Origin of the sequence: Streptomyces sp. NPDC002564, from assembly GCF_042889645.1 — a bacterium.
Classification (GTDB): Bacteria; Actinomycetota; Actinomycetes; order Streptomycetales; family Streptomycetaceae; genus Streptomyces.
The window spans coordinates 57,672-113,993 of the sequence record NZ_JBIARE010000007.1; the positions used below are offsets into that span (position 1 = coordinate 57,672).

General features: G+C 73.3%; 52 protein-coding genes (1 of these 52 cut by a window edge). 29 read left to right on the forward strand and 23 right to left on the reverse strand.

All coding sequences use genetic code 11. From position 1 onward, the window contains the following. Positions 1–38: 38 nt before the first annotated feature. Positions 39–1,256, forward strand: coding sequence for a cytochrome P450 (locus ACFYXE_RS24500; protein WP_389315660.1), 1,218 nt, complete (start codon positions 39–41; stop codon positions 1,254–1,256). Positions 1,257–1,265: 9 nt separating this feature from the next. Then, the gene (locus tag ACFYXE_RS24505) at positions 1,266–1,472 is read left to right on the forward strand and encodes a ferredoxin (RefSeq protein ID WP_389315663.1); all 207 of its coding nucleotides are present in this window, start codon (positions 1,266–1,268) and stop codon (positions 1,470–1,472) included. A gap of 33 nt (positions 1,473–1,505) precedes the next feature. On the opposite strand, the gene ACFYXE_RS24510 is transcribed toward ACFYXE_RS24505, so the two are convergent. Then, complete coding sequence (locus ACFYXE_RS24510; RefSeq protein ID WP_389315666.1) at positions 1,506–4,055, reverse strand: polysaccharide lyase family 8 super-sandwich domain-containing protein; 2,550 nt, start codon at positions 4,053–4,055, stop codon at positions 1,506–1,508. A 266-nt stretch (positions 4,056–4,321) separates the two neighbouring features. Next, positions 4,322–5,014 carry a pyridoxamine 5'-phosphate oxidase family protein gene (locus ACFYXE_RS24515; protein ID WP_389315668.1) on the reverse strand — a complete coding sequence of 231 codons (693 nt, stop codon included), beginning with the start codon at positions 5,012–5,014 and terminating at the stop codon, positions 4,322–4,324. Positions 5,015–5,197: 183 nt separating this feature from the next. On the opposite strand from ACFYXE_RS24515, the gene ACFYXE_RS24520 reads away from it, so the two are divergent. Next, positions 5,198–8,053: a glycoside hydrolase family 2 TIM barrel-domain containing protein gene (locus ACFYXE_RS24520; protein ID WP_389315670.1), complete on the forward strand. Its 2,856-nt coding sequence runs from the start codon at positions 5,198–5,200 to the stop codon at positions 8,051–8,053. Positions 8,054–8,072: 19 nt separating this feature from the next. Here the strand turns inward: ACFYXE_RS24520 and ACFYXE_RS24525 are convergent, their stop codons facing one another. Next, positions 8,073–8,894, reverse strand: coding sequence for a dienelactone hydrolase family protein (locus tag ACFYXE_RS24525; protein WP_389315672.1), 822 nt, complete (start codon positions 8,892–8,894; stop codon positions 8,073–8,075). A 39-nt stretch (positions 8,895–8,933) separates the two neighbouring features. On the opposite strand from ACFYXE_RS24525, the gene ACFYXE_RS24530 reads away from it, so the two are divergent. Together ACFYXE_RS24530 and ACFYXE_RS24535 are read left to right on the forward strand one after the other, a co-directional pair. Further along, positions 8,934–10,367: a hypothetical protein gene (locus tag ACFYXE_RS24530; RefSeq protein ID WP_389315674.1), complete on the forward strand. Its 1,434-nt coding sequence runs from the start codon at positions 8,934–8,936 to the stop codon at positions 10,365–10,367. A gap of 64 nt (positions 10,368–10,431) precedes the next feature. Continuing rightward, complete coding sequence (locus ACFYXE_RS24535) at positions 10,432–11,193, forward strand: hypothetical protein (RefSeq protein WP_389315676.1); 762 nt, start codon at positions 10,432–10,434, stop codon at positions 11,191–11,193. A gap of 39 nt (positions 11,194–11,232) precedes the next feature. Here the strand turns inward: ACFYXE_RS24535 and ACFYXE_RS24540 are convergent, their stop codons facing one another. Beyond that, positions 11,233–11,643, reverse strand: coding sequence for an NUDIX hydrolase (locus ACFYXE_RS24540; RefSeq protein WP_361171901.1), 411 nt, complete (start codon positions 11,641–11,643; stop codon positions 11,233–11,235). 196 nt (positions 11,644–11,839) lie between these two features. On the opposite strand from ACFYXE_RS24540, the gene ACFYXE_RS24545 reads away from it, so the two are divergent. Next, entirely contained in the window at positions 11,840–12,259 is a 420-nt protein-coding gene (locus ACFYXE_RS24545; protein ID WP_389315679.1) for a VOC family protein, read from the forward strand. Here ACFYXE_RS24545 and ACFYXE_RS24550 read toward each other — a convergent pair. Both ACFYXE_RS24550 and ACFYXE_RS24555 read right to left on the reverse strand, forming a co-directional pair. After that, positions 12,161–12,964 carry a DUF6597 domain-containing transcriptional factor gene (locus tag ACFYXE_RS24550; RefSeq protein ID WP_389315681.1) on the reverse strand — a complete coding sequence of 268 codons (804 nt, stop codon included), beginning with the start codon at positions 12,962–12,964 and terminating at the stop codon, positions 12,161–12,163. The genes ACFYXE_RS24545 and ACFYXE_RS24550 overlap by 99 nt on opposite strands. A 25-nt stretch (positions 12,965–12,989) precedes the next feature. Continuing rightward, positions 12,990–13,928, reverse strand: coding sequence for an AraC family transcriptional regulator (locus ACFYXE_RS24555; protein ID WP_389315683.1), 939 nt, complete (start codon positions 13,926–13,928; stop codon positions 12,990–12,992). An 81-nt stretch (positions 13,929–14,009) separates the two neighbouring features. Between ACFYXE_RS24555 and ACFYXE_RS24560 the strand changes: the two genes are divergently transcribed. Further along, positions 14,010–14,957, forward strand: a complete 948-nt coding sequence (locus tag ACFYXE_RS24560) for an SDR family oxidoreductase (RefSeq protein WP_389315685.1) — start codon at positions 14,010–14,012, stop codon at positions 14,955–14,957. Between the two features lie 51 nt (positions 14,958–15,008). On the opposite strand, the gene ACFYXE_RS24565 is transcribed toward ACFYXE_RS24560, so the two are convergent. Beyond that, a complete protein-coding gene (locus ACFYXE_RS24565) occupies positions 15,009–16,205 on the reverse strand; it encodes a YihY/virulence factor BrkB family protein (protein WP_389315687.1) in 1,197 nt (398 codons plus the stop codon). 17 nt (positions 16,206–16,222) lie between these two features. On the opposite strand from ACFYXE_RS24565, the gene ACFYXE_RS24570 reads away from it, so the two are divergent. From ACFYXE_RS24570 to ACFYXE_RS24645, 16 genes are all read left to right on the forward strand, one after another. Next, positions 16,223–17,869: an acyl-CoA dehydrogenase family protein gene (locus tag ACFYXE_RS24570; RefSeq protein WP_389315689.1), complete on the forward strand. Its 1,647-nt coding sequence runs from the start codon at positions 16,223–16,225 to the stop codon at positions 17,867–17,869. Positions 17,870–18,170: 301 nt separating this feature from the next. Next, positions 18,171–19,466 carry a GAF domain-containing protein gene (locus ACFYXE_RS24575; protein ID WP_389315691.1) on the forward strand — a complete coding sequence of 432 codons (1,296 nt, stop codon included), beginning with the start codon at positions 18,171–18,173 and terminating at the stop codon, positions 19,464–19,466. Between the two features lie 83 nt (positions 19,467–19,549). Next, a complete protein-coding gene (locus ACFYXE_RS24580; protein ID WP_389315694.1) occupies positions 19,550–20,137 on the forward strand; it encodes a GNAT family N-acetyltransferase in 588 nt (195 codons plus the stop codon). Between the two features lie 137 nt (positions 20,138–20,274). After that, positions 20,275–20,358: a putative leader peptide gene (locus ACFYXE_RS24585; RefSeq protein WP_317850486.1), complete on the forward strand. Its 84-nt coding sequence runs from the start codon at positions 20,275–20,277 to the stop codon at positions 20,356–20,358. 146 nt (positions 20,359–20,504) lie between these two features. After that, positions 20,505–22,202, forward strand: a complete 1,698-nt coding sequence (locus tag ACFYXE_RS24590; protein WP_389315696.1) for a nitrite/sulfite reductase — start codon at positions 20,505–20,507, stop codon at positions 22,200–22,202. Then, complete coding sequence (locus ACFYXE_RS24595) at positions 22,199–22,378, forward strand: hypothetical protein (RefSeq protein ID WP_361171931.1); 180 nt, start codon at positions 22,199–22,201, stop codon at positions 22,376–22,378. Before ACFYXE_RS24590 ends, ACFYXE_RS24595 begins: the two co-directional genes overlap by 4 nt. Beyond that, positions 22,375–23,091 carry a phosphoadenylyl-sulfate reductase gene (locus tag ACFYXE_RS24600; protein ID WP_389315698.1) on the forward strand — a complete coding sequence of 239 codons (717 nt, stop codon included), beginning with the start codon at positions 22,375–22,377 and terminating at the stop codon, positions 23,089–23,091. The genes ACFYXE_RS24595 and ACFYXE_RS24600 overlap by 4 nt, the downstream gene beginning before the upstream one ends. After that, a complete protein-coding gene (cysC, locus tag ACFYXE_RS24605; protein WP_389315700.1) occupies positions 23,088–23,684 on the forward strand; it encodes an adenylyl-sulfate kinase in 597 nt (198 codons plus the stop codon). Before ACFYXE_RS24600 ends, cysC begins: the two co-directional genes overlap by 4 nt. After that, positions 23,681–24,619 carry a sulfate adenylyltransferase subunit CysD gene (gene cysD / locus ACFYXE_RS24610; protein WP_361171940.1) on the forward strand — a complete coding sequence of 313 codons (939 nt, stop codon included), beginning with the start codon at positions 23,681–23,683 and terminating at the stop codon, positions 24,617–24,619. Before cysC ends, cysD begins: the two co-directional genes overlap by 4 nt. Positions 24,620–24,621: 2 nt before the next feature. Then, positions 24,622–25,992 (forward strand): sulfate adenylyltransferase subunit 1, encoded by a 1,371-nt coding sequence (locus ACFYXE_RS24615; RefSeq protein WP_389315702.1) that lies wholly within the window; start codon positions 24,622–24,624, stop codon positions 25,990–25,992. A gap of 249 nt (positions 25,993–26,241) precedes the next feature. After that, entirely contained in the window at positions 26,242–27,363 is a 1,122-nt protein-coding gene (locus ACFYXE_RS24620; protein WP_389315704.1) for an ABC transporter substrate-binding protein, read from the forward strand. A 36-nt stretch (positions 27,364–27,399) separates the two neighbouring features. Further along, positions 27,400–28,200: an ABC transporter ATP-binding protein gene (locus ACFYXE_RS24625; RefSeq protein WP_361171949.1), complete on the forward strand. Its 801-nt coding sequence runs from the start codon at positions 27,400–27,402 to the stop codon at positions 28,198–28,200. Beyond that, entirely contained in the window at positions 28,187–29,113 is a 927-nt protein-coding gene (locus tag ACFYXE_RS24630) for an ABC transporter permease (protein WP_361171952.1), read from the forward strand. The genes ACFYXE_RS24625 and ACFYXE_RS24630 overlap by 14 nt, the downstream gene beginning before the upstream one ends. Before the next feature lie 7 nt (positions 29,114–29,120). After that, a complete protein-coding gene (locus ACFYXE_RS24635) occupies positions 29,121–29,879 on the forward strand; it encodes a sirohydrochlorin chelatase (protein ID WP_389315707.1) in 759 nt (252 codons plus the stop codon). Between the two features lie 75 nt (positions 29,880–29,954). Continuing rightward, positions 29,955–30,812 (forward strand): hypothetical protein, encoded by an 858-nt coding sequence (locus ACFYXE_RS24640; RefSeq protein WP_389315709.1) that lies wholly within the window; start codon positions 29,955–29,957, stop codon positions 30,810–30,812. Positions 30,813–30,926: 114 nt separating this feature from the next. After that, positions 30,927–31,454 carry a GNAT family N-acetyltransferase gene (locus tag ACFYXE_RS24645; protein WP_389315711.1) on the forward strand — a complete coding sequence of 176 codons (528 nt, stop codon included), beginning with the start codon at positions 30,927–30,929 and terminating at the stop codon, positions 31,452–31,454. Positions 31,455–31,473: 19 nt separating this feature from the next. Here the strand turns inward: ACFYXE_RS24645 and ACFYXE_RS24650 are convergent, their stop codons facing one another. The 6 genes from ACFYXE_RS24650 to ACFYXE_RS24675 all read right to left on the reverse strand — a co-directional run bounded on the left by ACFYXE_RS24650 (position 31,474) and on the right by ACFYXE_RS24675 (position 36,890). Beyond that, on the reverse strand, positions 31,474–31,842 hold the full coding sequence (locus ACFYXE_RS24650) for a DUF4440 domain-containing protein (protein WP_361171964.1): 369 nt from the start codon (positions 31,840–31,842) through the stop codon (positions 31,474–31,476). Continuing rightward, positions 31,835–32,386 (reverse strand): DUF1697 domain-containing protein, encoded by a 552-nt coding sequence (locus ACFYXE_RS24655; protein ID WP_389315713.1) that lies wholly within the window; start codon positions 32,384–32,386, stop codon positions 31,835–31,837. Before ACFYXE_RS24655 ends, ACFYXE_RS24650 begins: the two co-directional genes overlap by 8 nt. A 76-nt stretch (positions 32,387–32,462) precedes the next feature. Then, on the reverse strand, positions 32,463–33,671 hold the full coding sequence (locus ACFYXE_RS24660) for a S8 family serine peptidase (RefSeq protein ID WP_389315715.1): 1,209 nt from the start codon (positions 33,669–33,671) through the stop codon (positions 32,463–32,465). 376 nt (positions 33,672–34,047) lie between these two features. Next, positions 34,048–35,040, reverse strand: coding sequence for a CDP-alcohol phosphatidyltransferase family protein (locus ACFYXE_RS24665; RefSeq protein ID WP_389315717.1), 993 nt, complete (start codon positions 35,038–35,040; stop codon positions 34,048–34,050). Positions 35,041–35,223: 183 nt separating this feature from the next. Further along, entirely contained in the window at positions 35,224–36,447 is a 1,224-nt protein-coding gene (gene mgt / locus ACFYXE_RS24670) for a macrolide-inactivating glycosyltransferase (protein ID WP_389315719.1), read from the reverse strand. Between the two features lie 38 nt (positions 36,448–36,485). Then, positions 36,486–36,890 (reverse strand): MarR family winged helix-turn-helix transcriptional regulator, encoded by a 405-nt coding sequence (locus ACFYXE_RS24675; RefSeq protein ID WP_389316260.1) that lies wholly within the window; start codon positions 36,888–36,890, stop codon positions 36,486–36,488. Positions 36,891–37,064: 174 nt separating this feature from the next. Between ACFYXE_RS24675 and ACFYXE_RS24680 the strand changes: the two genes are divergently transcribed. Continuing rightward, entirely contained in the window at positions 37,065–38,132 is a 1,068-nt protein-coding gene (locus tag ACFYXE_RS24680; RefSeq protein WP_389315721.1) for a hypothetical protein, read from the forward strand. On the opposite strand, the gene ACFYXE_RS24685 is transcribed toward ACFYXE_RS24680, so the two are convergent. Beyond that, positions 38,096–39,571: an MFS transporter gene (locus ACFYXE_RS24685; protein ID WP_389315723.1), complete on the reverse strand. Its 1,476-nt coding sequence runs from the start codon at positions 39,569–39,571 to the stop codon at positions 38,096–38,098. The two genes, ACFYXE_RS24680 and ACFYXE_RS24685, sit on opposite strands and share 37 nt — an antisense overlap. Here ACFYXE_RS24685 and ACFYXE_RS24690 point away from each other — a divergent pair. Further along, positions 39,561–40,007 carry a hypothetical protein gene (locus ACFYXE_RS24690; RefSeq protein WP_389315725.1) on the forward strand — a complete coding sequence of 149 codons (447 nt, stop codon included), beginning with the start codon at positions 39,561–39,563 and terminating at the stop codon, positions 40,005–40,007. The two genes, ACFYXE_RS24685 and ACFYXE_RS24690, sit on opposite strands and share 11 nt — an antisense overlap. Positions 40,008–40,032: 25 nt before the next feature. Continuing rightward, the gene (locus tag ACFYXE_RS24695) at positions 40,033–40,869 is read left to right on the forward strand and encodes a helix-turn-helix domain-containing protein (RefSeq protein WP_389315727.1); all 837 of its coding nucleotides are present in this window, start codon (positions 40,033–40,035) and stop codon (positions 40,867–40,869) included. Here ACFYXE_RS24695 and ACFYXE_RS24700 read toward each other — a convergent pair. From ACFYXE_RS24700 to ACFYXE_RS24710, 3 genes are read right to left on the reverse strand one after another with little or no spacing between them, the layout of a single operon-like run. Next, entirely contained in the window at positions 40,866–42,182 is a 1,317-nt protein-coding gene (locus ACFYXE_RS24700; RefSeq protein ID WP_389315729.1) for an ABC transporter substrate-binding protein, read from the reverse strand. The genes ACFYXE_RS24695 and ACFYXE_RS24700 overlap by 4 nt on opposite strands. Then, positions 42,182–43,018 carry a carbohydrate ABC transporter permease gene (locus ACFYXE_RS24705; RefSeq protein ID WP_389315731.1) on the reverse strand — a complete coding sequence of 279 codons (837 nt, stop codon included), beginning with the start codon at positions 43,016–43,018 and terminating at the stop codon, positions 42,182–42,184. The genes ACFYXE_RS24700 and ACFYXE_RS24705 overlap by 1 nt, the downstream gene beginning before the upstream one ends. Next, complete coding sequence (locus ACFYXE_RS24710; protein WP_389315733.1) at positions 43,015–43,938, reverse strand: carbohydrate ABC transporter permease; 924 nt, start codon at positions 43,936–43,938, stop codon at positions 43,015–43,017. Before ACFYXE_RS24710 ends, ACFYXE_RS24705 begins: the two co-directional genes overlap by 4 nt. Before the next feature lie 170 nt (positions 43,939–44,108). Here ACFYXE_RS24710 and ACFYXE_RS24715 point away from each other — a divergent pair, with 170 nt between their 5' ends. Then, complete coding sequence (locus ACFYXE_RS24715) at positions 44,109–44,972, forward strand: phosphotransferase enzyme family protein (protein ID WP_389315735.1); 864 nt, start codon at positions 44,109–44,111, stop codon at positions 44,970–44,972. A 41-nt stretch (positions 44,973–45,013) separates the two neighbouring features. Here ACFYXE_RS24715 and ACFYXE_RS24720 read toward each other — a convergent pair whose 3' ends face one another. From ACFYXE_RS24720 to ACFYXE_RS24735, 4 genes are all read right to left on the reverse strand, one after another. Further along, complete coding sequence (locus ACFYXE_RS24720; protein WP_389315737.1) at positions 45,014–45,721, reverse strand: 3'-5' exonuclease; 708 nt, start codon at positions 45,719–45,721, stop codon at positions 45,014–45,016. Between the two features lie 178 nt (positions 45,722–45,899). Further along, entirely contained in the window at positions 45,900–47,141 is a 1,242-nt protein-coding gene (locus tag ACFYXE_RS24725; protein ID WP_361171997.1) for an SAV2148 family HEPN domain-containing protein, read from the reverse strand. A 115-nt stretch (positions 47,142–47,256) separates the two neighbouring features. Further along, a complete protein-coding gene (locus ACFYXE_RS24730) occupies positions 47,257–48,567 on the reverse strand; it encodes a copper amine oxidase (RefSeq protein WP_389315740.1) in 1,311 nt (436 codons plus the stop codon). 64 nt (positions 48,568–48,631) lie between these two features. Further along, on the reverse strand, positions 48,632–49,423 hold the full coding sequence (locus ACFYXE_RS24735) for a Tat pathway signal sequence domain protein (protein WP_389315742.1): 792 nt from the start codon (positions 49,421–49,423) through the stop codon (positions 48,632–48,634). A 158-nt stretch (positions 49,424–49,581) separates the two neighbouring features. On the opposite strand from ACFYXE_RS24735, the gene glgX reads away from it, so the two are divergent. After that, complete coding sequence (gene glgX / locus ACFYXE_RS24740; RefSeq protein ID WP_389315744.1) at positions 49,582–51,690, forward strand: glycogen debranching protein GlgX; 2,109 nt, start codon at positions 49,582–49,584, stop codon at positions 51,688–51,690. Here the strand turns inward: glgX and ACFYXE_RS24745 are convergent. Continuing rightward, positions 51,644–52,945 carry an MFS transporter gene (locus ACFYXE_RS24745; RefSeq protein ID WP_389315746.1) on the reverse strand — a complete coding sequence of 434 codons (1,302 nt, stop codon included), beginning with the start codon at positions 52,943–52,945 and terminating at the stop codon, positions 51,644–51,646. The genes glgX and ACFYXE_RS24745 overlap by 47 nt on opposite strands. A 90-nt stretch (positions 52,946–53,035) precedes the next feature. Between ACFYXE_RS24745 and treY the strand changes: the two genes are divergently transcribed. Then, positions 53,036–55,582 carry a malto-oligosyltrehalose synthase gene (treY, locus tag ACFYXE_RS24750; RefSeq protein ID WP_389316262.1) on the forward strand — a complete coding sequence of 849 codons (2,547 nt, stop codon included), beginning with the start codon at positions 53,036–53,038 and terminating at the stop codon, positions 55,580–55,582. On the opposite strand, the gene ACFYXE_RS24755 is transcribed toward treY, so the two are convergent. Continuing rightward, on the reverse strand, positions 55,518–56,322 hold the 3' portion of the coding sequence (locus ACFYXE_RS24755) for a cytochrome P450 (protein WP_389315748.1). It continues 212 nt past the right edge of the window; only the last 805 of its 1,017 coding nucleotides appear in the window; its start codon lies beyond the right edge, outside the window; it ends in the stop codon at positions 55,518–55,520. The two genes, treY and ACFYXE_RS24755, sit on opposite strands and share 65 nt — an antisense overlap.

The following is a 56,322-nucleotide window of genomic DNA, read 5'->3' on the forward strand; positions in this document are numbered from 1 at the left end:
GGACGGATCAGGGACGAACTGCGCTTGCGAGGTACTTCATGCCGGAGACAACGAAGCCGATCGAATCCATCTCCTTCCCCCAGGACCGCACGTGCCCGTACCACCCGCCCACCGGCTACGCACCCCTGCGCGAGGACCGGCCGTTCTCGCGCGTCACGCTCTTCGACGGCCGCTCCGTGTGGCTGGTCACCGGCCAGCGGGCGGCGCGTGAGCTGCTCGTCGACCCCCGGCTGTCCGCGGACCGCCAGAACGAGGCCTTCCCGTCGCCGACCGAACGCTTCGCCCGGCTCCGTGACCGCCGCGTCGCCCTGCTCGGCGTCGACGACCCGGAGCACAACACGCAGCGAAGGATGCTGATCCCCAGCTTCTCCGTCAAGCGCATCGCCGCCCTGCGCCCCCGGATCCAGGAGACGGTCGACCGGCTCCTGGACGCCATGGTCGAGCGCGGGCCGACCGCGGAGCTGGTCAGCGCCTTCGCGCTGCCGGTGCCCTCCATGGTGATCTGCGCGCTGCTCGGCGTGCCCTACGCCGACCACGAGTTCTTCGAGGAGCAGTCGCGGCGGCTGCTGCGCGGCCCGACCGCCGAGGACACCCAGAAGGCGCGGGACGAACTGGACGCCTACTTCTACGCGTTGATCGACGCCAAGCGGGCCGAGCCGGGCGACGGCCTGCTGGACGAGCTGATAGGCCGCCGGTTGGAGACGGGCGCCGTGGACCGGGAGGAGCTGGTCAGACTCGCCACGATCCTGCTGATCGCCGGGCACGAGACCACGGCGAACATGATCTCCCTGGGGACGTTCACGCTGCTCCAGCACCCCGAGCGGCTCGCCGAACTGCGGGCCGGGCTGCACGCCGACCCGCCCATCATGCCGGCCGCCGTCGAGGAACTGCTGCGCTTCCTGTCCATCGCGGAAGGGCTGCTGCGGGTGGCCAAGGAGGACATCGAGACCTCGGCGGGCACCATCCGAGCCGACGACGGCGTCGTCTTCGCCACCTCCCTCATCAACCGGGACGGGACGGCCTACCAGGGCCCCGAGGAGCTGGACTGGCACCGCACGGACCGCCACCACCTCGCCTTCGGCTTCGGCATCCACCAGTGCCTGGGCCAGAACCTCGCCCGCGCCGAGATGGAGATCGCGCTGGGCACCCTCTTCGAGCGCCTGCCGGGGCTGCGGCTGGCGGCACCGGCGCGGGACATCCCGTTCAAGCCGGGGGACACGCTCCAGGGAATGCTCGAACTCCCCGTCACCTGGTAGGAGCCGGTCATGGAACAGACGATCATTCACGTCGAGAAGGACCGGTGCGTGGGCGCGGGCATGTGCGCGCTCACCGCGCCCGGCGTCTTCACGCAGGACGACGACGGCCTCAGCGAGGTGCTGCCCGGCCGCACGGACGGCGGCGGCGACCCCCTGGTGCGGGAGGCGGCGCGGGTCTGCCCGGTCCAGGCGATCAGCGTCGGGGCCAAGGGCTGACCCTCCGTCACTCACCGTGCGTGCAGGACGATTTCATCCGCTGAGCGTGACCGTGAAGCTCTTCCCGTACGCGTGGTGGGTGTCGACCTCGACGCGGGTGCCGCCCGGCGCCCGGCCCACCCGGACCCGCGGGTCGGCGGTGACCTCGCGCAGCGGGCGGCCGCGCAGCAGGACCGTCACGGTGTCCCGGTCCATCGTCGGGTCGGACACCGCGACGGAGACGGTCGCGCCGCGGCGGCTCTCGCGGCGGCGCACGACGACCGAGGCAGGGCCCTCCACGCGCAGGGCTCCGGCGTCGTGCCGCCCCGGCGTGAAGGAGTTGGCCGCCGTCAGGCCGAGCCCCGAGTGGGACAGGGCCTGCAGGCGGCGGGAGTTGGCGAGGACCTTCAGCGGCCCGTGGCGGTGGGCCCGCAGCCGGTCCTCGTCGGCGTTCGGCACCAGCGCGTAGGCGAGGCGGGCGGGCGCGGCGCCCGCCGCGCCGTCGAAGGTGACCCCGAGGACCGAACGGGTCACCGCCGTGTCGGGGTTGGCGGTGCGCACGACCCGGCGGCTGCGGGTCACCTTCTCCAGGGTGACCCGCACCCGCGGCGCGTCCAGGAAGAGGTAGCCGACGGCGGTGGACCGCGTGGCATCGGCGTAGCGCAGCCAGCGCAGGTCGGCCGTGCCGGGGCCGGTCCACGGGCGCCCGTCCGCGCGCTCCCCGGTGAGCACGATCCGGTCGCCCGGGAGGGCCGTGCGCGCGTCGACGGTCGTGGTGACGGCCCGGCCCGCCGGATCCCCGACGTCGGCGGCGAGCACCACGATCTCGTCGTCCAGCAGGAACCACGACTTCGTCGCCGTCGCGTTGCGGTACACCACGAAGTCCTCGGGCAGCAGCGCCCGGTCGCGGTACGCCACGTCGCTCGACTGCACCATCCCGGCCACCCCGTACGCCCCGAGGACCGCGCCGCCCGACCAGCGGGCGGTGCCGCGCGGGAAGTAGACGTAGGTGTTCTGCGACTCGGACGACGCGGTGAAGTGGAGCGGGTGGTCCGGGTTGTCGTAGTAGGGCGTGCCGTACGCCTCCGGTACGGTGCGCCGCCGTTCGACCGGCGCGGTGACGCCCGCGAGGCCGTAGGGGTCGACGGTGGTGTAGTAGTCGACGCCGTACGCCTGGGTCTGGTCCTGGCCGGACAGGTACAGGTGGTGCGCGCCGTCGCCCTGGAACCACGGCATGAGGTTCTCGCCGCTCATGTACTCGTACTTGCTGATCCGGTCCGAGCTGCGGGCGAGCGCGAAGGCGTAGCCCGGCCTGCGGTGCACGGTCCGGTCCATGGCGTTGAACGCGACGCTGCGGGCGGCGGGGTTGAGGTCGGCGGACGGGACGGCGGGGTCGGCGACCAGGTCGGCGTAGCGCACGATGCTCACCGGCGAGACGAAACGGGACGGGTCCAGGGGGCCGAGCGAGGTGTCCCTGACGTGCTTGACGTAGCCCTTCAGGGCGGTGGCCGCGGCGCCCGACGCGAGCGAGGACAGGTCGACGACGGCCTCGACGACCGCCGCCACGTCGGCGTACCCGGTCTCCGGCCGGGACACCGCGCGGCCCTTGACGATCTCCATCATCCAGCCCTCGAAGATGAGCGGCGCGAAGCCGTTCCGCACCCAGCCGTGCACGGTCGGCACGAGCTCCTCGCCGTGCGCGAACCCCGTGCCCTCCAGGATCTTGAGCGTCTGCACGACCCGGGTGAGGAGCCCTTTGCCGTACGAGCCGGTGTAGGCGACGGAGGCGTGCTGGATGAAGGAGCCGTCCGCGTAATGGCCGTCCGTCACCCGGTGGTTGAGGTGGTACGGGTCGATGGTGACGAACACCGTCAGCTGGTCGACGAGGGCCTTGCGGATACGGGCCTCGCCCGGCTCGCCGAGGAGGGCGCCCTGCAGGATCCGGTTGGTGGTGATGTCGGCGAGGTTGGCGCCGGTGTGGAAGCGCGAGTCGAGGTCGACGTCGCCGTCGGTGCCGTTGCGCAGGTAGGCGTCCATGGCGGCGACGTAGGTGGCCACGAGTTCCGGCCGGTACGCGGCCACCTCGTCGGCGAGCAGGACGAGGGCCCTGCTGACGTGCTGGGAGATCCCGATCTCCCACTGGAACCAGTTGCCGTAGTAGCCCCGGGACTGGTCGCCGTAGTAGCGCTCGTGCAGCCACACCAGGCCGTCGATCACCCGGCGCCGGACGGCCGTGCTGCCGTACAGGTCGGCGGGGACGCCCGGCGTGCGGGTGGCGAGGGCGATCTCGTACAGCTTGCGGTAGGCGGTGTTCAGGTTGGCCTCGTCGGTGCCGAGCGCCAGGCCGGCGAAGAGCTCGCCCTCGCCCGCGTCGTCCATCGCCGCGAGGTCGGCGCGCGCGGTCCGCTCGACGGCGGCGAGCTTCGCGGCGGTCTCGGGGCGGGCGTTGGACCCGGCGGTCCCGGCGAACACCGCGGTGGTGTTGGCGAGCAGCCGGGCCCGGCCCTCGGCGCCGGCCGCCGCGGCGGCGGGCAGCGCCGGGACGGCGGCCAGGAGTCCGGCGGCCGACAGGGCGGACAGCAGGCGTCTGCGGGTGATCTCCATGGCGGCCTCCAACGGTGACGTGCGGGGGCGTTCGCGGGCGTTCCTGCGGGTGTTTCCGGGGGTGATCTCCGCGGATGTTCCGGGGCGTTCGCGGGCGTTCCGGGAGCGTGCGGCGAGCGGAGTCAAGCAGACGGCCCCACCCGCGACAAGGGTCCACGGCCGGGACACGCCCGCCCGGTCGACAACGTCCCCGGCGACCCCGCGAGGCGCCCGAGGCACCCACGCGACGGCTCGTGGCCGGCACGCGGTCCCGGAGCGGCCGGGGCTCAGCCCTGCCGGGTCCCGTCGCGCCGCGCGATGTGCGGCGGCGGCGCGATCCCCGCGGGCAGCAGCGGGTCGGCGACGGGCGCGCCCCAGGTCGTGGTCAGCGGCAGGTTCCCGGCCCAGACGCCGAGCTCGGCGTCGGGCCCCGTGCCGTCCTCCGGCGGACCTTCGGCGACCTTGACCGAGGCCTCCGCGAGGGAGAGCGCGAGCAGGGTGGTGGCGGCCAGCTCCTTGCGGCTGGGGCGGCGCGCGTAGTCCCACTGGCCCGGCGCCGCGTGCTCGGTGAGCAGGCGCAGGCCGCGCAGCTTCTCGTCCGGGTCCGTCACCGTGCGCGGCACGCCGTGGATCATCGCGCTGCGGTAGGTGACGCCGTGCTCGAAGACCGAGCGGGCCAGGATCAGCCCGTCGACGTGGGTGACGGTGACGCAGACGGACGCCTGCGGGTCGGCGGCCAGGCTGCGGCTCGCGACGGATCCGTGCAGGTAGAGCTGGGTGTCGTCACGGCCGTAGACGGTGGGCACGACCATCGGGTGGCCGTCGACGACGACACCGAGGTGGCAGACGAAGCCCGCGTCGAGGACGGCTTCGAGCTCGGCGCGCCCGAGACGGCCCTGCTCGCGCAGGCGACGGTGGCGGGTGCGGTCGTTCACGGGCAGGGACGCGGGCAGCGGCGACGGCTTGGCTGACTGGTTCACACGCCGGAAGGTACCGATAACGCGCCCCGGATGCCACAGATCGACGAAAAACGTCAAGCAAGGCCCGTCGGGCTGCGATATCCGCACTCGACGAGCGGCCCGTCCAAGACGCGCCCGAAAAGTCCAACAACTCCCGCTCCGGACCAATGGTGTGCAGGCACCCCGGCGCGGTCTGATGGAGCCATGGAGCTCCCCCACCACGAGGACGTGTCCCCCGGCACCGGCAGCCTCCCGCCCCGCGCGTGGTACGCGACGTCGGACGCCGCCGCCTTCTCCCTCAACGGACCCTGGCGCTTCCGCCTCTCCCCCACCCCCGACGCCGAGGACGAGGCCTTCGCCGCCGACGGGTACGACAGCACCGCCTGGGACGACATCACGGTCCCCGGCCACTGGGTGCTGCAGGGCCACGGCGCCCCCCACTACACCAACCAGCTCTACCCCTTCCCGCTCGACGCGCCCCGGGTGCCGACGGAGAACCCCACCGGCGACCACCTGCACACCTTCGACCTGCCCGCCGCCTGGCCGCGCGAGGGCGCCGCCGTACTGCGCTTCGACGGCGTCGACTCGTGCGCCCGCGTCTGGCTCAACGGCACGGAGCTGGGCGACTTCAAGGGCTCCCGGCTCGCCCACGAGTTCGCCGTCGGCGAGCTGCTGCGGCCCACCGGCAACGTCCTGGCGGTCCGCGTCCACCAGTGGTCCGCCGGGTCGTACCTGGAGGACCAGGACCAGTGGTGGCTGCCGGGCATCTTCCGCGACGTGACCCTGCTGCACCGGCCCGCGGGCAGCGCGGGCGACTTCTTCGTGCACGCCGCGTACGACCACCGCGCCGGGACGGGCACCCTGCGCGTCGACGCCGGGACCGCAGGGCGCGTCACCGTACCCGCCCTGGGCATCGACGTGCCCACCAGCCGGAGCGTCACCGTGCCCGTGGAGCCGTGGACGGCCGAGACACCGCGCCTGTACGACGCGGTCCTGGCGACGCCCGGCGAGCGGATCCCGCTGCGCGTCGGCTTCCGCACGGTCGCCGTCGAGGACGGCGTCATCACGGTCAACGGCCGCCCGGTCCTCTTCCGGGGCGTGAACCGCCACGAGTTCCACCCGGAGACGGGCCGCGCCCTCGCCCCCGACACGATGCGCGCCGACGTCCTGCTGATGAAGCGTCACAACATCAACGCCGTCCGCACCAGCCACTACCCGCCCCACCCCGCCTTCCTCGACCTCTGCGACGAGCTGGGCCTGTGGGTGATCGACGAGTGCGACCTGGAGACCCACGGCTTCCAGGCGGTCGGCTGGCGCGGCAACCCGGTCGACGACGACCGCTGGACGCCCGCCCTCCTGGACCGCGCGGCCCGCATGGTCGAACGCGACAAGAACCACGCCTCGGTGATCATGTGGTCGCTGGGCAACGAGTGCGGGACGGGCCGCGGCCTGACCGCCATGGCCGACTGGATCCGGGCCCGCGACGCCGGCCGCCTGCTGCACTACGAGGGCGACCGGTCCTGCGCCGACACCGACGTCTACTCCCGGATGTACGCCGACCACGCCGAGGTCGAGCGCATCGGGCGGGGCGAGGACGAGGGCCCTCGGCGGCGTGCCGGACTCCCCTTCCTCCTGTGCGAGTACGCGCACGCCATGGGCAACGGCCCCGGCGGACTCGGCGCCTACCAGCGCCTCTTCGAGACGTACGAGCGGCTGCAGGGCGGCTTCGTCTGGGAGTGGATCGACCACGGCATCGCGCACCCCGCGTACGGGTACGCCTACGGCGGCGACTTCGGCGAGGAACCGCACGACGGGAACTTCGTCTGCGACGGCCTGCTCTTCCCCGACCGGACGCCGTCCCCCGGACTGGTCGAGTACAAGAAGGTGATCGAGCCGGTCCGGATCGAGGGCGACGGGCGGGCGGGGACCGTCGCCGTCACCAACCTGCACGACTTCGCCGGCCTCGCCCACCTCGCCTTCACCTGGTCGTACGACCAGGACGGCGTGCCCGTCGCCGACGGCGTCCTCGCGGTGCCGCCGGTCGGTCCTGGCGGGCGCGCGGAGGTGAAGCTGCCGCCCCCGCCGCCGCACGGCCCGGACACCGAGACGCAGTGGACGGTACGGGCCGTGCTCGCCGACGCCACCGCCTGGGCGCCGCGGGGACACGTGGTGGCCTGGGCCCAACTGCCCGCCGGGGACGGCAGGACGCGTCCGGTGCCGGACGGCGCGGCGGCCCCGCGGACGGCGGACGGCCACCGCCTCACGCTGGGCCCCGCCGCCTTCGACGCCCGCACCGGCGACCTGCTGGCCCTCGGCGACCGCGCGATCACCGGCCTGCGCCTGGACGTGTGGCGGGCCCCCACCGACAACGACAACGGCATGCCCTGGCGCCCCGAGCCGTCCGTCGCCGCCCGCTGGCGCGCGCTCGGCCTGCACCGGATGCGGCACCGCGTCGACGCCGTCGAGCCGACCGCCGACGGGCTGACCGTCCGCACCCGGGTGGCGCCCGCCGCGAGCGACCTGGCGCTGCGCACGGAGTACCGCTGGACCTCCGACGGGGACCGCCTGACGCTGCGGCTCTCCGTGACCCCCGAGGGCGACTGGACGCAGCCGCTGCCGCGCCTCGGCATCAGCTTCGGGCTGCCGGGCGGGGCGGACCGGGTGCGGTGGTTCGGCGGCGGCCCCGGCGAGGCCTACCCCGACACCGCGACGGCCTCGCTGCTCGGCGTCTGGGAGTCGGACGTCGACGCGCTGCAGACACCGTACGTGCGCCCGCAGGAGAACGGCGCCCGCCCCGGCATCCGCTGGGCCGAACTCGGCGGTCTGCGCATCGAGAGCGCGGACCGGCCCTGGCTCACCGCGCGCCGGTGGACCACGCACCAGCTCGACGCGGCCGCGCACCGCACCGACCTGACGCCGGGCGACACCGTCTGGGTGACCCTGGACGCCGGCCAGCACGGCATCGGCACGAACTCGTGCGGCCCCGGCGTCCTGCCGCAGTACGCCCTCCACCCCCGGCCGACCACGCTGCGCTGCGTGTTCGCCCCCGCCGGCGGCTGATCCGGCGGGCCGCCGCGGCTCACCCCGCGGCGGTCAGCCGCTCCCGCAGGAACGCGACGACCCGCTCGCGCGCGGCGTACGCGGGATGGCCCGGCTCCGCACGGACCTCCTCGGTGAGCACGGAGTGCGCGGACCTGGCGAACCCCGCCGCGTTGCCCGGCGACGAGTCGAGCTCGATCACCTCGAACGCGTCGCCCAAGTGGCGGCGGAGCGTGGCGAAGCGGTCGCGCGGCACGAGCTTGTCCTCGCTGAAGCGCAGACCGAGCGCGCACAGCCCCTCGTTCCTCGTGCGGGCCACGACCGTGTCGAACTCGGCGCGGGACAGGCCGGGGTCCCCCCGGCGGGCCGCGCTGACGGGCAGCGGCAGCGAGGGCTGGCTGAGCACCGGCGCGAGGACCGCGTCGTCCGTGGCGGCCGCCAGCGCGAAGCCGCCGGTGAAGCACATGCCGATGACGCCGACCCCCGGGCCCGGCGTACGGGCCGTCAGATCGCGGGCCAGTGCGCGGAGATGGTCCGCGAAGGGCCGCCGGGCGTTGGTGGCGAAGGCGCGGAACTCCGCGGAGACGCACACCCGGGGGAAGACCTGGAGCACGTACGGTCCGGAGACCGGCCTGCCCGGCTCGCCGAAGGGGGACGGGATCGCGACGGTGAACCCCTGCTGCACCAGATGGTCGCCGAGGCCCAGCACACCCGGGTGGACACCGGGGATTTCGGGAACCAGCACGACGCCCGGCCCTGTCCCCTTCTCATAGACATCATGCGTGAGACCGGCCCCGGTGAACGAGGCCCTGCTCCAGCCGGTGAGGTCCGCCGTCGGTTCCGAACCGGGCACACCGCCCACTCCCTTTCGTCACACGTGTCCGAGGGGTAAGTGAAGTCCATGCCTACAGCACCCCTGCGCGGAAGCACAGACCCCGCCCGGCACCCCGTACCGCCCGAGCCGCCGCCCGACCCGCCGCCCGGGCGGCTCGTGACGTGGTTCGCCGCGTTCGGCCCCGTCGCCGGGGGCTACGCCGTCTTCCAGGCACTGGTGAGCCTGCTGCCCGTCGCGCTCTTCGCGGACACCGCCCGCTACACGCTCGCCGTGGTCAGCGGCGTCGGGACCGGGCTGTGCGCCTGGCTCGCGGGCGCGCTGCTGCGGGCCAGGGCGGCGGACGGCGGCGGCACGGGCGGCGGTCTGGACGGGGTGCCGTCCCCGCGCCGCCCCCTGGCGGGCAGCGGCACGCCGGGTGCGGGGGACCCGGACGCGCCGGGACCGCTGCCGGGGCTCTCGGCCGCCACCTACACCACGCTCAGCGACCGCCTGACGGTCTTCGACGACCCGCTGCGCGGCCGCCTCACCGGCTGGCCGCACGCCCTGGACGAGCAGGCGGAACCGGTGCGGCCGACGCCCACGGGCACCGCATACGGGCTGCACATCGTGCTCGAACTGGGCATGCCCGACGGGCGGTTGCGGGCCGCGGAGCTGGTGGAGACGCTGTGGCGGCTGCGGCTTCCCGAGGGCGGCTGGGCGGCCCGCTCGCAAGGGGCGGTGGGCCGCCCCGAGGTGACCGCGCTGGTGCTCGGCGCGCTCGCCAGGGCCGGCGCCGACCCACGGCTCCTGGCCACCGAGGCGGAGCGCTGCACGGACCGCTTCAGCCGCGAACTGGAGCCCGCGGGCGCGGAGATGACCCACGTCGTGACGACCGTGCTGCGCGGGCTCTTGCGGGCCGCGCCCGGCTCGCCCGCCCTGCCGGTGCTGCGGGACGCGCTCGTCGACGGCGCCGTGACCGACCCGACGCGCGGCCACCGGCGCTGCTGGGGCTCCCGGCTGACGCCCCCGCGCGGCCGGACGGTGACGCCGTCGGCCGTCCACACGGCGCAGGCCGTGGTCGCCCTGGACCGGGCGGCCCGGGTGCTCGGCGAGGACGCGAACGCCCGCGCCACCCGTGAGGAGGGCATCCGCTGGCTGCTGTCCTGCCCCGGCCCCGCGCACGACGGCTGCGAGGACCTGGAGAGCGTGCACGAGACGGTGCGCCGCCCGCACCCCGTCGACGCCTCCCGCCACGAGGTGCTCTCCGTGCGGCACTTCGCGGCGGCCTGGCTGGTGCGGGCGCTGCTCACCGCGGACGCCCCGGCGATCGCCGCCGACGAGAACGGCCCCGCGGCATGGCAGGAGATGCTGTCCGGCGCCGCCGCGTGCGTCTGGCGCCGGCAGGACAACGGGATCTGGACGTGGGACGGGGTCGATCTCGCCTACCCGCTGTGGATGACCTACCAAGGCCTTTCGGCGCTGCGGGCACATGCCGTATGGATGTATCAGCCGGGTCGGTGAACCCCGGCGCGGGGCGTGCGCGGTCCGGGCGGACATCCGGGTGGACGGAGAGGGGGCGAGCGCGGTGGCTGGTCGGCACGTCCACGACGTCCGGCGATTCCTGGCACGGTCCCTGGACGGGGAGACGGGCGACGGTCTGGTGCGGGCCGCCCGCGCCGTCGTCGCCGGCCTGGGCGACCCGCGCCGCCTCGCGCCGCTGGTCCGCGAGCTGGCCGACGGCGCCGGGGACCCCGCGGGGTGCGCGCTCCTGTCGTACCGGCACGTGCTCGGCTTCGACAAGCTGCTCCTGATCGACGGCGGACCGCGCCACATGCTGCGCGCCCACGTGTGGCATCCGGGCCGGGACACCCGCGAGGACATCCACAACCACCGCTCCCCGCTCGCCTCCTTCGTGGTGCGGGGCGCGCTCGGCATGGAGCTGTACGAACCCGTCGCGCCCGCGGCCCCCGCCGCGCCGCCCGGCGCCGGTCCGGGGGTCGACGCCGCCTGGTTCCGCGAGTCGCTGGCGGGCGCCGAGGGCGACTGGCTCCTGGAGCCCGCGGGCGGGGCGCGGCTGCGCCTGACGCAGAGCGCGCAGTACGCGGCGGGCAGTGGCTACGCGCTGCCGCCGCACGTCCTGCACCGCGCGTGGTGCGCGTCGGCCGGGCCCGCGGTCACGCTGTTCCTGGAGACGGGGGCCGGGCGGCTGCGCTACACGGACGTGTTCACGGGTCCCGGCGGGGAGCACTCCCCCGCGGACCTGTCCGGGCGGGCGGTGACGAAGAAGCCCCTGGAGGTCAACGACTACCTGGCGGAGCTGTCGACGCTGGCCGAGCTGCTCGGCTGACGGCTGACGGCTGACGGCTGACGGCTGACGGCTGACGGCTCAGGCGAAGGCCTGGCGGACGATCTCGCGGTTGTACGGGTCGACCTCGACCGTGCCGAGCTCGGCGGGGGCGAGCCAGCGGTGCTCCTGGTCGGGCAGCGGCAGGACCACGTCGAGGGTGAGCGGGCGGACCAGGAAGTTGTCCTGCCAGTTCTTCACCTCGTGCCCGCGGTAGGTGCTGACGAACGAGGACTCGCCCACCTTGCGCAGGACCTGGCCGAGCAGTCCCGTCTCCTCCTTGAGCTCTCTGAGGACACCGTCACGCGGGCTCTCGTCGGCGTCCAGCTTGCCGCACGGCACGCCCCACACACCGGGCAGGAACCGCTCGGTCGTGCTGCGTCGTACGAGCAGCACACGGCCGTCGAACACCACGGCGGCCGCCGCGAGCCGGTTGTCACCGGGATAGTCCATGTCCTCCAACGTAGCGGGGATCGCGGGCCCGTGACAGTCGGCACGGCCGCCGGCCGGTGTTCTCCCTGGTCGCGTCCGGCCGGAAGGTAGACGTCCGTCGGCATCCTGTCGTAGACCACCCCCGCAGGCCGCCGGGCGCGGGCACGTGTCCGTTTCCTTCAAGACCGCGCGGCGGCCCGTTGCCTACGCTTCCGGCATGAACAGCACACCCACCCCGCCCACGCCCCGCTTCGACCTGATCGGCCTGGTCGTCTCCGACATGGCGGCCTCGCTGGCCTTCTACCGCGGGCTCGGCCTGGAGTTCCCCGCGGGCGCCGAGGACCGGCCGCACGTGGAGGCCGCGCTCCCCGGCGGCCTGCGCATCGCCTTCGACACGGAGGAGACCATCCGCTCCTTCTCGCCGGACTGGCGGCCGCCCGCGGACGCGGGCCGGATCGGGCTCGCCTTCCACTGCGGCACGCCCGCCGGGGTCGACGCCGTGCACGAGGCCATGACGGGCGCGGGACACGAGAGCGAGCTAGCGCCGTTCGACGCGCCCTGGGGCCAGCGGTACGCCGTCGTGCTCGACCCGGACGGCAACGGCGTCGACCTCTTCGCCCCGTCGGCCGGCCAGTAGCTCGCCCAGCGGCAGCCCGGTGAACTCCTTCACGTCCCGGGCGAGATGGGCCTGGTCGGCGAAGCCCGCGACGGCCGCCGTGTCCGCGTACGACAGCCCGGCGCGGGCCAGCGCGAGCGCGCGCTGCAGGCGCAGCACCCGTGCGAGCGTCTTCGGGCCGTAGCCGAACGCGGCGAGCGAACGGCGGTGCAGCAGCCGGGCGTTGACGCCCGCGTCCGCCGCGGTGCGCGCCACCGACCGGCCCGCGTCCAGGGACCGGACGACGTGCCCGAGCAGCGGGTCGGGCGGCCCGGCCGCGGCGGCGCGCTCCAGCGCGACGGCCTCCAGGGCGGCCACCGGGTCGGCCGCGCCGTCCACCCGCGCGAGCAGTCGGCGGACCCGGGCCGCGCCCCACAGGTCGGCGAGCTCCACGCGCCGGTCGCGCAGCTCGTGGGCGGGCACGCCGAGCAGGGCGGGGGCGGTGCCGGGGTAGAAGCGCACGCCCACGTGGCGGCCCGCGGCGGCCGCTTCCGGGAGGTAGGCGCGGGTGTCGGGGCCCGCGACGAACAGCCGGCCCTCGGTCCACAGCAGGTCCATGCAGCCGTCCGGCAGCACCGGACGGACGGTGCCCGGCCCGTCCGCGGCCGTGCGGGTCCACACGACCGCGCCGGTCAGCCGGGCGGGCCGCTCCCGGTAGTCGACGGGCGCGCCGGACTCGTGGGGCATGAAGAAAGGCTACGCCGCGGCGCCCTCAGGCCGCCCGTCCGCGGTGCTCCTGCGGGCTGACGCCGTACACCCGCTTGAAGGCGCCGGAGAGCGCGAACGCGCTGCCGTAGCCGACGCGGCGGGCGATCGCGGCAATGGTCAGTTCGCTGTCGCGCAGCAGGTCGGCGGCGAGCGCGAGCCGCCAGTTCGTCAGGTACGTCATCGGGGGCTCCCCCACCAGGCCGGCGAACCGGCGGGCCAGCGCGGCCCGCGAGACGCCCGTCTTCGCGGCGAGCCCGGCGATCGTCCAGGGGTGCGCCGGGTCGTCCTGGAGCAGGCGCAGGGCGCGGCCGACGACCGGGTCGCCCAGTGCGCGGTACCAGGCGGGGGCGGCCGCCTCGGGGCGGGAGAACCAGGCGCGCAGCGCGGCGATCAGGAGCAGGTCGAGGAGCCGGTCCAGGACGACGGCCTGGCCCGGCTCGTCCTTGCCGATCTCCTCGGCGACCAGGGGCGTGAGCGGGCACTCCCACACCTCGCCGGGCAGCACGAGCAGCGGCGGCAGCGCGTCCAGGAGCCGCCCGGTGATCTCGCCCTGCAGCGGATAGGTGCCGATCAGCATCTCCACGGCGGCGTCGGGCGACTCGCCCCAGGCGCGCGGGCCGAGGTCCTGGTAGCGGGCGACGGGGGCGCCGTCCAGGGGCCTGCAGCGCTGGCCGGGGCCGATCTCGGCGAAGGGCGCGGTGGTGGCCTCGTCGGCGCACGTGTAGGGGTCGGGGCCGCGGGCGATGGCGAGGTCGCCGGGGCGGATGCACTGGGCGGGCCCGCCGCCCGCGGGGGCGATCCAGGCGGTGCCGCGCACCATGACCATGACCGACAGGGGCGCCTCGTCGGCGATGCGGACGGACCAGGGCGGGTCGAACAGCGCGCGGATCATGAAGGCGCCCCGGGCACGCGGCCCCTCCAGCAGTCCGGCGAGTACGTCCATGGCGGCAGCGTAGACGCACGCGTATGGCGGTGAGCTCCTCGGCGATGGTTCCGTGCCCGGCCCGGCAGTTGACTGGGACGCATGACGATGAACGCGACGAACACGGCACACACAGCGAACACGATGAACGCGACGAACGCGACGAACGCGACGAACGCGACGAACGCGACGAACACGGAGCACGCGACGGACACCGACCCCGCCGTGACCGGGACCGTGCTGGTCACCGGGGCGACCGGGCGGGTGGGGCGCCGGGTGGTGGAGTCCGCCGAGGCGGCCGGGCTCACGGTGCGGGCGGCCTCCCGGTCCGGGGCGGTGCGCTTCGACTGGGCGGACCGGTCGACCTGGGCGGACGCCCTGCGGGGCGCGGACGCGGCCCACCTCGCGTATCTGCCGGACGTGGGGGCGCCCGGCGCGGCCGAGGCGGTCGGCGCGTTCGCGCGGCTCGCGGTCGAGCTGGGCGTGGGGCGGCTGACGCTGCTGTCCGCGCGGGGCGAGGACCAGGCGCACGCGACGGAGGCGGCGGTGCGCGCGGCGGGCGCCCGGTGGACGGTGGTGCGGGCGAGCTGGTTCGCGCAGAATCTCAGCGAGGGGCCGCTCCTGGACGGGATGCGGGGCGGGGAGCTGGTCTTCCCCGGCGGCGAGGTCCTCGAACCGTTCATCGACGTACGGGACATCGCGGACGTGGTGGTGGCGGCGCTGACCGGCGGCGACCGCCTCGCGGACCGGACCCTCGACCTCACCGGGCCGCGGCTGCTGTCGTTCCGGCAGGCGGTCGCCGAGGTCGCGGCGGCGGCCGGGCGCCGGATCGCGTACGTCCCGGTGTCGGCCCGCGACTACGGCGCCGCGCTCGCGGAGTTCGGGGTGCCGGCCGAGGAGGCGGCGTTCCTGACCGAGCTGTTCGAGACCAACCTGGACGGGCGCAACGCGCACCTGTCCGGGGGTGTACGGGAGGTGCTGGGCCGGGAGCCGAGGGACTTCGCGGACTTCGTCGCGGAGCAGGCGGAGGCGGGCACCTGGAAGGCGTGAGGCGCCCCGGGGGCGCCGGGGCGGGGGCCGGGGCGGGCCGGCCCCCGCGGCTCACTCGTCGGTGGGGCCGTTCTCCCCGGTGCCCGTGCCGTTGCGCTTGGCGTGCTTCGGCTGCCGGGTCGGCTTCGCGGGCGTGCGCAGCCTGGACGTGACGTCGTCCGGCGGCAGGAAGCGGGACCAGCGCTCGGGGAACTCCGACGGCATCTCGGGGTCGTCGGGGTCGTCGGGGTCATAGGGGTACGTCTCCGCCTCGCGCGCGGCGGCCGCGCGGGCCACCACCTCGGCGGCCTGTGCCTCCCGTATCCGGTCGTTGGCGGCACGGGCCGCGGCCGTGGCGACGGACGGCCAGACCCGGTCGATCGCCGCGTTGACCGCGGCGCCGACCAGCACCGCGAACGCCGAGACGCCGATCCACAGCAGCACCGCGACCGGCGCCGCCAGCGAGCCGTAGATCGTGGGGCCCTCCACGGTGCTGGTGAGGTAGATCCGCAGCAGGAAACTGCCGAGCACCCACATGGCGAGCGCGATCAGCGCGCCGGGCATGTCCTCCACCCACGGCGAACGCACCGGCACGGACACGTGGTAGAGCGTCGTCAGGAAGACCACGGACAGGATGACGACGACCGGCCAGTACAGGACCTGGACCACCGTCGTGGAGCCCGGCAGCAGGTTCACCACCGCGTCCGGGCCCGCCACCATCAGCGGCAGCGCCACCGACCCGATGAGCAGCGCCACGATGAACAGGCCGAAGGCGAGGATCCGGGTCTTGACGATGCCGCGCACGCCGTCGAGGCCGTACATCACGGTGATGGTGTCGATGAAGACGTTCACCGCGCGGGAGCCGGACCACAGGGCGAAGAGGAAGCCGATGGAGATGACGTCGGGCCTGCTGACCCGCAGCACGTCGTCCAGTATCGGCTCCGCGATCTGGTGGACGCCCCGGTCGGACAGGACCGTGCGGGACGCCTCCAGGATGTTGTTCTGCACGCTGGCGATGGTGTCCGCCCCGGTCCACCGGTCCACGTACGCGAGCAGCCCGATCAGGCTCAGGAGCAGCGGCGGGACGGAGAGCAGCGTGAAGAACGCCGCCTCGGCCGCAAGCCCCAGGATGCGGTACTCGACGCATGAGTTGACGGTGTCCTTGAGCAGCAGCCAGGCGGTCCTGCGCTTCGAGACGTTCCGGTAGAGAGCGCGGGCCCGTTTCCAGCGGCCCGACGGCCGCCCGGGTGTTTCTTTTGCCTGGTGCACCTCCTTACCGTAGCGGCATGGCAGCCAGCACCCACACAGTGACCAACCAGGCTCCGCCCCTGGTGGGATATGACGTATTCACGTCCGACCGGGCCCTCGTGGAAGCGGTCGAGCGGCATCTGGATCCCGCGCTCCTCGACACGGCCCGTGACGAACTCTCCTCGCTGGGCCGGGCGGCGGGGTCCGCGCAGGCCCAGCGGTGGGGGGTGCAGGCGAACGAGAACCCGCCCGTGCTGCACACGCACGACCGCTACGGGAACCGGATCGACGAGGTCGAGTTCCACCCGGCGTGGCACCGGCTGCTCGGCAAGGCCGTCTCCGCGGGCCTGACCACGGCCTGGTCACGGCCCGGTGGGCACGTCCGGCGGGCCGCGGGATTCCTGGTGTGGACGCAGGCCGAGGGCGGCCACGGCTGCCCCGTCTCGATGACGCACGCCGCGGTGCCCGCGCTGCGCGCCGATCCGGCGCTGGCCGCCGAGTGGGAGCCGCGGCTCACCTCGACCGTGTACGACGAGGGCCTGCGCCCGGCCGCCCGGAAGGCGGGCGTGCTCTTCGGGATGGGCATGACGGAGAAGCAGGGCGGCAGCGACGTCCGGGCCAACACGACGCGCGCGCAGGCCCTCGCCGAGGACGGGACGTACGCCCTCACCGGCCACAAGTGGTTCTGCTCCGCGCCCATGTCGGACGGCTTCCTGGTGCTCGCGCAGGCCGAGCAGGGGCTGACCTGCTTCCTGGTGCCGCGGGTCCTCGCGGACGGCACCCGCAACCCCTTCGCCATCCAGCGGCTCAAGGACAAACTGGGCAACAAGTCCAACGCCTCCAGCGAGGTGGAGTTCGACGGGACGTGGGCGCGCCGGGTCGGCGACGAGGGGCGCGGGGTGCGCACCATCATCGAGATGGTCGCGGCCACCCGGCTCGACTGCGTGATCGGGTCGGCGGCCCTGATGCGGCAGGCCGTGGCGCAGGCGGTGCACCACGCCACGTACCGGGAGGCGTTCGGCGGCCGGCTCGTCGACAAGCCGCTCATGCGCAACGTCCTGGCCGATCTGGCCCTGGAGTCCGAGGCGGCCACCACGCTGGCGCTGCGGCTCGCGGCGGCGTACGACGACGGGAGCGAGCAGGAGCAGGCGTTCCTGCGGCTCGCGGTGCCGGCCGCGAAGTACTGGGTGACCAAGCGGTGCACGCCGGTCGCCGCCGAGGCCCTGGAGTGCCTGGGCGGCAACGGCTACGTGGAGGAGTCGGGCATGCCGCGGCTGCTGCGCGAGGCGCCGCTCAACTCGATCTGGGAGGGCTCGGGCAACGTCCAGGCGCTGGACGTCCTGCGGGCGCTGCAGCGGGAGCCGCAGGCCCTCGACGCGTTCCTGCGGGAGGTCGGCACGACCCGCGGCGCCGACCACCGCCTGGACGGCGCGATCAAGGACCTGCTGACCGAACTGGCCGACCTGGACGGCATCGAGGGGCGGGCCCGGCGGCTCGTGGAGCGGATGGCGCTGGTGCTCCAGGGGTCGCTGCTCGTGCGGTACGCGCCGCCCGAGGTCGCCGACGCGTTCTGCGCCTCACGGCTCGGCGGGGACTGGGGCGCGGCCTTCGGCACGCTGCCGCACAGCCTCGATCTGGCGGCGGTGGTGGAGCGGTCCGCGCCCGCGGTCCCGCCCGCGCCCTGAACGGCGGGGAACGGCGACGGGGGACGGCCGACGGCCGTCCCCCTGACCGACACGGGGGTGGTGCTGCGCCGACACGGCACCACCCCCGTGTCTCAGGCCCCCTGGGGAGCGTGAACGCCGCACGGGCGGCGGTGCGTCCAGACTCGGCCACCGTCCGGGCGTTGACCAGAGTTGCAGGAGGTTGCAACGGGCCCTGACCTCAGCGGGTTTGGTCGTCGATGCGGCACCCGGGGGCGGGTCCAGGGGGCACGATGAAGGCCTGCCCCTGCCCACCGGTCTGGCCGGAAAGGACCCCGTGGCCATGAACGCCCCCTCGACGATAGACCTCGCGCGGATATCCGCCATGGACCTCGCGCACGCCGCGCACCTCCTGAAGGACGTGCGCGACGCCACGCTCTCCGGGCGCCGGCCGCGGGTCCTGCCGCGCCCGGTGATCGGCGACTCGTGGGGGCGGATGCTGCTCGGCGGGGTCGACCCCGACCACGACCACCGCTCCCGGCTGCTCGACGAGGAGGAGCTGGAGGAGCGCCGCCGCGCCTCGCCGCTGCGGGACGTCCTGCCCGTGGTGCGCAACGCCCTGGTCGCGGTGGCGGACGCCGCGGAGCACATCATGGTCGTCAGCGACGCGGACGGCCGGGTGCTGTGGCGCGAGGGCAGCGCGGGGGTGCTGCGCGCGGCGGACGCCCTCGGCTTCGAGCCGGGCGCGGACTGGGGCGAGGGCGTCGTCGGCACGAACGGCATCGGCACGCCGCTGGTCGTGCGCCGCCCGGTGCAGGTCTTCTCGGCCGAGCACTTCGTGCAGACCCATCACCCCTGGACGTGCACGGGCGCCCCGGTGACCGATCCGCGCGACGGCCGGCTGCTCGGCGTGGTGGACGTCAGCGGCCCGCTGCGGACCATCCATCCCGCGACGCTCGCCCTGGTCGACTCGGTCGCCAAGCTGGCCGAGGCCCGGCTGCGGGAGCGGCACGCGCGGGACCTGGACCGGCTGCGCGCGGTGGCGGCGCCGGTGCTCGCCCGGCTCGGGGGGCGCGCGGTCGCGGTGGACGCGCACGGGTGGACGGCCGCGGTGACGGGGATGCCCCCGGCGGACCGGATCGCCCTGCCCAAGGCCCTCGGGGCGGGCCGGGTCTGGCTGCCCTCGCTCGGCGCGTGCCTGGTGGAGCCGCTGCCCGGCGGCTGGCTGCTGCGCGTGGAGAGCCCGGGCGACACCCCGCGGGCGGTCGCCGCGACCCGGCTCGTCCTGGACGTGAGCAGCCCGCGCCGCTGGACGCTCTCGGTGCTCGGCGGCGCCCACGACTGGACCCACGAGCTCAGTCCGCGCCACGCCGAGCTGCTCTATCTGCTGTGCACGTCCCGCGCCGGACGCACCGCGTCGGGGCTCGCCGAGGACATGTTCGGCGACCCGGCGCGCACAGTCACCGTGCGCGCCGAGCTCTCCCGGGTGCGCCGCTATCTGGGCGGGCTGCTCGCCCACCGCCCCTACCGCTTCCACGAGGACGTCGACGTCGACGTGATCACGCCGGAGCACCCGGTGGACCTGCTGCCCCACTCGACGGCCCCCGCGGTGCGCGAGGCGCGCAGCGCGGAGCCTTGAGCCGGTGCGCGCGGCGGAGCCGGGGGCACCGGTGGGCCCGACCCGCGCCGAACGGCGGCCCCGGCCCATGATTCGCTGACCTCATGAGTCTCACTGTCACCACGTGGTCCCTGGAGCAGACGTCTCCGCGGGACCTGCTGCCGGCCGCGGCCCCGGAGGGCGACGTACGGATCGTGCGCGCCGAGGTCCCCTCGCCCGAACTCAGCCGGTTCCTGTACGCGTCCGTCGGCGGGGACATCCGCTGGACCGACCGGCTGTCCCTCACCTACGCGCAGTGGCAGAAGCTGCTCGACCGGCCGGGCGTGGAGACCTGGGTCGCATACGACCGGGGGACGCCGGCCGGGTACGTGGAGCTCGCGGCGCGCGGCGAGAACGGGGACGCGGCCGAGGGCGTCGTCGAGATCGTCTACTTCGGGCTGCTGCCCGCCTTCCGGGGGCGGCGCATCGGCGGCCATCTCCTGTCGTACGCCGTCGCGCGCGCCTGGGACCTGGCGGGGCGGTGGCCGGGGCTCGCGCCGACCGAGCGGGTCTGGCTGCACACCTGCTCCAAGGACGGGGAGCACGCCATGGACAACTACCGGCGGCGCGGCTTCACGCTCTTCGACACCGAGGTCGAGGAGGAGGCCGACGTGCCGACCCCGGGCCCGTGGCCGGGCGCGGCCCGCGACTGACCCCGGCGCGCCGGGCCGCGCGCCCGCCCCTCCGGCCGGCTGTGACCGGCGACACCCTTGTCCACGATGCGGGACAAGGGTGTCCGCATTTTGGATAATGCTGGACTGCGCCGAAACTCCCGTGACACGCTTCCGGCATGGATCGCACTGGAAACGCCTTGGTGAGTCGACGTCACGTCGACCTCGGCCGCATGTCCAGCGCCATGTGTCCGGCCTGCTGATCGACTCAGCGCAGCCGCACTTCCTCCCCTGATCACCTCCCTGCGCAGCGCCGCGCGCGCCTTTCCGCATGTGCGAAACGCCCGCGGCTATGTGTCATACCCGCAGGTCAGAGCCGCTCTTCCGCTGCCCCGAAGGACGTACCACCATGGCCGCCACGCCAGAAAAGCCCGCCCCAGCCACGCCCCGCCGCAAGGCGAGCCGTCACCGCGGCGAGGGCCAGTGGGCCGCCGGTCACTTCACCCCGCTCAACGGGAACGAGCAGTTCAAGAAGGACGACGACGGTCTCAATGTGCGGACACGCATTGAGACGATCTATTCGAAGCGTGGATTCGACTCCATCGACCCGAACGACCTGCGCGGACGGATGCGCTGGTGGGGTCTCTACACCCAGCGCAAGCCCGGCATCGACGGCGGCAAGACCGCGGTCCTGGAGCCGGAGGAGCTGGACGACGAGTACTTCATGCTCCGCGTCCGCATCGACGGCGGCCGGCTGACCACCGAGCAGCTGCGCGTCATCGGCGAGATCTCGCAGGAATTCGCGCGCGGCACCGCCGACCTGACCGACCGGCAGAACATCCAGTACCACTGGATCCGGATCGAGGACGTCCCCGAGATCTGGCGCCGCCTGGAGGCCGTCGGCCTCTCCACGACCGAGGCCTGCGGTGACACGCCCCGCGTCATCCTCGGTTCCCCGGTGGCGGGCGTCGCCGAGAACGAGATCATCGACGGCTCCCCCGCCATCGACGAGATCCAGCGCCGCTTCATCGGCAACCCCGACTTCTCGAACCTGCCGCGCAAGTTCAAGACCGCCATCTCCGGTTCGCCGCAGCTCGACGTCGCGCACGAGATCAACGACGTGGCCTTCGTCGGCGTGCACCACCCCGAGCACGGCCCCGGCTTCGACCTGTGGGTCGGCGGCGGCCTGTCCACCAACCCCAAGCTGGGCGTACGCCTGGGTGCTTGGGTGCCGCTCGACGAGGTGCCCGACGTGTACGGCGGCGTCATCGGCATCTTCCGCGACTACGGCTACCGCCGCCTGCGCACCCGCGCGCGGCTGAAGTTCCTCGTCGCCGACTGGGGCCCGGAGAAGTTCCGGCAGATCCTGGAGGACGAGTACCTGCACCGCAAGCTGGTCGACGGCCCCGCGCCGGAGCAGCCCCCGGGCACCTGGCGCGACCACCTCGGCGTCCACCGCCAGAAGGACGGCCGCTTCTACGTCGGCTTCGCCGCCCGCGTCGGCCGCGTGGACGGCGCCACCCTGACGAAGATCGCCGAGGTCGCCGACGCGCACGGCTCGGGCCGGCTGCGCACCACCGCCGAGCAGAAGATGATCGTGCTCGACGTCGAGCAGGACCAGGTCGACTCGCTCGTCTCCGCCCTGGAGGCCCTGGACCTGCGGGTCAACGCCTCGCCGTTCCGGCGCGGCACGATGGCCTGCACCGGCATCGAGTTCTGCAAGCTCGCCATCGTCGAGACCAAGGCGCGCGGCGCCTCGCTGATCGACGAACTGGAGCGCCGCATCCCGGAGTTCGACCAGCCGATCACCATCAACATCAACGGCTGCCCGAACGCCTGCGCCCGCATCCAGGTCGCCGACATCGGCCTCAAGGGCCAGCTGATGCTCGACGGCGACGGCAACCAGGTGGAGGGCTACCAGGTGCACCTGGGCGGCGCGCTCGGCCTGGAGGCCGGCTTCGGCCGCAAGGTGCGCGGCCTGAAGGTCACCGCCACCGAGCTGCCCGACTACGTCGAGCGGGTCCTCACCCGCTTCCAGGCGGAGCGCGAGGGCGACGAGCGGTTCGCCACCTGGGCCGCGCGCGCCTCCGAGGAGGCCCTCAAGTGAGCGAGCGCGCGGCACCGTTCTACTGCCCCTACTGCGGCGACGAGGACCTGCGGCCGAACGAGACCGGGCACGGCGCCTGGGAATGCGCGGCGTGCAATCGGGCCTTTCAGCTGAAGTTCCTCGGGCTGCTCGCCCGGGGTGTTCAGCAGACCAGCGGTAAAGGGAACGAGATATGACGACGGCTCAGGAACAACAGCGGTTGACCGACGACCAGTCGAAGGCGCTCGCCGAGGAGGCCGGGCGCGAACTCGAGGACGCCACCGCCCTGGAGATCCTCCAGTGGGCGGCCGACACCTTCGGCCCGCGGTTCTGCGTGACCTCCTCGATGGAGGACGCGGTCGTCGCCCACCTGGCCTCCCGGGCCCTGCCCGGCGTCGACGTCGTCTTCCTCGACACCGGCTACCACTTCCCGGAGACCATCGGCACCCGTGACGCCGTCGAGGCCGTGCTCGACGTCAACGTCATCACCTTGACGCCCCGTCAGACGGTCGCCGAGCAGGACGCCGAGCACGGCCCGAAGCTGCACGACCGCAATCCCGACCTGTGCTGCGCGCTGCGCAAGGTGGCGCCCCTGGAGGACGGCCTCGCCGGGTACGCCGCCTGGGCGACCGGACTGCGCCGCGACGAGTCGCCGACCCGGGCGAACACCCCGGTCGTCGGCTGGGACGAGAAGCGCCGGAAGATCAAGATCTCACCGATCGCCCGCTGGACGCAGGACGACGTCGACGCCTACGTCACCGAGCACGGCATCCTCACCAACCCGCTCCTCATGGACGGCTACGGCTCGGTGGGCTGCGCCCCCTGCACCCGCCGCCTGCTGGCGGGCGAGGACGCACGGGCCGGCCGCTGGTCCGGCAACGCCAAGACCGAGTGCGGGATCCACGGATGACCGCCCCGCGGACCCAGCAGCCGCCGCCCCAGCCGCACCACACCCGGGAGAACCACGTGACGACCGGAGCCACCGTCTGGCTCACCGGCCTGCCCAGCGCCGGCAAGACCACCATCGCGTACGAACTGGCGGGACTGCTGCGCGCCCGGGGCCGCCGCGTCGAGGTCCTCGACGGCGACGAGATCCGCGAGTTCCTCTCCGCGGGCCTCGGCTTCAGCCGCGAGGACCGGCACACCAACGTGCAGCGCATCGGCTTCGTCGCCGAACTCCTCGCCCGCAACGGCGTGCTGGCCCTGGTGCCGGTGATCGCGCCGTTCGCGGACAGCCGTGAGGCCGTGCGCAAGCGCCACCAGGCGGGCGGCACGGCGTATGTGGAGGTGCACGTCGCCACGCCGGTCGAAGTGTGCTCCGTACGCGATGTGAAGGGCCTGTACGCCAAGCAGGCGGCGGGCGAGATATCCGGGCTCACCGGGGTCGACGACCCCTACGAGGCTCCCGACTCGCCCGACCTGCGCATCGCGTCGCAGGACCAGACCGTGCAGGAGTCAGCGGCGGCTCTGGACGCGCTGCTCACCGAGAGGGGTCTCGCATGACGACCGTCGCCACCGTGACCGGCGAGGGCACCGACAGCCCGTACGCGCTCAGCCATCTGGACGCCCTGGAGTCCGAGGCGGTGCACATCTTCCGCGAGGTCGCGGGGGAGTTCGAGCGGCCGGTGATCCTCTTCTCCGGCGGCAAGGACTCCATCGTCATGCTGCACCTGGCGCTGAAGGCGTTCGCCCCCGCGGCGGTCCCCTTCTCCCTGCTGCACGTCGACACCGGACACAACTTCCCCGAGGTCATCGCCTACCGCGACCGCGTGGTCGCCGAGCACGGACTGCGCCTGCACGTGGCCTCCGTGCAGGACTACATCGACGCCGGCACACTGCGCGAACGCCCCGACGGCACCCGCAACCCCCTGCAGACCGTGCCGCTCACCGAGAAGATCCAGAGCGAGAAGTTCGACGCGGTCTTCGGCGGCGGCCGCCGCGACGAGGAGAAGGCCCGCGCCAAGGAGCGGGTGTTCTCGCTGCGCGACGAGTTCTCCCAGTGGGACCCGCGCCGCCAGCGCCCCGAGCTGTGGCAGCTCTACAACGGCCGGCACGCCCCCGGCGAGCACGTCCGCGTCTTCCCGCTCTCCAACTGGACCGAGCTGGACGTGTGGCAGTACATCGCCCGCGAGCGGATCGAACTCCCGGAGATCTACTTCGCGCACGAGCGGGACGTCTTCCTGCGCTCGGGCATGTGGCTGACCGCGGGCGACTGGGGCGGCCCCAAGGAGGGCGAGACGGTCGAGAAGCGGCTGATCCGCTACCGCACGGTCGGCGACATGTCCTGCACCGGCGCCGTCGACTCCGACGCGACGACGCTGGACGCCGTCATCACCGAGATCGCCGCCTCCCGCCTCACCGAGCGCGGCGCGACCCGGGCCGACGACAAGCTCTCCGAAGCCGCGATGGAAGACCGCAAGCGCGAGGGGTACTTCTAACCATGAGCAAGAGCACCACCGAGCCCGTGCAGCCGCTCTCCACCGAGCAGCTCTCGGCCACCACCCTGCTGCGGTTCGCCACCGCGGGCTCCGTCGACGACGGCAAGTCCACCCTGGTGGGCCGCCTGCTCCACGACTCCAAGTCGGTCCTCACCGACCAGCTGGAGGCCGTCGAGCGGGTCTCGGCCAGCCGCGGCGCCGAGGCACCCGACCTCGCCCTGCTCACCGACGGCCTGCGCGCCGAACGCGAACAGGGCATCACCATCGACGTCGCCTACCGCTACTTCGCCACCGCCCGGCGCCGGTTCATCCTCGCCGACACCCCCGGACACGTGCAGTACACCCGCAACATGGTCACCGGCGCCTCCACCGCCGACCTCGCCGTCGTCCTCGTCGACGCCCGCAACGGCGTCATCGAACAGACCCGCCGCCACGCCGCCGTCGCCGCCCTGCTGCGCGTCCCGCACGTCGTCCTCGCCGTCAACAAGATGGACCTCGTCGCCTACCAGGAGAGCGTCTTCGCGGAGATCGCCGAGGAGTTCACCGCCTACGCCGGAGAACTCGGCGTCCCCGAGATCACCGCCATCCCCATCTCCGCACTGGCCGGCGACAACGTGGTCGAAGCCTCCTCCAACATGGACTGGTACGGCGGCCCCACCGTCCTGGAACACCTGGAGACGGTGCCGGTCAGCCACGACCTCGCCACCTGCCACGCGCGCCTGCCCGTGCAGTACGTGATCCGCCCGCAGACCGCCGAGCACCCCGACTACCGCGGCTACGCGGGCCAGATCGCGGCCGGCACCTTCCGGGTCGGCGAGTCCGTGACCGTCCTGCCGTCCGGGCGCACCTCGCGGGTCTCCGGGATCGACCTGCTGGGGACGCCGGTGGACGTGGCGTGGACGCCGCAGTCCGTCACGCTCCTCCTGGAGGACGACATCGACATCTCGCGCGGCGACCTGATCGTGCCGAGCGGCGACGTCCCCCGGGCCACCCAGGACATCGAGGCGACGGTGTGCCACGTCGCGGACACCGCGCTCGCCGTCGGCCAGCGCGTGCTGCTCAAGCACACCACCCGTACGGTCAAGGCGATCGTGAAGGAGATCCCGTCGCGCCTCACGCTCGACGACCTCTCCCAGCACCCGGAACCCGGGCAGCTCGTCGCCAACGACATCGGCCGCGTGAAGGTCCGTACCGCCGAGCCCGTGGCGCTCGACGCGTACGCCGACTCGCGCCGCACCGGATCCTTCCTGCTGATCGACCCGGCGGACGGCACGACGCTGGCGGCGGGCATGGCGGGCGACGCGTTCGCCGCGCCCGGTCCCGCGGCGGCCGAGGCCCCGGCCGCACCCGACGACGAGGGCTGGGACTTCTGACATGACCTACACCGACGTGTTCGCGACGTTCGCGAAGGAGGGCGGCCGCATCGGCAGCGGCGCCCTCGGCAGCGGTCAGGGCGGTGTTGCGCGATGTGCGCGATGACGTACGCGCACCGCATGCGCGCCCTCACCGGCCCCTGTCTCAGGGGTCCTTCCGTACGAACTTCCGCACGAAGACGAAGACCTGCCGACCTCCCGGCCACGACCTGACGGCGTGAGACCGGGCCAACGAGAGGACCACCTCCCGTGCCTGCCAGCACCCCAAGCACCTTCCGCCCGGCGCACCGCCGCCTGGCCGCCCTCGCGCTCCTGCCCCTGCTGGCCGGCGGGCTCGGCGCCTGCGGCTACGGGTCGGACTCCAAGGACGAGACGACGAAGGTCGCCGCGAAGGGCAAGACCGTCGACGGCCTCTCGGAGGTCAAGCTCGGCTACTTCCCGAACCTGACGCACGGCACCGCCCTGGTCGGCCTGGAGGAAGGCCTGTTCCAGAAGGAGCTCGGCGGCACGAAGATCAAGCCGCAGGACTTCAACGCGGGCCCCGCCGAGATCGAGGCGCTCAACTCCGGCGCCATCGACATCGGCTGGATCGGCCCCTCCCCCTCGATCAACGGGTACGCGAAGTCCAAGGGCAAGAGCCTGCGCATCATCTCCGGCTCGGCCTCCGGCGGCGTGTCCCTCGTCGTGAACCCGAAGAAGATCAAGTCGGTGGACGACCTCAAGGGCAAGCGGATCGCCACGCCGCAGCTCGGCAACACCCAGGACGTCGCGCTCCTGAACTACCTCGCCGAGAAGGGCCTGAAGGTCGACGCCAACTCCGGCAAGGGCGACGTCTCGGTGGCCCGCACGGACAACAAGGTCACGCCGATCGCCTTCAAGAACGGCGACATCGACGGCGCCTGGGTGCCCGAGCCGACCGCCTCGAAGCTGGTCGCGGACGGCGGCAAGGTCCTCATCGACGAGAAGGACCTGTGGCCGGACAAGAAGTTCGTCATCACGAACATCATCGTGAAGCAGAGCTTCCTGGAGAAGCACCCGAAGGTCGTCGAGGCCGTGCTGCGCGGTTCGGTGAAGACCAACCAGTGGATCCACGACAACCCGGACAAGGCGAAGGCCGCGGCCAACTCCCAGCTGGAGAAGCTGACCGGTAAGCCGCTGCCCGCCGAGGTCATCGACCCGGCCTGGAAGTCCATCGACTTCACCGACGACCCGCTGGCGTCGACCCTCGACGCCGAGGCCGACCACGCGGTCAAGGTGGGTCTCCTGGAGAAGCCGAACCTCGCCGGCATCTACGACCTGCGGCCCCTGAACAAGGTCCTCGAGGCCGCGTCGCAGAAGCCCGTCGACGACGCCGGACTCGGCGTCAAGTAGCCCCCGCGTCCCATCAGTTCCCAGGAGGTGACGACCATGACCAGCACCCTCACCAAGGACGCCGAGGCCGCGGACGGCGTCGGAGCGGCGCCGTACGCGGCCCGTATCGAGCACGTGTCGAAGTCCTTCGGCGGGCCTGCCGCCCGGCAGCTCGTCCTCGACGACATCACGCTCGACGTCGCACCGGGAGAGTTCGTCACCCTCCTGGGAGCCTCGGGCTGCGGAAAGTCCACCCTGCTCAACCTCGTGGCGGGGCTCGACGCCCCGTCCGCGGGCGAGATCACCGTGCCGGGCGGGCGGCCCTCGCTGATGTTCCAGGAGCACGCGCTCTTCCCGTGGCTGACCGCGGGCAAGAACGTCGAGCTCGCCCTGAAGATGCGCGGCCTGCCGAAGAACGAGCGGCGCGACGAGGCCGAGCGGCTGCTCGAACTCGTCCGTCTCAAGGGCGCGCACGGCAAGCGGGTGCACGAGCTGTCCGGCGGCATGCGCCAGCGCGTGGCGATGGCCCGCGCGCTCGCCCAGGACAGTCAGCTCCTGCTGATGGACGAGCCGTTCGCAGCCCTCGACGCCATCACCCGGGACGTCCTGCACGACGAGCTGACCCGCATCTGGCGGGAGACGAACCTCTCGGTCCTCTTCGTCACCCACAACGTCCGCGAGGCCGTCCGCCTCGCCCAGCGGGTCGTCCTGCTCTCGTCCCGCCCCGGCCGCATCGCCCGTGAGTGGGAGGTCGACATCCCGCAGCCGCGCCGGATCGAGGATCCCGCGGTCGCCGACCTGTCCGTCGACATCACCGAACAGCTGCGGGGGGAGATCCGCCGACATGGCCAGCACTGACAGCAAGCCGCAGGACTCGCGGGACACGTCGCGGGGGCCGGGCGCCGACAGCGCGTCCGACCAGCTGGCGGGCCTGGAGGCCGGGCTCGACGCCCTGGACACCCGGACCTCCGAGCGCACCCCGCTCGGCCGGACCCTGCTCGCCAAGGCGGTGCCGCCGGTCGTGGCGATCGCCATCGTCCTGGTGGTGTGGCAGCTCGCCTACCACTTCAAGGTCAAGGAGCACTACCTCCTGCCCAGTCCGGTGGACGTGGCGCGGGTGGTGCGGGACAAGTGGCTGGAGGGCACCCTCCTCGAATTCGTGTGGACGAGCCTGTCCCGCGGCGCGCTCGGCTTCCTCGTCTCGGTGGCCATCGGCACCCCGCTCGGACTGATCATCGCGCGGGTCAAGGTGGTGCGTGCCGCGATCGGCCCGATCATGTCGGGCCTGCAGTCCCTGCCGTCCGTGGCGTGGGTCCCCGCGGCCATCATCTGGTTCGGGCTCTCCGACGCCACCATCTACGCGGTGGTGCTGCTCGGCGCCGTGCCGTCCATCGCCAACGGTCTGGTGGCCGGGGTCGACCAGATCCCGCCGCTGTACCTGCGGGCGGGCCGGGTCGTCGGGGCACAGGGCCTGAACGCCGTGCGCCACATCCTGCTGCCCGCGGCCCTGCCCGGCTACATCGCGGGCCTCAAGCAGGGCTGGGCCTTCTCCTGGCGCTCCCTGATGGCCGCCGAGCTGATCGTGAAGTCCGGCGACCTGGGCGTCGGGCTCGGCCAGCTCCTCGAACAGGGCCGCGAGCTGCAGGACATGGCCTGGGTGCTCGCCGCCATCCTCCTCATCCTGATCGTCGGAATCGCCGTCGAGCTCCTCGTCTTCAGTCCGCTGGAGCGCTGGGTGCTGCGCAACCGCGGTCTCCTCGTCAAGAACTGAGCACGTCATGCGCCACTCCGCCCTTCTGGTCATCGCCCACGGCAGCCGCGACCCGCGGCACGCCGCGACGGTCCGCGCCCTGGTGCGGCGGGTGCGCTCGCTGCGCCCCGGGCTGCGGGTGGAGACGGGCTTCCTCGACTTCAACACGCCGTCCGTACCGCGGGCCCTCGAAAGCCTGGCGGCGGACGGCGTGCGGGACGTGGTCGCCCTGCCGCTCCTGCTGACCCGGGCCTTCCACGCCAAGGCCGACATCCCCGCCGTCCTGCACGAGGCGGGCGCCCGGCTGCCCCGGCTGCGGATCCGGCAGGCCGGGGTGCTCGGCCCCTCGCCGCTGCTCCTCGACGCGCTGGAGCGGCGGCTGTACGAGGCGGGCCTGACGCCCGCCGACAAGTCCTCGACCGGGGTCGTGCTGGCCTCGGCGGGGTCCTCCGACCCGGAGGCGATCGCAGTGATCGCTGACATCGCGCGGGAGTGGCGGCACACCGGTTGGTGCGCCGTGCGGCCTGCGTTCGCCTCCGCATCCCTGCCCCGCACCGGTGACGCGATACGGGAGTTGCGGGCGGCCGGCGTCGAGCGGATCGCCGTCGCGCCGTACGTCATCGCGCCCGGATTCCTGCCGGACCGCATCGCGGCCGACGCACGCGAGGGAGGTGCGGACTTCCGCGCGGAACCGCTGAGCGACTGTCCGGAAATGGCCCGGCTGATGCTCCACCGCCATGACGCGGCGGTGCGCGCGCCCCTGCCCGCCCCCACGTACGCCGCTTAGCGCGGCCTATGCGCCTGGCACCTGCCCCGTCGCTCCCCTGGTGCGGATACCCGCGCTGGCCTAGCTTGTGGGTTCATGACCCCGAGCCGATCCCGCACACTGTGGCTGCGGACCGAACCCCTGCACGCGGTGGTCTACTTCGACGAGCGCTGCCGGGGCCTCGGCCGCGCCGTGGGCCTCAAGGGCTTCTGGATGGGGTACTTCGCGGCCAGGACCGCGCCGATGGGCCGGGTGGGCCCCGGGGTGGCCGCCGCGGCACTCGGTGTCTTCGCGCCGGGCATGGTGGCCCGCTCGCTCCCCTCCGCCTGGGAGTACGCGTCGCCGGACCGGGTCGTCGAGGAGCGCGCCCGCCTCACGGCCGCCGCGCTGCGCAGGCTCGTCCCTTCCGTTGACGCGCTGGCGGCGGCCGCCAACACCCCGCTGTGGGCCATGGTCGAGGACGCCCCCTCGCTGGCGCGCCCGCTGTTCGCCGCCAACCGCGACCTCGCGCACCGCGCGGACCCGGTCGAGCGGCTCTGGCAACTGGCCACCTGCATCAGGGAGTTCCGGGGCGACGCGCATGTGGCGGTGCTCGCCGACCACGACCTGGACGCCCGTGAGAGTCTCGTCCTCGCGGCGGCGACCGACCGCGTCGACCCCTCGGGCATCCGGCAGGACCGCGGCTGGAGCGAGGAGGAGTGGACGTCGTCCATGGACCGCATGCGCGCCCGCGGCCTGCTGGACACGGCGGGCCGGATCACGGAACGCGGCCTCACCGAGCGCGAGTTGATCGAGGACGACACGGACCGTCTCGCGGCCCGGCTGCTGCGGCCGCTGGCCAGGACGGAGGCGGACACGCTGCTCGCGGCGCTGGAGCCGGCGGCCCGCCACATCCTCGACTCGGACGTGCTGCCGTTCCCGAACCCGATCGGCCTGCCGCGCGCGGTCGGCTGAGGGGCGGCGGAAGGGTCCCCGCGCACGCGGCGGCACGGTGCGCGGCGGCCCGCGCCGGGGCAGGTGCCCCCTCTCCACTTGCACCCCCGCGCCCGCCCCCTTAGCGTCACGCGGATGACACCCGAACTGCGGTCCGAACGCCTCTCCCTCTCCCCCTATGTCGCCACGGACGAGGCGGACTTCGTCGCGCTCTTCCAGGACGAGGCGGTGGGCCGGTGGTTCGGGGACGGCCTGCAGAGCGCGGCGGAGGACCGCGCGCTGTTCGGGCGGATATTCAGCCTCGTCTACGCGGAGGAGCGCTTCCCGGTGTGGGCGGTCCGGCACGAGGGGCGGTACGTCGGCCATGCCGAGGTCAAGCCGTCGCCGGAGACCTGGCTGGACGGCACCGAGATCGTCTACGGCCTGACCAGGGAGAGCTGGGGCCTCGGGCTCGGCACGGAACTGGCGCAGCTGCTGACCACGTACGGGCACGAGACGCTGGGGCTCGACGAGGTGCACGCCACCGTCGACGCGGAGAACGCCCCGTCCCTGTCCGTCCTCAAGCGCCTCGGCTACACGCAGACCCGTGAGGTGCCCGAGGAGAACGGCCGGATCACCCTGCAGCTCACCTCCCGGCTCCCCGGAACACCCGCCACGGCCTGACGTCGGCCCGCCGGACGGGCTAGTCGGCGACGTAGGGGGTGCCCTGGTGGAACCAGAGCCGCCAGCCGTCCTCGGTGCGCCGCCAGAGCGAGCTGCGGTGCGCCCGGCGGCCGTTGCTGTCGGTGTCGAAGGTCAGGTGCACCAGGTCCTCGGCGAGCTGCACGCCCCGCATCCCCGAGGTCGTGGTGGGGCGGCCGCCGGGGTCGGGGCGGCCCGTGAGCACCCGGACGATGGACGCGCGGTCCCAGCGCGTCCCGGACGCGCCGAACTCGGTGAACTCCGGGTGCAGCAGCGCCCCGAACAGCGCGGGCGAGGCGCGCACCTCGGGGTCGAGCAGGCGCAGTTCGGCCTCGATGGCGGCCTCGACGGCGGGGGTGCGGTCAGTCACGGGTCATCTCCACGAGCCGGGTCACGGTGTTCCAGTTGCGGCTGGTGGCGATGATGCCCCGGGTGAGCTCGGGTTTCGACAGCTTTTCGGCGAGCTTGGAGCGGCCGAGCCCGTCGGGGGCGTAGAGGTAGAGGACGCGGTCGCCGATGCGGAACTCCTCGGGCAGGAAGTCCCCGGGGGCGACGGAGGCGAAGCGGTCCTCGGAGACCGGCGCGGAGAAGTAGGTGACGTGGAGCTGCTTGGGCTCCAGGTCGGCGGCGGGGAACGGGCAGGCATCGACCACCGCCTTCAGGTACGCCCCGTCGCGCACCAGGACGTCGACGGCGAAGCCGAACTCCTCTTCCAGGGCCCGGCCGATGCCCGCGGCGAGCGTCTCCTCGTCGCCGCCGTCCGCCGTGAAGACCGCGTTGCCGCTCTGCAGGTGGGTGCGCACGTCGCCGTGGCCCAGCCCTTCGAGGAGCGGGCGCAGCCGTGCCATCGGCACCTTCCTGTGCCCGCCGACGTTGATGCCGCGCAGCAGCGCCGCGTATGTCGTGATCGCCATGCGGACACGATAGAGCGGCCGTCGTGCCCCGTGGGGGTGGGCACGACGGCCGCGGCTCAGCGGGCCGTACGGGTCCTTACTCGACGACCTTCAGGAGCTTGTTGGGCGTGCCCTCGCTCGGGTTGGAGATCTTGTCCGGGGTCGCGCCGTCGGTCAGCGCCTTGGCGACGTCCGCGGGCTTGGCGTCCTTGTGCCCGGCGACGTAGACGGCGGCGGCGCCGACGACGTGCGGGGTGGCCATCGACGTGCCGGAGATGGTGTTGGTGGCGTCGTCACCGGTGTTCCAGTCGGACGTGATGTCCGAGCCCGGGGCGTAGATGTCCACGACGGAGCCGTAGTTGGAGAAGTCCGACTGCTCGTCGTCCTTGGTGGAGGAGGCGACCGTGATGGCGTCCTTCACCCGGGCCGGGGAACCCTGGGAGGCGTCGGTCGACTCGTTGCCCGCCGCGACCGCGAAGGTGACGCCGGAGTCGATCGACTTCTGGACGGCCGCGTCGAGGGCCTCGTCGGCGCCGCCGCCGAGGCTCATGTTGGCGACCGAGGGGCCCTCGTGGTTCTTGGTGACCCAGTCGATGCCCGCGACGACCTGCTCGGTGGTGCCGGAGCCCTGGTCGTCCAGGACGCGGACCGCGACGATCTTCGCCTTCTTGGCGACGCCGTGGGCCTCGCCGGCGATGGTGCCGGCGACGTGCGTGCCGTGGCCGTTGCCGTCGTCCGCGTCGTCGTCGTTGTCCACGGCGTCGAAGCCGGAGGTGGCACGGCCGCCGAAGTCCTTGTGGCTGACGCGGACACCGGTGTCGATGACGTACGCGGTGGCGCCCTCACCCGCGCTGTCGGGGTAGGTGTACTTCTTGTCGGCCGCGGTGTCCGCCTGGTCGATGCGGTCGAGGCCCCACGACGGCGGGTTGTCCTGGGTGGCGTCGATGGAGAACTTCTTCGACTGGACGACCTTGCCGACGGTGGGGTCGGCGGCCAGGCGCCTGGCCTCGGTCGCGGTCAGGCCCTTGGCCGAGAAGCCGTTGATCGCGGAGGAGTAGTTGCGCCTGAGCTCGCCGCCGTACTCCTTGGCGAGGTCCGACTTGGCTCCCTTGTCGGCCTTCTCGTCGAGCATCACGATGTAGCTGCCGGCCACGGCGCCCTCGGCGTTCGCGCCGTACACCTTGCCCTCGGCGGGGGTGGCCGCACCGGCGAAGGAGGTCGCGAAGACGGTCACACCCACCGCGGTGGCGGCGGTGGCTATCGCGGCGGTGAGCTTCATCGTGCGGGCACGCTTGTGAGTTGCCATGAAGAGGGATCTCCTCAGTGCTGTGTGGGGGGATGTGGGGGGGGGTATTCAGCTGTGTTCCGCAGGGCCCTTCGCGGCGACAACTTCGCTGCGACAGCCCGTGCGGCCCGGAAGATCTCCGGGTGTTGGGACGAAACCCTGTCGGATTGACGCGCGCAGATCAATACCTACATGCAGCTGTGACTTGTTCAACAAGGTTCCGTAATAACAAACCGGATCTGTCCTTGCGGATCGGACATCCCGGGCCGCATTCCCCCCAACTCCGGGTAACAGAAGGCACTTTGCGCCACATGGGCAACGCCGGACACACGGAGGAATCCGTGGGTCCGGCGTCCGGGAAAGGTGGTCGCGGCAGGGCCGCGCACCGCGGCACGCGTTATGCGGCGGTCATCACTTTCTCCTCCTCGAAGGAGTCGATCGTCCGCGTGAAGTCGCGGGTCGAGAGCAGCAGCTTGTAAATGATGGCGAGTTCGAAGACGAGCAGGAGGACCCCGGAGACGATCGTCGCGGGCATCACCACGTCGAAGAGCGGGCCGATCATGAAGACGCCCATCTGGAACTCGATTCCGCTGACCAGGTGCGCACGGATGCGGTGGCGGAGCAGGAAGGAGCGGACCCGCAGGTACGCGGGGAACTTCCGGCGGAACTCCTGGTGCAGGTCGATCACCTGGGGCCGGGGAGCCGGTGCCGCCTCCCCGTCGGCACCCGCCCCCTCGCCCTGGGCCATCGCGTACGGGGCGGCCTCGCCCGCGGCCCGCTGCAGGTCCTGCTCGATGTCCGCCGAGGGGTTCTCCCGCAGCAGGTCCTCCATGAAGGCGAGCTCCGCCTCGTTCTGGGCGCGGCGCGCGGCCCGCATGCGCGTCTTGATCTGCTTGCGCATGGTGTGCCGGATCTTGAAGATCTCCAGCGAGTTGATGTACCGCAGGGTGTCGAGGGCGACGACGGCCAGCGCGAGCCAGATGTAGAGGGTGTCCCCGGTGCGGTCGTACTGCCCGCCCATGAGCGCGACGCCGCACACCATGACGCGGATCCGGTCGAAGACGAAGTCCAGCCAGGCGCCGAAGACGGAGCCCTGGCCGGTGAGCCGGGCGACCTTCCCGTCCATGCAGTCGAGGATGAAGCTGAGGTGGTAGACGACCGCGCCGAGCGCGAGCCACTTCCAGTCGCCGAGCGCGAAACAGGCGGCCGAGCCGAGGCCGAGCAGGAACGCGCCCCAGGTGATCTGGTTGGGGGTGATGTTCGTACGCCTGGCCGTGAAGCGCACGAGCGGGGTGGCGACCGGGTCGACGAGCAACACGGTCCACCACGCGTCGCGCTTCTTCTGGGTGATGCGGCGCACCTCGGCGAGGGGCGGTATGTCTCGGCGCATGGGGTCAACTTCCTGCTGTTCGACTCGCGTTCACCTCACGCTAGGAAGTAGTTGCCTCAAGGAACAAGATCTCCGGCGTGCAACCTTTGACAGGGGGTAACGGTCAACCCTTCGGGGCGAGTCGATAGCCCTGCCAGCACCGGGGCGCGTTATCTGAGCGTTACCGAAACGCATCACGGAGCGTTACCCCTGACCGGGAACCGCTCGCCCCTTCGCCAGTTCGGCCTCGATGAGATCGGCCGCCTGCCGGGTGCCGCCCTCCGCCGCCATCGACGCCTGGATCTCCCCCAGCCTGCGCGCCACTTCGGGGTCCTCGGTCAGCGCGAGCACGGCCTCGCGCAGCGCCTCTGCGGTGACGTCCGCCAGCGGCAGATGCCGGGCCACGCCCAGCGCCTGGAGCATGTCGGCGTTGCCGAACTGGTCCACGGCCTGCGGCACGGCGACCATCGGCGTCGCGGTGGCGAGCCCCTCCTGGCTGCCGCCCGCGCCGGCGTGCGTGACGAAGGCGTCGGCCTTCCTGAGGACGGCGAGCTGCGGCACCCAGGAGCGCACCTCGACGTTCGCCGGCACCGGCCCGAGCTCGTCCGCGTCCACGTGCTTGCCCACCTGGAGCACCACGTGCCAGCCGGGGAGACCGCCGAACGCCTCGACGCACGTGCGGTAGAAGGCGGGCTGCTTGGTGAAGGCCGAGCCGAGCGAGACGAGCAGCACCCTCTCGGCGCCCGCGGGCCGCTCCCAGTCGCCCTGGGCCGCGCGGTCGCCCTGACAGGCGCCGACGAAGGTGTGCACGGACGGGTCGACCCGGTCGGCGTGCGGCTGCAGGGCCCGGGGGATCAGCACCAGCGAGCGCGGCGGACGCCCGACGAAGGGGTCGGGGTGCTGGGTGATGCCGTTCCCGGCGAGCCAGGCGGCGAACCGCTTGTAGTAGGCCCGGCCGCGCTCGGACTCCTTCAGCTCCGCGTACATCGGCCCGGCGACCTCCTCCTCGTACCCCTCCCAGGCCACGAGGTTGGGCGAGAGGGAGATCTCGGGGACGCCCCAGCGGCGGGCCAGGACGCGCGCCGGGTAGGAGGTGATGTCGTGCAGGACGAGGTCCGGCTCGTCGCCCTCGTACGCGGCGGCCAGCTCGGGCAGGACCTGGACGGCGTCGCGCAGGAACGGCTCCAGGTTGTCGATCAGTTCGGTGCCCCAGGCCGCCGGGTCGTCGTCGGGCGAGGGCAGCGTCGTGGTGTAGGGCCGGGGCTCGGCGCCGGTCTCGGCGACCTTGTCCGCGAAGGCGTGCGGAATGGCGTACGTGACGCGGTGGCCGCGCCGGACGAGCTCGCGGATGATCTCCAGGCTCGGGTTGACGTGTCCGTGCGCGGCGATCGAGAACATGGCGACGTGGGCGGGTCGGGGCGTGGTCATGCCCCGACCATAGACGAGACGAAACGTCTCGTGCAACCTCAGGCCGGCCCTCCGTCGTCGGCCGCGGCGGCCTCGTTGTAGCGCAGCAAGTACGCGGCGAACCGGGCCAGGTCCGGCCCCTCCCAGTCCGTGAGCCGCTCCCGGAACGCCACCCGCCGGGCGTTGCCGACCTGGGCCAGCACGTCGACGCCCCGCTCGGTGAGATGCAGGACGTGCACCCGGTGGTCGGTCGGGTCGAGCCGCCGCTCCACGAGGCCCGCCTTCTCCAGCGCCCCCACCTGCCGGCTGATCGTCGACTTGTCGAGGGTGTAGTGCGCGGCGAGATCCGTGGCCCGGCAGCCTCCCTGGTACTCGAGATGGCTGAGCAGGGTGAACGACACGAGCGAGAGCTCGGGGTGCATCCGCGCCGCGGTGGCCCGCGCCCGCCGGGCGAACGCGGTCATCTCCCGCTGGATGACCTCGATGGACTCGTCCCGGGACGCACCCGGGGAGGCCTCCGCGGACCCACCCGGGGATCCGTCTCGTCCGGTCACGGTTTCTCCCTCTCCACGAATGGTTGTAGAGTACAACACAAAGAAGAGTTGCATATGCCAACCATCTGGGAACCGGAGAGATCCATGTCCGCCACCGCGGAACCCGCCACCCGACTGCGCGACGTCCTGCGGCACGTGCTGCTGCACCTGGTCACGCCCCTGCTCATGTGCCTCGGAATGGGCCTCGCCTACATGGGCGCCTTCGTGACGCCCGAGCCGAACCACCTGCCGGTCGCCGTCGTCGGCGCGGACCCGCAGGCCCGGTCCCTCGCGCACGCCGTCCAGGACGAGGCGGGCGACGCCCTGGACGTGCGGACCCTCGCCTCCCGCGACCAGGCGGTCGACGCGCTCAAGTCCCTGGACATCGCGGGCGCGTACGTCCCCGGCGCCGGGGCGCCCGAGCTGATCGTGGCCACCGCCGGGTCCGACATGAGCGCGACGGCGGCGCAGAAGATCTTCACGCCCCTCGCGGCGGAGCGCGGCGCGCCGCTCGAGGTCACCGACGTGGCACCGCCGGTCGGCGACGACCCGACGGGCCAGGGCCTGTTCTTCCTGCTCGTCGCCGTGAGCATCGGCTCGTACGCGTCGGTCGCGGTGCTCGGCGCGGCGGGCGCGGGGCTGCGCATGCGGGCCAGGGCGGGTCTCGTCGTGGGCGTCTCCCTCGCCGTCAGCGCGATCGGCGCGGCGCTCGCGGGGCCGATCTTCCACCTCGTGCACCAGGGGCTGTGGGGCGTCTGGGCGATGGCGTGGCTGTACGCGGCCGGGATCCTGTTCATCGGCATCGGCCTGCACACGTTCCTCAAGCGCTGGACGACGCTGGCGATGATGGTCCTCTTCGTGATGCTCAACTTCACCACGTCCGGCGGGCTGTTCCGGCCCGAGCTGCAGAACGGCTTCTTCGGCTCCCTGCACGCCTTCTGGAACGGCGCGGGCTTCGTCGAGGGCATCCGCAGCCACCTCTACTTCGGCGGCCACGGTCTGCCGCAGCACGTCTGGACGCTGGCCGGCTGGCTGGTGCTCGGCCTGCTGGTCACCGGTGCCGCGGCCCTGTGGGAGCGGCGGCACCGGACCGCGGTGACCGCGGGACCCGGCGCGGACGCCCCCGAACACGAGGCTCAGGAGGAGGAGATGGAGGAGTCGGTCGCCGTCTGACGCCCTCGCACGGCGACCGCCGCCCCGGCCACGGCCACGGCGGCCGCCGCGAGCGCGAAGGCGAGGTGCTGCCCGGCCGCCACCGATCCGGCCGAGGCCGCCACCGAGGCGAGGACCGCGGGGCCGAGCCCGCTGCCGATCTGCAGCGCGGTCGCGGTCACCGCGGAGGCCGCGCCCTGCCGGTCCCGCGGGACGCCGTGCAGGCCGAGGGCGGTGAGCGCGGGGAAGGCGAGTCCCTGCCCCACCCCGGTCACCACGAGTCCCGCGAACACCGGCCACCAGTACGTGCTCCGCTCCCCCGTCAGGCACCAGAGCAGGACCCCTGCCCCGGTCAGCAGCAGCCCCGCCGCGAGGACCGCCCGCACGCCGCACCGCTCCACAAGCCGCCCCGCGCACAGCGCCGCACCCGTCACCGCGGCGCTCACCGGCAGCACGGCGAGCCCGGACCCGGCCGGTGACATCCCGCGCACGTCCTGCAGATACAGCGGTACGAAGAAGAGCGCGCCGTTGACGCAGAAGTAGAACGCCACCGCCGTGACCGCCGCCGTCCGTACCGTGCCGAGCCGCAGCAGCGCCCGGTCCAGCAGCGCGTCGCCGCCGCACCGCCACCACCACGTCCCCGCGACGGCCGCCCCGGCCAGCAGGCCCGCCCCGACGCACCGTGCCGGGCCGCCGTGGGACAGCAGATCGACCCCGAGCACGACGAGGACGACGGCCGCCACCAGTGCCGTACCGCCGACGGGGTCGACCCGGCGGGCGCGGTCCGGTGTGCCGGCCGGCAGCCGGCGCACCGCGGCGAAGGCGGTCAGCAGGGCCACCGCGCCCTGCACGCCGAAGACGAGGCGCCAGCCCACCGCACCCGTGAGCACCCCGCCGAGGACCAGGCCCGCGCCGTAGCCGCCCGCCTGCGCGGAGGCGAAGACGCCGAGGGCGCGGGAACGGGCCGGGCCCGCCGGAAAGAGGTCCGCGACCAGCGCGGTGGCCGCGGGGACGGTGATCGCGGCGCCCGCCCCCTGGACCGCCCGGCCCGCCGCGACCAGCCAGAAGTCGGTGGCCGCGAGGGCGGGGACGGCGCCCGCGGCGAGCAGGAGCAGCCCTCCGGTCAGCACCCGCCGACGCGGAAACCGGTCGGCGAGTGCTCCTCCGGCGAGCAGCAGCCCGGCGAAGGCGACCGCGTACCCGCCGACGGCCCAGGACAGGGCCCGCGGCCCCGCCCCGAACTCGGCGCCGAGCACCGGGAGCGCGCTGTTGAGCACGGCGACACTCCCGGCATCGAGCCCGGCGGCGACACTGAGGACGAGGAGGGCGGGGAGGGCGGGGAGGGCGGGGAGGAGGCTGCGGGTGCGGGTGGGCGGGTGCGGGTGCGTCCGGGCGGGGCCCGGCCCCGGCGCCTGGCGGGCCGAGGGTGTACCTGCCGGGCTCGTATTCGTGGTCGCCACACCCGTGGCTGCGGCGCTCGTGGTCGCCGCACCTCTGGCTGCCGCACCCGTGGTGGTCTCGCTCGCGGCCGGTGCACTCGCGGTCGCCGGGCTCGCGATCGCCTCGCTCGTGGCCGCCACACTCGCGGTTGCCGCACTCGCGGTCGCCGGGCTCGTATTCGTGGCTGCCGCACTCGCGGTCGCCGGGCTCGTACTCGTGGCTGCCGTGCTCGCGGTCGCCGGGCTCGTACTCGTGGCTGCCGTGCTCGCGGTCGCCGGGCTCGTATCCGCCGAGGTCGTGTTCTCGGCTGCGGAGTCGTTCATGGACGGCAGCCTTCGCGCGGGTGGGGCGGGCCACCAGACACCGGTGGGGGAGCTCCCCCGCGGGGGTGGCCCCCGCAGGGCCACCCCCGGGGCTGGCCCCCTGTCCGCGCCGGGCCGGACACTGGTGCCATGAACGCACCGCACGCCGCGGCCGTCGCGTGACCCCGCACCGGCCGCCGACCGAGCTCGCCCGGTTCCTGCGCACCCGCCGGGCCCGGCTCACCCCGGAGTGCGTCGGGCTGCCCCGGACGGCGGGCCGGCGCATCGCGGGGCTGCGCCGGGCCGAGGTCGCGGCGCTCGCCGGGATCAGCCCGGAGTACTACACCCGGCTCGAACAGGGGCGCCAGCGACGCCCGTCGCCGGAGGTCCTCGACGCGCTGGCGACCGCGCTGCGCCTGGACCCGGACGGCCACCGGCATCTGCACCGGATCGCCTCCCGGCCCGCGCCTCCCGTGCCGCCCGCCGAGCCCGGGGCCCCGCAGGCGGCGCTCGACCTGCTGCGCGCGCTGACGGTGTGGCCCGCCTATCTGGTCAGCCCGATGCGGACCGTCCTCGCCTGGAACGAGGCGGCGGCCTGGCTCGTGACCGACTTCGGCGCGCTGCCGCCGCACCGGCGCAACCTCGCCTGGTTCGCCCTCTGCGACCCACGGGCCCGCGACCTGTACGCGGACTGGGAGGCCGTGGCGCGCGGCAACGTCCACCGGCTGCGCAACGCCGTCGCCGGACGCACCGACCAGCAGCCCCTGCTCGCCGAACTCGCGTCCCACGGCGGCGCGTTGTTCACCGACGCCTGGAACGAGCACGAGGTGCGCGGCCCGAACACCGGCCACAAGCGGCTCAACCACCCCGAGGCGGGCCCCCTCACGCTCGCGTACACCGGCTATCTGCTGCCGGGCCCCGACCAGGTGGAGCTGGTCGTCATGACGGCCCCCGAGGGCAGCGCGGAAGCGGCGGTGTTCCGGCAGCGCTTCGGCACGGGAGCGGACACGGCCTAGCGCTGGTACCGCGCCAGCACCCGATTGCCGTCCTTCACGAGCCGTTTGCGCAGCTCGCCGAGGTCGATCGCCCCGCTGTAGTACTCCTGGAGCGCCGGGGTGGCGACCTTGTCCTTCCACTCCGGATAGCCGCGCACGGACTGCGCGGGGGCCGGGCGCAGGTGCTCGGCCAGGGCGGTGCCCGCGGCCCAGTCGTCCTTCTCGGTACGCAGCGCGGGATCCTTCAACGCCTGCGTGCCGGTCGGCAGCATCCAGTCGCCGCGCGCCAGCTCGACCATGTTCTCCGGCCGGAGGAAGAAGTCGATGAACGCGACGGCCGCCTTCTTGTGCGGGCTGTCCTCGGCGACGGACAGGGTCTGCGGGCTGACGCCCTGGGCGAGCCCCTCCTTGCCCGCGGGGGCGGGCAGCACCTGCCAGTCGAAGCCCTCGGGCGCCTGCTGGACGATCTGCTGGCGGTAGGAGAAGCCGAGCGGGACCATCGCGTACTTGCCGCCGAAGAAGCCGGGCAGCGTGTCGGAGCCGCCCATGCCGAGGGTCGAGTCCGAGGCGCTCCCGTCGTCGTTGACCTGCTCGTTCACCGTGCGCGGCACGACCTCGTCGGCCGCGTCGAAGCGGACGTCGACCTTGCCGTCGGCGCCGCGGTGGAAGATCCGGCCGCCGGTCGACAGCGAGAGGTTGAGCGTCGCGGAGACCGGCTCCTTGAGCGGCCAGGCCACGCCGTACTTGCCGTCCGTCCCGTCGCCGAGCTCCTTGGTGACCGACCGGAACTCCGCCCAGCTCCAGGGCTTGTCCGGCGTGGGGATCCGTACGCCCGACTTCTTGAGCCAGGTGGCGTTGGCGATCAGGACGCGCGGCTCCTGGAGGAACGGCACGCCGTAGACCTTGCCGCCGAAGGTCGACGTCTGCCAGCTGCGCTCCGGGATGTCGGACTTCAGGCGGCCGGGCAGCAGGTCGCCGATGTCCGCCAGGTACCCGCCGTACGCGAAGTCGGCGAGGTCGTCGGAGGCGTCGTGGATGATGTCCGGCGCCTCACCGCCCTCGAAGGAGGTGAGCAGCTGGTCGTGGACGCTGTCCCAGCTGCCCTGGACGTACTCGACCTCGATGTCGGGGTGGGTGGCGTTCCACTTCTCGACGAGCGCCTTGTTGGCGTCGACGGACTCCTTCTGCCAGGCCAGCGACTGGAACCGGAGCGTGATCTTCCCGTCGTCGTCGCCGGAGTCGCCGCTGCAGCCGGAGAGCAGCAGCGCGAGGGCCGCGGCGGTCGCGGTCAGCAGGCGGGGCGTGGTGCGGGCCGGGCGAGGCGTCGTGCGCATCAGGCCTTCACCGCCCCCGCCAGCATGCCGCCCGTGATCCGCTTCTGGATGAGGGCGAAGACGACCAGCGACGGGAGGGTCGCGAGGAACGCGGCCGCGGCGAGCGGCCCGAGGTCGGCGACGCCCTCGCTGCCGATGAAGCGGTTGAGGATGACCGGCAACGTCTGCTTCTCCGGGGTCTTGAGCAGGACGAGCGCGAAGAAGAACTCGTTCCACGCGGTGATGAAGGCGAACAGCGCGGTGGCGACGATGCCGGGCGCGAGCAGCGGCGCGACGACCGAGACGAACGTGCGCACCTTGCTGGCGCCGTCGACCGCCGCGGCCTCCTCCAGCTCCGCGGGGACCGCGCGGACGTATCCGACGAGCATCCACAGGGCGAAGGGCAGCGACCACACCACGTAGACCAGGATCAGGCCGAGCAGCGAGTTGATCAGGTGCAGGTTCTTCAGGATCAGGAAGAGCGGGATGATGACCAGGACGAACGGGAACGCCTGGCTGATGACCACCCAGCCGGTCGCCGCCGTGGAGACGCGGTTGCGGTGCCTGGCCATGACGTACGCCATGGGGGTCGCGATGACCACCGCGATCAGGGCCGCGCTGAGCGCCGCGACCAGGGAGTTGCCCGCGGCCCGCAGGAGCGGCTGCTCGTCGAAGGCCTGCCGGAAGTTGTCGAACGTCGGGTCCCGGGGGATCCAGGTGGGGTGCAGGCTGCCCAGTTCCCGTGCGGGCTTGAAGGCCGTGGAGATCAGCCACAGGAACGGGAAGGCGAGGAAGACGAGATAGGCGGCGAGCGCCAGGTACTGCGCGGCGCGGGCCGGCTTGTTCGTACGTGTCATGCCTCGTCGCCTCCCTTCAGGCGGCCCACGAGGTAGCAGGCGAGGATCACGGAGATCACCGCGACCATCACGCAGCCCATGGCCGCCGCGTAGCCGAACTGGCCGTAGCGGAAGGCCTCTTCGTAGGCGAACAGCATGGGCAGGCGGGTGCGGCCGCCGGGGCCGCCCTGGGTGAGGACGTAGACCAGGGCGAAGGAGTTGAAGTTCCAGATGAAGTTGAGCGCGGTGATGGCGAGGGCGACCGGCTTGATCGCGGGCCAGGTGACGGCGCGGAAGCGGCGCCAGGCGCCCGCGCCGTCCATCGCGGCGGCCTCGTGCAGCTCGCGCGGGGTGTTCTGCAGTCCGGCCAGGAGCGCCACGGTGGTCTGCGGCATGCCGGCCCAGATGCCGACGACGATGACGGCGAACAGCGCGGTGGCGGTCCCGGTGAGCCAGTCCTTGCCGTCGCCGAGGCCGAGGGTGGAGAGCGTCTCGTTCAGGACGCCCGCGTCCGGGTGGTAGACGAGCCGCCACATGATGCCGACGACGACCTCGGGCATCGCCCACGGGATGATCGCGAGGGCCCGGGCCAGCCAGCGCATCCGCAGCGGCTGGTTGAGCAGCAGGGCGAGGCCGAGGGCGAGGAAGAACTGCGGCACGGTCACGCCGAAGGCCCACAGCAGACCGATCCGGAACGAGTCCCAGAACAGCGTGTCGTGCAGCAGGTCCTGGAAGTTGAGGGCGCCGACCCACTGGGTGGGCTCGGTGCGGCCCGACTGGGAGTCGGTGAACGCCAGCGCGATGCCGTAGAGGAGCGGGCCGACGCTGAGGACCAGGATCGGGATGAGCGCGGGCAGCACGAGGAACCACGCGCCGTGGTCCGTGGATCCGTGCGCCTGCGTGCCTCGCGCTGACCGCTTCGGCGCGGTCGCCAATGTCACGGAATCGGCTCCTTCGGGCGGCTCGTGCGGGTCTGGCCGCCCCGGCGGCCCCCGTCATCGTGCTGACGCGGTCCGCGTACGTCAAGCAGCTGCGCGCCCTCGCACACCGGTTGGCCTGTGCGAATGCGAGACTGTCGGGCGAACGGGGCAACGGGTGCGGGAGGCACGGAATGGACGAGGCACGGGCGCGGGACGTCCTGGACGCGGCGGACCTGACGGTTCCGGTGAGCGGGGCCGAGCTGCTCGCGCTCGGCGAGAACGCGGTGTTCGCCGTCGCAGGACGGGTCGTCAAGGTCGGCCGGGCCGCCCCCGAACTGCTCGCCAGGGCCCGGCGCGAGCTGGCCGTCGCCGCCTGGCTGGAGCGGGCCGGGATCCCCGCCGTGCGGGCCGCCGAGTCCGAGGCCCGCCTGGTGGACGGACATCCGGTGACGGTCTGGCACCGGCTCCCCGAGGCCGTGCGCCCGGCCGAGCCGCGCGACCTCGGCGCGCTGATCCGCCGGGTGCACGCGCTGGAGGCCCCCTCCGTCGAGCTCCCGCGCCGGGAGCTGCTCGGCGGCGTCGAGCGGTGGCTGCGCCTCGCGGGCGCCGCGATCGACCCGGCCGACGCCGACTACCTGCGCGAACGCAGGGACGGCTTCGCGGCGGCCGCAGCCGCCCTGACGCCCCGTCTGACCCCCGGGCCCATCCACGGCGACGCGCTGCCGCGCAACGTCCTGGTCGGACCGGACGGGCCCGTGCTCGTGGACCTGGAGACCTTCTCCTTCGACCTGCGTGAGCACGACCTCGTGGTCATGGCGCTCTCCCGCGACCGGTACGGACTCGGCCCCGAGGCGTACGACGGGTTCGTGTCGGCGTACGGGTGGGACGTGCGGGAGTGGGAGGGGTGCGGGGTGCTGCGGGGCGCCCGGGAGACGGCAAGCTGCGCGTGGGTCGCGCAGCACGCGCCGACCAATCCCCGGGCGCTCGCCGAATTCCGCCGCCGGGTGGCGTCGCTGCGGGACGGGGACCCGGCAGTGCGCTGGTACCCCTTCTGAGCGGCCCCGTCTGAACGGCCCCTGCTGAGCGGCCCCTGCGGCTAGCGCAGGCGCAGCGGCCACTCGCCGTCGACCACCGCGTCCGCCTTGCCCTTCTTGCGCAGGAAGTTCTGGAAGTCCGCCGCCCAGTCCGCGTACCACTCGATCTGACGGCGGTGGAGCTCCGCCGGGCCGAGGGCCGCGACCTTCGGGTGGCGGTCGGCTATCGCGCACGCGAGCCGGGCCGCGGCCTGCGCGTCGGCGGCGGCGTCGTGGGCGGACTCCAGGGTCACGCCGTACTCCGTGCAGACCGCCTCCAGATTCCGCTTGCCCCGGCGGTAGCGGTCCACCGAGCGGTCGATCGTGTACGGATCGATCACCGGTCCCGGCTCGGCGCCGCCCAGCCGCTCGCGCAGGGACGGCAGCCCGTGCCTGCGGAGCTCGGCGGAGAGCAGACTCAGGTCGAAGACCGCGTTGTACGCGACGACCGGGACGCCCGCCTGCCAGTACGAGGTGAGGACCTCGGCGAGGGCGTCGGCCACCTCGGGGGCGGGCCGGCCCTCGGCGGCGGCCCGCTCGTCCGTGATGCCGTGCACGGCCACCGCCTCGGCCGGGATCGGCACGCCCGGGTCCGCCAGCCAGGTGCGGCGGCCCAGCGTCTCACCGGCCTTGACCTCGATCACCGCCCCGGTGACGATGCGTGCCTCGCTCGGCTCCGTCCCCGTCGTCTCCAGGTCGAAACCGATCAGCAGCTCCTGGTGCCAGCCCATGGCCGCCCCCTTCCTCGTGGTGCTTTCCCCCAGTGACCACCACGATCCCATGGGCCACTGACAATCCGAGGGGCGCATTCCGTTTCCCCTCGCCCTCCCCCTCGTCTTCCCTTCGCCTCCCCCTCGTCTTCCCTTCGCCTTCCCCTCGTCTCCCCTTCGTCTTCCCTTCGCCCGCAACTCACGACACCGGCCGGGAGTCCGCCCACGCCAGCTCGAACTCCTCGCGGTATGTCACGAAAAGGCCCCCCTCGCCCGGATCGCCGGACTTCACCACCCTGCTGCCGCCGCGCAGCACCAGGACCGGCGCCTCCATGCCGCGCGTCCTGCGCAGATAGGACTGGACGACGGCGATGCCGTCCGCGCCGTCCCCGTCCACCAGGTACGCGGTGAAGCGCGGGGTCTCGTCGAAGACCTGGATCTCGAAGGCCCCGGGATCGCGCAGCCGGGCCCTGACCCGGCGCATGTGCAGGATGTTCATCTCGACCGAGCGGCTCAACTCGCCCTTTTTTATGCCCAGTTCCCGCTCCCGGCGCTTGACCGCGCTGCTCGCCGGGTTGATGAAGAGCAGCCGCACCCGGCAGCCGGACTCGGCGAGCCGGACCAGGCGGCGCCCGGAGAAGTTCTGCACGAGGAGGTTGAGGCCTATCCCGATGGCGTCGAGGCGGCGGGCGCCGCCGAAGATGTCCTCGGCGGGGAACTGGCGCAGCAGCCGCACCCGGTCCGAGTGCACCCCCACCACGTCCGCGTACCGGTCGCCGACGAGGTCCTCGACGGCGTCGACGGGCAGCCGTCGCGCGGAGGGGGTGTCGGTGCCCGCGCCGAGGATGTCCAGGAGCCGGGCCGAGGCCCGCTCGGCCTGGGCGAGGACCACCTCGGACAGGGCGCGGTTGCGCGAGACGACGTTGCGGGTGACCTCCAGCTCGTCGAGGGCCAGCTCGACGTCGCGCCGGTCGTCCAGATAGGGCTCGAAGCACGGCCAGTGCTGCACCATCAGCTCGCGCAGCTGCGGGAGCGTGAGGAAACTGAGGATGTTGTCGTCGGCCGGGTCCAGCAGATAGCCCTTGCGGCGGCTCACCTCGCGCACGGCGACCGCCCGCTGGACCCACTCCTGTCCGGCGGGGCCCGCCGCGGCGACGACCCAGTCGTCGGCGTGGACCGGTTCGTAGACGGGACGCAGAACAGCGGCCACGACCGCGCGCAGCCGCTGTTCCACCAGATTCAGCCAGATGTAGGCCCGCCCGGCCCGCTGGGCGCGCGTACGGACCTCGCGCCAGGCGTCGGCGTCCCAGTCCAGTTCGGGTCCGATCTGAGATCCCATCTCCATCGGCCGCGCCAAGGACACCGCTCCGGAGGGTACGTCCGCGGAGCTCCCCTCGTGACCCTCGTCACCAGGGGGCAGCTCCCGACCACCCGAGCTCACCCGCGCACCGCCTTCCGCTCCCCCGGGAAATCCCCCGGACACTCCCCCGGTCAACGATCAAGGAAGGGTACTCCGGGAGCGGCGGGCGGTGCAGCCCGATGGGCAGGGTGGTTTCTCAACCGCCCATCGGGGGCTGGCCGTTCTGGTCGGCCAGGTCCTGCGGAGTGAGCGGGCTCATAGCGGTGACGTCGCGCGCGGCCAGCGAGAAGCCCTGCCAGTGGACCGGCATCGGCTGCTGGTCCTCGTCGCGCGCGATGTGGTGGAAGCCGATGTGCACCCAGGTGACCGGGTGGTCGAGGGTCTGGCCGTTCACCCACTTGTCGACACTCTTCGGCGTCCCGTTGGGGCAGCCGGGGTTGTTGCTCGCGTACTGCTCGCACGCCTTGTACTGGGTGAAGTACACGTCGTGCTTGGTGAAGGGCCGTCCGGCGTGCTTGTTGCTGGGACCGGGCACGATCTCGTACGACCTGGGGTGGCCGTCCTTGTTCTTGCCCGCCGCGCTGACCACGCGCCACCAGCGCATGTCCTTGCGGTCGCCGGCGAGCTCCTTGGTGACCTTGGTGCGGGTGGTCTTGGTGGTGGGGCTGCCGTCGCCGGTGGGCGGGGTGACCTTGGAGTCGTACTGCTCGACCTTGGCCTTGGGCGAGCCGTCCAGGCCGAAGTTGAGCCGCCAGAAGACATTGTGGGCGTGGCTCTCGGCCTTGGCCTGCTGGCCCTTGCCGATCGGCCAGCCGCGGTCGTCGCCGCCGTCGTAGTCGAACGGCGAGAGGCTGCCGGTGGCGCCGACATTGGACGTGATGGTGCCGTCCGAGGAGAACCGCCACTCGGTGATGTACTCGTACCAGGAGGCCTTGTTCACCGTGTAGACCAGCAGGTCCTTGCCCTGGCCCGTGTACAGCTTGCCGTTTCCGCCGGTGGAGGCGTCGTCGTTGAGGCGGTACGCGTGGCCCCGCGCGCGCGTGGTGGCGCACAGGCCCTTCACGTTGCCCCGGTGCGGGACCTTGACGGTCTTGATGGTGCCGCCGGGACACTCGCCGGCGTTCAGGTTCTGCAGGGCCTGGCCGAAGTCGGTGCCGGTGACGTCGTCGTACTCGGCCTGGCCGTCGTCGTAGGGCACGTGCACCTGGGCGAGCCGGGCGCTGGTGAGGACGGGTATGGGCTTGGGCTCGCCCTTCGGCTGGTAGCTGATCTTGTCGAGGATCAGGCCGGAGAGCGTGTTGTAGTGCCAGCACATCCGCCAGGTCGTGCCGCCGTCGACGGTCTGCTCGATCTTGTAGGCGTCGCTGCAGTCGGCTGCGGCGGTGGGCGCGGCCGGCGGGGCGGCCGAGGCGGGTGATGCGGCGGTGAAGGCGCCGCCGAGGAGCGCGGTGACCGCGAGGGCCAGGGTGGCCCGTTTGCGGGCGCGCGAAGCTCTGTTGACGTGCATTGCTGAGTGGACTCCCTCGAACGAGGAGAAGGTGACGTGTGGTGGCGTGCGCGGGCGGCCCGGATCAGCCGAGGCGGCCCACGGTGCGGGTGCTCAGGTCGACGACGAGGGCCCGGGTGTCGATCCACGGACCGTTCTTGACCTTGGTGACGACCTGCAGGCACCGGTTCTTGCCGCACTCGGTGAGACCGGACGGCACGCGCTCGACCGTCTCCTTGCGGAAGACCATGCCGCTCAGCTGCAGCTGCTGCGGTCCGGTCAGTGCCTTGCCCGTGGCGTGCTTGAAGTCCTTCTTCAGGCCCTTGCCGAGCGGGTCGGCGATCAGCAGCCTGGCGCCCTCGGCGAGCTCCTCCTGGCTGGGCGGCGGCTGCACGTTCTGGGTGGTGACCGTGTCATCCACCTTGCCGGTCTCCAGATCGACCGTCTTGGTGATGACGGTGTCCTTCTTGTAGTCGTAGTAGACGACTTCGGCCCGGCGCGGCGCCGCCGCACCGTCGTCGGCCGGCTCCGGCTCGCTGAGGTTCGTGGACAGCAGCTGCGGGCCGCGGTCCCCCTCGACGTCACGCGCGCTGGAGCGCAGCTGGCCGGAGACGGACGCCTTCTCGGCGCGCTCGATCTCCTCGTCGGTCAGCGGGTCGCTGCCGATGCCCTTCGCGCCCTCCTCGGGCGCGGCCTCCACGACGCCGTCCTTCGCGATGGCGTCCTGCTTCGCCGCTGCCGCGTTGGCCTGGCGGTCCCCCGACCCGCCCGGCTCCCCGCCCGGCAGGCTGACGCCGACCAGCACGGCGGTGGCCGCGGCCGCGACCGCCGCGCCCGCCACCACCTTCCCGAGGTGGCGTCTGACTATTTCTCGCACTTACTCCCCCTACTCCCCTGGCGCCCCATTGGTGGGCATACCGAGTATGTGGTCAGACGGTTAGACGGGCTCAACTCCGTAGTGGTTGCCCCACTTTCGGGCAGACTCTGGCCAATGTGGCCCCGAGCCGAGGGGGCGTGAGTGAAGGGTTCTTCTTCATGCAGGTCTGGCCTGGACAGGCGTACCCCTTAGGTGCCTCGTACGACGGAGCCGGTACGAACTTCGCGGTCTTCTCCGAGGCCGCAGAGCGTGTGGAGCTGTGTCTGCTGCACGACGACGGCTCGGAGACGGCCATCGAGCTGCGCGAGTCCGACGCCTTCGTGCGGCACGCGTACCTGCCCGGGATCATGCCGGGGCAGCGCTACGGCTTCCGGGTGCACGGCCCCTACGCCCCGGAGCAGGGCCACCGCTGCAACTCCGCGAAGCTGCTGCTCGACCCCTACGCGCGCGCGGTCAGCGGGCGCATCGACTGGGGGGAGGATGTGTACGGCTACCACTTCGACGAGCCGGACGAGCGCAACGACCTGGACTCGGCGCCGCGGATGATGACGTCGGTCGTGGTCAACCCGTACTTCGACTGGGGCGACGACCGGCCGCCGCGCACCCCGTACCACGAGACGGTGCTCTACGAGGCCCATGTGAAGGGCCTGACCATGCTGCACCCGGACCTGCCGGAGGAGCTGCGCGGGTCGTACGCGGCGCTCGGCCATCCGGCGGTCATCGAGCACCTGACGGAGCTGGGCGTCACCGCGCTGGAGCTGATGCCCGTCCACCAGTTCGTCAACGACCACCGCCTGGTGGACATGGGGCTCAACAACTACTGGGGCTACAACACCATCGGTTTCTTCGCCCCGCACAACGCGTACGCCTCCTGGGGCGACCGGGGCGAGCAGGTCCTGGAGTTCAAGCAGGCCGTCAAGGCGCTGCACGAGGCGAACATCGAGGTGATCCTCGACGTGGTCTACAACCACACGGCCGAGGGCAACCACTTGGGCCCGACCCTCTCCTACAAGGGCCTCGACAACGCCTCGTACTACCGCCTCACGGACGATCCCCGCTACTACATGGACACCACGGGCACCGGCAACTCGCTGCTGATGCGCTCGCCGCACGTCCTCCAAATGATCATGGATTCGCTGCGGCACTGGGTCACGGACATGCACGTGGACGGCTTCCGCTTCGATCTCGCGGCGACGCTGGCCCGGCAGTTCCACGAGGTCGACCGGCTCTCCTCCTTCTTCGACCTGGTGCAGCAGGACCCGGTCGTCAGCCAGGTGAAGCTGATCGCCGAGCCCTGGGACGTGGGCGAGGGCGGCTATCAGGTGGGCAACTTCCCGCCGCTGTGGACCGAGTGGAACGGCATGTACCGCGACACGGTGCGCGACCTGTGGCGCGGCGAGCAGCGCACCCTCGCGGAGTTCGCCTCCCGCCTCACCGGCTCGTCCGACCTCTACCAGGACGACGGGCGGCGCCCGCTCGCCTCGATCAACTTCACGACCTGCCACGACGGCTTCACCCTGCACGACCTCGTCTCGTACAACGAGAAGCACAACGAGGACAACGGAGAGGACAACCAGGACGGCGAGAGCCACAACCGCTCCTGGAACTGCGGCGCCGAGGGCGAGACGGACGATCCGGACGTCCTGGCCCTGCGGGCCCGGCAGATGCGGAACTTCACCGCCACCCTGATGCTCTCCCAGGGCGTGCCGATGCTCAGCCACGGGGACGAGTTCGCGCGCACCCAGGGCGGCAACAACAACGCCTACTGCCAGGACAACGAACTGGCGTGGGTGCACTGGCCGGACGGTGAGAACGCGCTGCTGGCCTTCACCCGCACGATGGCGATGCTGCGGCGCGACCACCCGGTCTTCCGCAGGCGCCGCTTCTTCCACGGCCGGCCGGTCCAGGGCACGCACGACGAGCTGTCGGACATCGCGTGGTTCACCCCGGAGGGCGAGGAGATGGAGCCGCGCGACTGGGGCGCCGCGCAGGCGCGGGCGCTGAGCGTGTTCCTGAACGGCAACGCCATCTCGGAGCCGAGTCCGCGCGGCGAGCGCATCTCGGACGACTCGTTCCTGCTGATGTTCAACGCGTCGCCGGAGCCCCTGGAGTTCGTGGTGCCGGTCAACCACGGCCGCCAGTGGCAGCTCGTGGTCGACACGGCGCACGAGGACGGGGTGCCGCCGGAGCCGGGCCCCAAGGTGCGGGCCGGCGACCGGATCACGCTGACCGACCGGAGCCTTGCGGTGCTGCAGCGTCCGGCGTGACGGCGGGGCGGGTCGGCCCGGCCCCGCGGGCCGGGCCGCGGGGTTCGGCGCGGGGCGGCTGGTGGCGGGCGATCAGGGCGATCACGAACGCCACCGCCGCGGCCGCGCTGCCGAGGGCGAACGCCGCCCCCGCGCCGTGCGACTCCGCGAGCCGCCCCGCCACCGCGAGCGTCACCGCCTGCCCGCCGACGAAGGCGCTCGCGGCGAACGTCATGCCCTCGGCGAGCCGCTGCGGCGGCACGGCACGCTCGGTCAGCGCGAAGCCGGTGATGAGGTTCGGGGCGTAGATCGCGCCGAAGAACGTGACCACTACGTAGAGACCCACCAGGCTGTCGGTCCACACCAGGGGCAGCGAGAGGAGCGCCGCGGCCGCCGTCGCCACGCGCCAGCGCGCGAGCAGCCCGAAGCGCTCGGGCAGCGCGGCCATGGAGAGCCCCACCACGGCGCTCATCACGCCCATCGCCGCGTACACGAGCCCGGCCTGCCCCGGCTGCCCCAGCTCGTCGGTCAGCGCGGTGATGCCCGCCCCGCAGGCGCCGAGCAGCACACCGAGGAAGAGCAGGCCGACGCGCACCACGTACACCGAGCGCGGCAGGCGCGGACGCTCCTCCCGCGCGCGCGGCCCGGCGGCGGGGGCGGCCCTGGGGGTGCGTCCCGTCGGGTGCAGCGCGAAGGCCGTGCCGCAGCAGGCGACCAGGAGCGCGGCCGTCAGGAAGGCGTACGCCGGGTGGACCGCGACCGCCGCGAGGCCGACCAGGGCGGGGCCGAGCACGAAGGACAGCTCGTCCATGGTGCTCTCCAGGGAGAGCACGGTCCCCACCAGCCGGTCGTCGCCGCCCCGGGCGCGCACCAGCGGGACGACCCGGGCCCTGGCCAGCGGGCCGATGCCGGGGATCGTCGCGCCCGCGAGGGCGCCGAGCGCCAGGAGCGCGGGCGTGGGCAGGTCCGCGAGGGCCCCCAGGGTGTACGCCGTGATCGCCACGGCGTTGGCGAGCGAGAAGGCGAGGACCACCCGGCGCTGGCCGTGCCGGTCGGCCAGCCGGCCGACGAAGGGGCCGGCCGTCACCTGGCCGAGCGCGAGCGCGCAGGCGACGATCCCGCCGGTGGCCAGGGACCCGCTCGTCTCGGTCACCAGCAGCACGCTGCCGAACTGGATCATGGCCACGGGGAGTCTGCCGAAGAACGACACGACGGGCAGCGGCGCCCCCGTCATCCGGATCACCCTGCGGTACGCGTCCCGCGTGTTCTCAGCCATCGTCCGACGCTAACGACGTCGTAGAGCGGACACGCATGAGTCGATGGCACGAAAGCCGCCCAGGCGGGTACGTACGTTCGCATGACGCGCATGACGCCGGAGCGCCCCGGGCCCGCGGTCCCCCCGCCCCCCACGGCGACCTACCGGCTCCAACTGCAGCCGGACTTCCCCTTCGTTGCCGCCGAGGCGGCCGTCCCCTACCTGGCCTCGCTCGGCGTCTCCCACCTGCACCTGTCCCCGGTCCTCGAGGCGGTGCCCGGGTCCACGCACGGCTACGACGTGGTGGACCACGCGCGCGTGCGGGGCGAGCTGGGCGGCGAGGAGGGGCTGCGGTCCCTGTCCCGCGCCGCCCGCGCCGCGGGGCTCGGCCTGGTGGTGGACATCGTGCCCAACCACATGGCGGCCGTGCCCCGGTACAACCACGCGCTGTGGGAGGTGCTGCGCGAGGGCCCGCGGTCGCCGTACGCGCGCTGGTTCGACATCGACTGGGCGGCGGGCGGCGGGCGCGTCCTGCTGCCCTTCCTCGGCGGCAGGATCGGGGACCAGACCGGGCAGTTACGGGTCGACGGCGACACCCTGCGCTATCACGAGCACGCGTTCCCGTTGCGGGACGGCACCGCGGGGCTGCCGCTCCCCGAGCTCCTGGACGCCCAGTGGTACCGCCTGTCGTGGTGGCGGCTCGCCCGCACCGAGCTCAACTACCGGCGGTTCTTCACCATCTCGGACCTCATCGGGGTGCGTGTCGAGGACCCGGACGTCTTCGCCGCGACCCACGGGAAGATCCTCGAACTGCTGCGCGACGGCGTCGTCGAGGGCCTGCGCATCGACCATCCCGACGGCCTCGCGGACCCGGGCGCCTATCTGCGGCGGCTGCACGAGGCGACGGGCGGGCGCTGGACGGTCGTCGAGAAGATCCTCGCCGACGGCGAGCGGCTGCCCGCGGCCTGGCCGGTGGCGGGCACCACCGGGTACGACGCGCTGCGCCACGTCGACGGCGTCCTCACCGACCCCGCGGGCGCGGGGGAACTGCTCGGCCAGTACCGGCGCTTCGCCGCGCCGCCGTCGGACCGGGGCGGCGACTGGGACGCGACGGTGCGCCGGGCCGCGTACAAGGTCGTCACCCGCGAGCTGGCCGCCGAGGTCGAGCGGCTCACGCGCGCGGCGACCGCGATCTGCGCGGCCGACCCCGACCTGCGCGACCACGCGCCGTGGGCGCTGCGCACCGCGCTGCGGGAACTGCTCGTGCGGCTGCCCGTCTACCGGCCCTACGTCTCCGGCGGCGACGCCCCCGAGACGGTGCTCACCGCCCGCGCGGCCGACGAGGCCCGAGCGGCCTTCGGGGTGCCCGAGGAGGCCGAGGCGGTGGATGTCGTACGGGACTTGGCGCTCGGGCGGTACGCGGGCGCCCAGGACCCCGCGGAGGGCCCCGGGGAGTACTCCGGGGAGGCGCCGCGGACCTCGCGGGCCGTGGCGGAGTTCCGGGCGCGGTTCGCGCAGACCTCGTCCGCGCTGCGCGCCAAGGCCGTCGAGGACACCGCGTTCTACCGGCACGCGCCGCTCCTGTCGGCGGCGGAGGTGGGCGGCGCGCCGGAGCGGCCCGCGGTGACCGTGGCGGACTTCCACGCGTACTGCGCGCGCGTGCAGCGCGACTGGCCGTACTCGGGGACCGTCCTGACGACCCACGACACCAAGCGCAGCGCCGACGTGCGGGCCGGGATCTCCGTCCTGACGCAGTGCCCCGGGCGGTGGGCGGACCTCCTGGTGGAGCTCACCGAGCAGACCACGCGCGCGGGGGGCACCTGCGCGCCCGACCCCCAACTGGCCTGGGCCGCCTGGCAGACGTCGGTCGGCTTCGGCTTCCCCTACGACACACGGCTGCAGAACGCGCTCCTCAAGCATGTGCGCGAGGCGGGTCTGCACACGAGCTGGACCGAGCCCGACGAGGCGTACGAGAAGGCGGTCGCCGCGTTCGTGGACGCGGGCCCGTGCGGGCCGCCGCTGTACGCGGTGGCGTCCTTCGTGCGGGACCTGGCGGAGCACGTGCGGGCGAACGTCCTGGGGGCGGCGCTGCTGCAGCTGACGATGCCCGGGGTGCCGGACCTCTACCAGGGCACGGAGGGCGAGTACCGGGCGCTGGTCGACCCGGACAACCGGCGGCCCGTGCGCTTCCAGCCGCACGTCCTGGAGCGGCTCGACACGCAGCGCGAACGCTGGGACCTCTCGGAGGAGAAGCTGGCGCTGACCGCGGCGGCGCTGCGGCTGCGCGGGCGGCGCCCCGAGCTGTTCGGGGGCACGGCGACCTACGAGCCGCTGACCGCCGAAGGGCCCGGCGCCGCGCACTGCGTGGCGTTCGCCCGCTCCGGCGAGGTGGTGGCGGCGGCGACCCGGCTGTCGCTGCGGCTGGCCGACGCGGGCGGCTGGCGGGAGACGGCGCTGACGCTGCCGCCGGGCCGGTGGGCCGACCTGCTCGCTCCGGAGCGGGAGTTCACGGGCCACACGCGCGTGGCGGAGCTCTTCGGCGCCGTCCCGGTGGCCCTCCTGGCACGGGTCGCGGCGCCCGACGGCGCGCCGCTCACCGGGGACGGACGAGCAGCACCCGCGGCCCCCGGGTCAGCAGCCCCTGGGGAGCCGGTCTGAAGCCGGGCGCCCAGCGCAGCCCCGGCAGGGCGTCGAGCAGCGCGTGCAGGCCGTACGCGGCCACGCGCCCCGCGAGCTCGGCGCCCAGGCAGGAGTGGCGGCCCGCGCCGAACGCGAGGTGTCCCGGGCCCCCGCGCAGGACGTCGTAGCGGTCGGGGTCGGGGAAGCGCGCGGGGTCCCGGCCCGCGGCACCGACGAGGCACGCCACGACCGCGCCCGCGGGCAGTGAGGTGCCCGCCACGACGACCGGGCGGACCGCGCGGCGCAGCACGACGGGCGCGGGCGGATCGCGGCGCAGCGACTCCGCCCACGCCGCGGGCACCAGGCCGGGCCGCGCCCGGACCAGCTCCAGTTGGTCCGGGTGGTCGAGGAGGTTCGCGAGGAACGAGGCGAGGGCGAGCGCGGTGGTCTCGCCGCCGCCGCCGAGCAGCGACCCCACGAGACCGGTCACGGCCTCGTCGGACAGGGGCCGCCCCGCGACCTCGGCCGTGCACAGCACCGACAGCAGGTCGTCGCCGGGGCGGGCCCGCCGCCGGGCCAGGTGGGGGCGGAGCCGGGCGTCCAGCTCGTGGTGGTGGCCGCCGAGGTGGGTGAGCCCGTCGCGGCACCACTGCTGGACGCGGGCGGTGTCCTCGTAGGGCAGTCCGAGCGCGGCCACGACCGCGGCGGTCGGCAGCCACTGGCAGAACTCGGCGACGAGGTCGGCCTCCCGGCGGGCGGCGAGCCGGTGGGCGAGGACG

Excerpts from the sequence above, each read along its gene's own strand:
- ACFYXE_RS24560 (WP_389315685.1), top strand. The coding sequence starts at position 14,010 with ATGACGATGAACGCGACGAACACGGCACACACAGCGAACACGATGAAC.
- mgt (WP_389315719.1), bottom strand. The coding sequence starts at position 36,447 with ATGACCACGCCCCGACCCGCCCACGTCGCCATGTTCTCGATCGCCGCG.
- treY (WP_389316262.1), top strand. The coding sequence starts at position 53,036 with ATGACGCCGGAGCGCCCCGGGCCCGCGGTCCCCCCGCCCCCCACGGCG.
- ACFYXE_RS24625 (WP_361171949.1), top strand. The coding sequence starts at position 27,400 with ATGACCAGCACCCTCACCAAGGACGCCGAGGCCGCGGACGGCGTCGGA.
- ACFYXE_RS24700 (WP_389315729.1), bottom strand. The coding sequence starts at position 42,182 with ATGCGCACGACGCCTCGCCCGGCCCGCACCACGCCCCGCCTGCTGACC.
- ACFYXE_RS24585 (WP_317850486.1), top strand. The coding sequence starts at position 20,275 with ATGGATCGCACTGGAAACGCCTTGGTGAGTCGACGTCACGTCGACCTC.
- ACFYXE_RS24705 (WP_389315731.1), bottom strand. The coding sequence starts at position 43,018 with ATGACACGTACGAACAAGCCGGCCCGCGCCGCGCAGTACCTGGCGCTC.
- cysD (WP_361171940.1), top strand. The coding sequence starts at position 23,681 with ATGACGACCGTCGCCACCGTGACCGGCGAGGGCACCGACAGCCCGTAC.
- ACFYXE_RS24640 (WP_389315709.1), top strand. The coding sequence starts at position 29,955 with ATGACCCCGAGCCGATCCCGCACACTGTGGCTGCGGACCGAACCCCTG.
- ACFYXE_RS24675 (WP_389316260.1), bottom strand. The coding sequence starts at position 36,890 with ATGACCGCGTTCGCCCGGCGGGCGCGGGCCACCGCGGCGCGGATGCAC.
- ACFYXE_RS24655 (WP_389315713.1), bottom strand. The coding sequence starts at position 32,386 with ATGGCGATCACGACATACGCGGCGCTGCTGCGCGGCATCAACGTCGGC.
- ACFYXE_RS24630 (WP_361171952.1), top strand. The coding sequence starts at position 28,187 with ATGGCCAGCACTGACAGCAAGCCGCAGGACTCGCGGGACACGTCGCGG.
- ACFYXE_RS24660 (WP_389315715.1), bottom strand. The coding sequence starts at position 33,671 with ATGGCAACTCACAAGCGTGCCCGCACGATGAAGCTCACCGCCGCGATA.
- ACFYXE_RS24665 (WP_389315717.1), bottom strand. The coding sequence starts at position 35,040 with ATGCGCCGAGACATACCGCCCCTCGCCGAGGTGCGCCGCATCACCCAG.
- ACFYXE_RS24680 (WP_389315721.1), top strand. The coding sequence starts at position 37,065 with ATGTCCGCCACCGCGGAACCCGCCACCCGACTGCGCGACGTCCTGCGG.
- ACFYXE_RS24520 (WP_389315670.1), top strand. The coding sequence starts at position 5,198 with ATGGAGCTCCCCCACCACGAGGACGTGTCCCCCGGCACCGGCAGCCTC.
- ACFYXE_RS24500 (WP_389315660.1), top strand. The coding sequence starts at position 39 with ATGCCGGAGACAACGAAGCCGATCGAATCCATCTCCTTCCCCCAGGAC.
- ACFYXE_RS24730 (WP_389315740.1), bottom strand. The coding sequence starts at position 48,567 with ATGCACGTCAACAGAGCTTCGCGCGCCCGCAAACGGGCCACCCTGGCC.
- ACFYXE_RS24590 (WP_389315696.1), top strand. The coding sequence starts at position 20,505 with ATGGCCGCCACGCCAGAAAAGCCCGCCCCAGCCACGCCCCGCCGCAAG.
- ACFYXE_RS24600 (WP_389315698.1), top strand. The coding sequence starts at position 22,375 with ATGACGACGGCTCAGGAACAACAGCGGTTGACCGACGACCAGTCGAAG.
- cysC (WP_389315700.1), top strand. The coding sequence starts at position 23,088 with ATGACCGCCCCGCGGACCCAGCAGCCGCCGCCCCAGCCGCACCACACC.
- ACFYXE_RS24720 (WP_389315737.1), bottom strand. The coding sequence starts at position 45,721 with ATGGGCTGGCACCAGGAGCTGCTGATCGGTTTCGACCTGGAGACGACG.
- ACFYXE_RS24745 (WP_389315746.1), bottom strand. The coding sequence starts at position 52,945 with ATGGCTGAGAACACGCGGGACGCGTACCGCAGGGTGATCCGGATGACG.
- ACFYXE_RS24645 (WP_389315711.1), top strand. The coding sequence starts at position 30,927 with ATGACACCCGAACTGCGGTCCGAACGCCTCTCCCTCTCCCCCTATGTC.
- ACFYXE_RS24715 (WP_389315735.1), top strand. The coding sequence starts at position 44,109 with ATGGACGAGGCACGGGCGCGGGACGTCCTGGACGCGGCGGACCTGACG.
- ACFYXE_RS24550 (WP_389315681.1), bottom strand. The coding sequence starts at position 12,964 with ATGCCCCACGAGTCCGGCGCGCCCGTCGACTACCGGGAGCGGCCCGCC.
- ACFYXE_RS24540 (WP_361171901.1), bottom strand. The coding sequence starts at position 11,643 with ATGGACTATCCCGGTGACAACCGGCTCGCGGCGGCCGCCGTGGTGTTC.
- ACFYXE_RS24510 (WP_389315666.1), bottom strand. The coding sequence starts at position 4,055 with ATGGAGATCACCCGCAGACGCCTGCTGTCCGCCCTGTCGGCCGCCGGA.
- ACFYXE_RS24530 (WP_389315674.1), top strand. The coding sequence starts at position 8,934 with ATGCCTACAGCACCCCTGCGCGGAAGCACAGACCCCGCCCGGCACCCC.
- ACFYXE_RS24615 (WP_389315702.1), top strand. The coding sequence starts at position 24,622 with ATGAGCAAGAGCACCACCGAGCCCGTGCAGCCGCTCTCCACCGAGCAG.
- ACFYXE_RS24580 (WP_389315694.1), top strand. The coding sequence starts at position 19,550 with ATGAGTCTCACTGTCACCACGTGGTCCCTGGAGCAGACGTCTCCGCGG.
- ACFYXE_RS24555 (WP_389315683.1), bottom strand. The coding sequence starts at position 13,928 with ATGGACGTACTCGCCGGACTGCTGGAGGGGCCGCGTGCCCGGGGCGCC.
- glgX (WP_389315744.1), top strand. The coding sequence starts at position 49,582 with ATGCAGGTCTGGCCTGGACAGGCGTACCCCTTAGGTGCCTCGTACGAC.
- ACFYXE_RS24575 (WP_389315691.1), top strand. The coding sequence starts at position 18,171 with ATGAACGCCCCCTCGACGATAGACCTCGCGCGGATATCCGCCATGGAC.
- ACFYXE_RS24545 (WP_389315679.1), top strand. The coding sequence starts at position 11,840 with ATGAACAGCACACCCACCCCGCCCACGCCCCGCTTCGACCTGATCGGC.
- ACFYXE_RS24505 (WP_389315663.1), top strand. The coding sequence starts at position 1,266 with ATGGAACAGACGATCATTCACGTCGAGAAGGACCGGTGCGTGGGCGCG.
- ACFYXE_RS24570 (WP_389315689.1), top strand. The coding sequence starts at position 16,223 with ATGGCAGCCAGCACCCACACAGTGACCAACCAGGCTCCGCCCCTGGTG.
- ACFYXE_RS24635 (WP_389315707.1), top strand. The coding sequence starts at position 29,121 with ATGCGCCACTCCGCCCTTCTGGTCATCGCCCACGGCAGCCGCGACCCG.